General features: G+C 69.5%; 47 protein-coding genes and 1 pseudogene (1 of these 48 only partly in view). 28 read left to right on the forward strand and 20 right to left on the reverse strand.

Going from position 1 to position 57069, the window contains the following annotated elements; all coding sequences use genetic code 11:
* Positions 1-1388, reverse strand: a 1388-nt coding sequence (purB, locus tag HMPREF9058_RS07505; protein WP_009406708.1) for an adenylosuccinate lyase, incomplete at its 3' end; no start/stop codon positions are given.
* A 5-nt stretch (positions 1389-1393) separates the two neighbouring features.
* Complete coding sequence (locus HMPREF9058_RS07510; RefSeq protein WP_009406703.1) at positions 1394-1804, reverse strand: hypothetical protein; 411 nt, start codon at positions 1802-1804, stop codon at positions 1394-1396.
* 247 nt (positions 1805-2051) lie between these two features.
* On the opposite strand from HMPREF9058_RS07510, the gene HMPREF9058_RS07515 reads away from it, so the two are divergent.
* On the forward strand, positions 2052-2492 hold the full coding sequence (locus HMPREF9058_RS07515; RefSeq protein WP_009406666.1) for a GNAT family N-acetyltransferase: 441 nt from the start codon (positions 2052-2054) through the stop codon (positions 2490-2492).
* 173 nt (positions 2493-2665) lie between these two features.
* On the opposite strand, the gene HMPREF9058_RS07520 is transcribed toward HMPREF9058_RS07515, so the two are convergent.
* The 3 genes from HMPREF9058_RS07520 to HMPREF9058_RS07530 form a co-directional block, all read right to left on the reverse strand.
* Complete coding sequence (locus HMPREF9058_RS07520) at positions 2666-3037, reverse strand: hypothetical protein (protein WP_009406697.1); 372 nt, start codon at positions 3035-3037, stop codon at positions 2666-2668.
* Between the two features lie 120 nt (positions 3038-3157).
* Positions 3158-3916 (reverse strand): siderophore-interacting protein, encoded by a 759-nt coding sequence (locus tag HMPREF9058_RS07525; protein WP_043537951.1) that lies wholly within the window; start codon positions 3914-3916, stop codon positions 3158-3160.
* A gap of 224 nt (positions 3917-4140) precedes the next feature.
* Positions 4141-5445 (reverse strand): aminopeptidase C, encoded by a 1305-nt coding sequence (locus HMPREF9058_RS07530; protein ID WP_009406693.1) that lies wholly within the window; start codon positions 5443-5445, stop codon positions 4141-4143.
* Between the two features lie 103 nt (positions 5446-5548).
* Here HMPREF9058_RS07530 and HMPREF9058_RS07535 point away from each other — a divergent pair, with 103 nt between their 5' ends.
* From HMPREF9058_RS07535 to HMPREF9058_RS07545, 3 genes are all read left to right on the forward strand, one after another.
* Positions 5549-6220, forward strand: coding sequence for a bifunctional 2-polyprenyl-6-hydroxyphenol methylase/3-demethylubiquinol 3-O-methyltransferase UbiG (locus HMPREF9058_RS07535; protein WP_009406687.1), 672 nt, complete (start codon positions 5549-5551; stop codon positions 6218-6220).
* Positions 6221-6764: 544 nt separating this feature from the next.
* Positions 6765-6986 carry a hypothetical protein gene (locus HMPREF9058_RS07540; protein ID WP_009406689.1) on the forward strand — a complete coding sequence of 74 codons (222 nt, stop codon included), beginning with the start codon at positions 6765-6767 and terminating at the stop codon, positions 6984-6986.
* 2 nt (positions 6987-6988) lie between these two features.
* A complete protein-coding gene (locus HMPREF9058_RS07545; RefSeq protein WP_254654097.1) occupies positions 6989-8947 on the forward strand; it encodes a hypothetical protein in 1959 nt (652 codons plus the stop codon).
* Positions 8948-9091: 144 nt separating this feature from the next.
* On the opposite strand, the gene HMPREF9058_RS07550 is transcribed toward HMPREF9058_RS07545, so the two are convergent.
* Complete coding sequence (locus HMPREF9058_RS07550; RefSeq protein WP_043537953.1) at positions 9092-9499, reverse strand: phage holin family protein; 408 nt, start codon at positions 9497-9499, stop codon at positions 9092-9094.
* A gap of 46 nt (positions 9500-9545) precedes the next feature.
* Between HMPREF9058_RS07550 and hisC the strand changes: the two genes are divergently transcribed.
* A complete protein-coding gene (gene hisC / locus HMPREF9058_RS07555; RefSeq protein ID WP_009406691.1) occupies positions 9546-10703 on the forward strand; it encodes a histidinol-phosphate transaminase in 1158 nt (385 codons plus the stop codon).
* A gap of 62 nt (positions 10704-10765) precedes the next feature.
* Here the strand turns inward: hisC and HMPREF9058_RS07560 are convergent, their stop codons facing one another.
* The 4 genes from HMPREF9058_RS07560 to HMPREF9058_RS07580 form a co-directional block, all read right to left on the reverse strand.
* Positions 10766-11950 carry a YwiC-like family protein gene (locus HMPREF9058_RS07560; protein ID WP_009406700.1) on the reverse strand — a complete coding sequence of 395 codons (1185 nt, stop codon included), beginning with the start codon at positions 11948-11950 and terminating at the stop codon, positions 10766-10768.
* A gap of 252 nt (positions 11951-12202) precedes the next feature.
* Positions 12203-12733 (reverse strand): N-acetyltransferase, encoded by a 531-nt coding sequence (locus tag HMPREF9058_RS07570; protein WP_232622462.1) that lies wholly within the window; start codon positions 12731-12733, stop codon positions 12203-12205.
* Between the two features lie 250 nt (positions 12734-12983).
* Positions 12984-14666, reverse strand: a complete 1683-nt coding sequence (gene pgm, locus HMPREF9058_RS07575) for a phosphoglucomutase (alpha-D-glucose-1,6-bisphosphate-dependent) (protein ID WP_009406699.1) — start codon at positions 14664-14666, stop codon at positions 12984-12986.
* 299 nt (positions 14667-14965) lie between these two features.
* Positions 14966-15952, reverse strand: a complete 987-nt coding sequence (locus HMPREF9058_RS07580; protein ID WP_009406704.1) for a hypothetical protein — start codon at positions 15950-15952, stop codon at positions 14966-14968.
* Between the two features lie 196 nt (positions 15953-16148).
* Between HMPREF9058_RS07580 and HMPREF9058_RS07585 the strand changes: the two genes are divergently transcribed.
* From HMPREF9058_RS07585 to HMPREF9058_RS07615, 7 genes are all read left to right on the forward strand, one after another.
* Positions 16149-16547 carry a RidA family protein gene (locus HMPREF9058_RS07585; RefSeq protein ID WP_003788269.1) on the forward strand — a complete coding sequence of 133 codons (399 nt, stop codon included), beginning with the start codon at positions 16149-16151 and terminating at the stop codon, positions 16545-16547.
* A gap of 323 nt (positions 16548-16870) precedes the next feature.
* On the forward strand, positions 16871-17902 hold the full coding sequence (locus HMPREF9058_RS07590) for a DUF5129 domain-containing protein (RefSeq protein WP_009406694.1): 1032 nt from the start codon (positions 16871-16873) through the stop codon (positions 17900-17902).
* Positions 17903-17951: 49 nt separating this feature from the next.
* Complete coding sequence (locus HMPREF9058_RS07595) at positions 17952-19595, forward strand: DUF5129 domain-containing protein (RefSeq protein ID WP_009406681.1); 1644 nt, start codon at positions 17952-17954, stop codon at positions 19593-19595.
* A gap of 122 nt (positions 19596-19717) precedes the next feature.
* A complete protein-coding gene (locus HMPREF9058_RS07600) occupies positions 19718-21313 on the forward strand; it encodes a DUF5129 domain-containing protein (protein ID WP_009406696.1) in 1596 nt (531 codons plus the stop codon).
* 129 nt (positions 21314-21442) lie between these two features.
* Positions 21443-22423, forward strand: coding sequence for a DUF5129 domain-containing protein (locus HMPREF9058_RS07605; RefSeq protein WP_009406667.1), 981 nt, complete (start codon positions 21443-21445; stop codon positions 22421-22423).
* Positions 22420-24078, forward strand: coding sequence for a DUF5129 domain-containing protein (locus HMPREF9058_RS07610; protein WP_009406711.1), 1659 nt, complete (start codon positions 22420-22422; stop codon positions 24076-24078). Before HMPREF9058_RS07605 ends, HMPREF9058_RS07610 begins: the two co-directional genes overlap by 4 nt.
* Positions 24057-25355, forward strand: a complete 1299-nt coding sequence (locus HMPREF9058_RS07615; RefSeq protein ID WP_009406692.1) for a DUF5129 domain-containing protein — start codon at positions 24057-24059, stop codon at positions 25353-25355. Before HMPREF9058_RS07610 ends, HMPREF9058_RS07615 begins: the two co-directional genes overlap by 22 nt.
* Positions 25356-25363: 8 nt before the next feature.
* On the opposite strand, the gene HMPREF9058_RS13815 is transcribed toward HMPREF9058_RS07615, so the two are convergent.
* Positions 25364-25966: a hypothetical protein gene (locus tag HMPREF9058_RS13815; RefSeq protein ID WP_254654098.1), complete on the reverse strand. Its 603-nt coding sequence runs from the start codon at positions 25964-25966 to the stop codon at positions 25364-25366.
* A gap of 475 nt (positions 25967-26441) precedes the next feature.
* On the opposite strand from HMPREF9058_RS13815, the gene HMPREF9058_RS13820 reads away from it, so the two are divergent.
* Both HMPREF9058_RS13820 and HMPREF9058_RS07625 read left to right on the forward strand, forming a co-directional pair.
* Positions 26442-26591, forward strand: coding sequence for a hypothetical protein (locus tag HMPREF9058_RS13820; RefSeq protein ID WP_254654099.1), 150 nt, complete (start codon positions 26442-26444; stop codon positions 26589-26591).
* Between the two features lie 323 nt (positions 26592-26914).
* On the forward strand, positions 26915-27805 hold the full coding sequence (locus tag HMPREF9058_RS07625) for a DUF5926 family protein (RefSeq protein WP_009406712.1): 891 nt from the start codon (positions 26915-26917) through the stop codon (positions 27803-27805).
* A gap of 87 nt (positions 27806-27892) precedes the next feature.
* Here the strand turns inward: HMPREF9058_RS07625 and HMPREF9058_RS07630 are convergent, their stop codons facing one another.
* The 3 genes from HMPREF9058_RS07630 to HMPREF9058_RS07640 all read right to left on the reverse strand — a co-directional run bounded on the left by HMPREF9058_RS07630 (position 27893) and on the right by HMPREF9058_RS07640 (position 30374).
* Positions 27893-28750 (reverse strand): DUF817 domain-containing protein, encoded by an 858-nt coding sequence (locus HMPREF9058_RS07630; RefSeq protein WP_009406680.1) that lies wholly within the window; start codon positions 28748-28750, stop codon positions 27893-27895.
* A gap of 262 nt (positions 28751-29012) precedes the next feature.
* Positions 29013-29759 carry a DNA alkylation repair protein gene (locus HMPREF9058_RS07635; RefSeq protein ID WP_009406670.1) on the reverse strand — a complete coding sequence of 249 codons (747 nt, stop codon included), beginning with the start codon at positions 29757-29759 and terminating at the stop codon, positions 29013-29015.
* Between the two features lie 3 nt (positions 29760-29762).
* Positions 29763-30374 carry an NAD(P)H-dependent oxidoreductase gene (locus HMPREF9058_RS07640; RefSeq protein ID WP_009406677.1) on the reverse strand — a complete coding sequence of 204 codons (612 nt, stop codon included), beginning with the start codon at positions 30372-30374 and terminating at the stop codon, positions 29763-29765.
* A gap of 1220 nt (positions 30375-31594) precedes the next feature.
* Between HMPREF9058_RS07640 and HMPREF9058_RS07645 the strand changes: the two genes are divergently transcribed.
* On the forward strand, positions 31595-33619 hold the full coding sequence (locus tag HMPREF9058_RS07645) for a DUF885 domain-containing protein (RefSeq protein ID WP_009406695.1): 2025 nt from the start codon (positions 31595-31597) through the stop codon (positions 33617-33619).
* Between the two features lie 503 nt (positions 33620-34122).
* On the forward strand, positions 34123-35004 hold the full coding sequence (locus tag HMPREF9058_RS07650; protein ID WP_009406672.1) for a glycosyltransferase: 882 nt from the start codon (positions 34123-34125) through the stop codon (positions 35002-35004).
* Here the strand turns inward: HMPREF9058_RS07650 and HMPREF9058_RS07655 are convergent.
* Positions 35001-37490 carry a hypothetical protein gene (locus HMPREF9058_RS07655; RefSeq protein ID WP_254654100.1) on the reverse strand — a complete coding sequence of 830 codons (2490 nt, stop codon included), beginning with the start codon at positions 37488-37490 and terminating at the stop codon, positions 35001-35003. The genes HMPREF9058_RS07650 and HMPREF9058_RS07655 overlap by 4 nt on opposite strands.
* A 187-nt stretch (positions 37491-37677) precedes the next feature.
* Positions 37678-38609: pseudogene (locus HMPREF9058_RS07660) on the reverse strand (fructosamine kinase family protein).
* A 202-nt stretch (positions 38610-38811) separates the two neighbouring features.
* On the opposite strand from HMPREF9058_RS07660, the gene pheA reads away from it, so the two are divergent.
* The gene (pheA, locus tag HMPREF9058_RS07665) at positions 38812-39756 is read left to right on the forward strand and encodes a prephenate dehydratase (protein ID WP_043537962.1); all 945 of its coding nucleotides are present in this window, start codon (positions 38812-38814) and stop codon (positions 39754-39756) included.
* A 316-nt stretch (positions 39757-40072) separates the two neighbouring features.
* Complete coding sequence (locus HMPREF9058_RS07670; RefSeq protein ID WP_043537969.1) at positions 40073-40642, forward strand: low molecular weight protein-tyrosine-phosphatase; 570 nt, start codon at positions 40073-40075, stop codon at positions 40640-40642.
* A gap of 24 nt (positions 40643-40666) precedes the next feature.
* Here HMPREF9058_RS07670 and HMPREF9058_RS07675 read toward each other — a convergent pair whose 3' ends face one another.
* Positions 40667-41662, reverse strand: coding sequence for an alpha/beta hydrolase (locus HMPREF9058_RS07675; protein ID WP_009406662.1), 996 nt, complete (start codon positions 41660-41662; stop codon positions 40667-40669).
* Between the two features lie 351 nt (positions 41663-42013).
* On the opposite strand from HMPREF9058_RS07675, the gene HMPREF9058_RS07680 reads away from it, so the two are divergent.
* The 9 genes from HMPREF9058_RS07680 to HMPREF9058_RS07720 all read left to right on the forward strand — a co-directional run bounded on the left by HMPREF9058_RS07680 (position 42014) and on the right by HMPREF9058_RS07720 (position 51534).
* Positions 42014-43177, forward strand: a complete 1164-nt coding sequence (locus tag HMPREF9058_RS07680; protein WP_009406678.1) for a methionine ABC transporter ATP-binding protein — start codon at positions 42014-42016, stop codon at positions 43175-43177.
* Positions 43174-43890 (forward strand): methionine ABC transporter permease, encoded by a 717-nt coding sequence (locus HMPREF9058_RS07685; protein ID WP_009406710.1) that lies wholly within the window; start codon positions 43174-43176, stop codon positions 43888-43890. Before HMPREF9058_RS07680 ends, HMPREF9058_RS07685 begins: the two co-directional genes overlap by 4 nt.
* A 128-nt stretch (positions 43891-44018) precedes the next feature.
* Positions 44019-44876: a MetQ/NlpA family ABC transporter substrate-binding protein gene (locus tag HMPREF9058_RS07690; protein WP_009406686.1), complete on the forward strand. Its 858-nt coding sequence runs from the start codon at positions 44019-44021 to the stop codon at positions 44874-44876.
* Between the two features lie 434 nt (positions 44877-45310).
* Positions 45311-46174: an ABC transporter ATP-binding protein gene (locus HMPREF9058_RS07695; protein WP_254654101.1), complete on the forward strand. Its 864-nt coding sequence runs from the start codon at positions 45311-45313 to the stop codon at positions 46172-46174.
* Positions 46171-47562, forward strand: coding sequence for an FtsX-like permease family protein (locus tag HMPREF9058_RS07700; protein WP_009406706.1), 1392 nt, complete (start codon positions 46171-46173; stop codon positions 47560-47562). The genes HMPREF9058_RS07695 and HMPREF9058_RS07700 overlap by 4 nt, the downstream gene beginning before the upstream one ends.
* Positions 47563-47730: 168 nt before the next feature.
* Positions 47731-48216 (forward strand): helix-turn-helix domain-containing protein, encoded by a 486-nt coding sequence (locus HMPREF9058_RS07705; protein ID WP_043537965.1) that lies wholly within the window; start codon positions 47731-47733, stop codon positions 48214-48216.
* A gap of 109 nt (positions 48217-48325) precedes the next feature.
* On the forward strand, positions 48326-49618 hold the full coding sequence (locus HMPREF9058_RS07710) for a sensor histidine kinase (protein WP_009406664.1): 1293 nt from the start codon (positions 48326-48328) through the stop codon (positions 49616-49618).
* A 3-nt stretch (positions 49619-49621) separates the two neighbouring features.
* Positions 49622-50314 carry a response regulator transcription factor gene (locus HMPREF9058_RS07715; protein ID WP_009406668.1) on the forward strand — a complete coding sequence of 231 codons (693 nt, stop codon included), beginning with the start codon at positions 49622-49624 and terminating at the stop codon, positions 50312-50314.
* A gap of 386 nt (positions 50315-50700) precedes the next feature.
* The gene (locus HMPREF9058_RS07720; RefSeq protein WP_254654102.1) at positions 50701-51534 is read left to right on the forward strand and encodes an MT-A70 family methyltransferase; all 834 of its coding nucleotides are present in this window, start codon (positions 50701-50703) and stop codon (positions 51532-51534) included.
* 4 nt (positions 51535-51538) lie between these two features.
* On the opposite strand, the gene HMPREF9058_RS07725 is transcribed toward HMPREF9058_RS07720, so the two are convergent.
* Entirely contained in the window at positions 51539-53560 is a 2022-nt protein-coding gene (locus tag HMPREF9058_RS07725) for a hypothetical protein (RefSeq protein WP_009406682.1), read from the reverse strand.
* Between the two features lie 101 nt (positions 53561-53661).
* Complete coding sequence (upp, locus tag HMPREF9058_RS07730; protein WP_003788190.1) at positions 53662-54300, reverse strand: uracil phosphoribosyltransferase; 639 nt, start codon at positions 54298-54300, stop codon at positions 53662-53664.
* A gap of 695 nt (positions 54301-54995) precedes the next feature.
* Here upp and HMPREF9058_RS07735 point away from each other — a divergent pair.
* Complete coding sequence (locus tag HMPREF9058_RS07735) at positions 54996-55859, forward strand: aldo/keto reductase (RefSeq protein WP_009406702.1); 864 nt, start codon at positions 54996-54998, stop codon at positions 55857-55859.
* Positions 55860-56164: 305 nt separating this feature from the next.
* Here the strand turns inward: HMPREF9058_RS07735 and betT are convergent, their stop codons facing one another.
* Positions 56165-57069 carry the final stretch of a choline BCCT transporter BetT gene (betT, locus tag HMPREF9058_RS07740; RefSeq protein ID WP_009406701.1) on the reverse strand. Its footprint extends 1330 nt past the window's final position, so 905 of the gene's 2235 nt are visible here — the last part of the coding sequence; the start codon falls outside the window, past its right edge — the gene reads right to left on this strand; its stop codon occupies positions 56165-56167.

Here is a 57069-nt window from a genome sequence, read left to right on the forward strand (position 1 = left end):
AGGGCGAGCAGGCGCGCCTCGACGTCGTCGGGCATGCCCAGCCCGGAGATGAACTCGCGCATGCCCTCGGGTGTGACCTTCTTGCCGCGAGTGAGCTCCTTGAGGCGCTCGTAGGGGTCGGCCATGCCGGTCGCCCCGGCGACGGCGGCCGCCCGCATCGCCTGCTGGACCGGCTCGCCGAGCACCTCCCAGGTCGCCTCGAGGTCTTCCTCCAGGCGGGCGCGGTCGACGTCGAGCCCGGCCAGGCCCCGGCGGATGTTGTCCACGGCCAGCAGCGAGTGCCCCAGGGCCACGCCCACGTTGCGCTGCGTGGTGGAGTCGGTGAGGTCGCGCTGGAGACGGGAGGTGACGAGCGTGGCGGCCAGCGTGTCCAGCAGCGAGCAGGAGATCTCCAGGTTGGCCTCGCCGTTCTCGAAGCGGATCGGGTTGACCTTGTGCGGCATGGTCGATGAGCCGGTGGAGCCCTGCGCGCTCAGGCGCTGGTGGAAGTAGCCCAGGGAGATGTAGGTCCACACGTCCGTGGCCAGGTTGTGGGCGATCCGGTTGAAGCGGGCGACGTCGGAGTAGAGCTCGGCCTGCCAGTCGTGGGACTCGATCTGCGTGGTCAACGGGTTCCAGGTCAGGCCCAGGTGCTCCACGAAGCCGCGCCCCACGGCCTGCCAGTCGGCGCCGGGCACGGAGACGACGTGCGCGCCGAAGGTGCCGGTGGCACCGTTGATCTTGCCCAGGTACTCGGTGGCCTCGACGCGGCGCACCTGGCGGCGCAGCCGGTGGGCCAGGACCGCCATCTCCTTGCCGAGCGTCGTGGGGGTGGCCGGCTGGCCGTGCGTGCGCGCCAGCATGGCGGCGTCGGCGTGCTCGTGGGCCATGGCGGCCAGGTCCTCGACCAGCCCGCGGGCGGCCGGCAGCCACACCTGTTCGACGGCGCCCCGGATCGTCAGGGCGTAGGAGAGGTTGTTGATGTCCTCGCTGGTGCAGAAGATGTGGACGATCTCGCCGACCGTGGGCAGCACGGTGGGGCCGCCGTCGGCGCCGACGACGCCGGGGGCCTGGGCGGCCGCGACCAGGCGCCGCTTGAGGAGGTACTCGACGGCCTTGACGTCGTGGCGGGTCTCGGCCTCGATGGCGCCGAGCTCGGCGATCTCCTCGGCTCCGAAGTCCTCGACGACGCCGCGCAGGTAGCTCTTCTCCGTCTCGCTCAGGCGGGGCGCTCCGGGCAGGACGCCGCCGTCGGTGAGGTGGATGAGCCACTCGACCTCGACCTGCAGGCGGGCCCGGTTGAGCGCGGCCTCGGAGAGGTGGTTGACCAGCGGGGCGGCGACGGCGCGGTAGCGGCCGTCCAGGGGGCCCAGGGCGATGGCGGGGGAGACTGCGGAGAGATCGACCATGCCGCTCATTGTGGCAGGTTGGCACCGATCTCTGCGAGCGGGGCCTCCTGGGTCGAGACGAGGACGGGCTGGGCCTCGGGGCGGCGTCGGCGGTAGGCGGTCACGACGACGAACAGCAGGATGCCGGCCGACGGCAGGTTGATGGCGGCGGCGGGCTCATGGCTGTAGAGGCCGTGGCCGAGCAGCGCGGCCGCCAGCCCCAGGCCGATGACGGCCAGCGCGAGGATCGAGGGGCCCGGGATCCGCTGGGACGGCTCGGCGCGCTGAACGTGCTGGGCCTGGAAGAGGATGAGACTGACCGTCAGCAGGCTCAGAGGCGTCAGGAGGGAGGTTTCCCAGCCGAACAGGCCGCCGCCGACCGTCAGGGCCAGGACGGTCGTGGCAAGCGTGAAGACGACTGGTGGGAGGAGTCGCATGGTAGATGACCTTCTAGGGCGGACAAGGTGGGGAATGGTATGACCGGGCAAAATCCTGCCGGATCCTTGTGGCATTTTCAACAAGTGGTCCGTCGTCGTTGGCGGGGAGCACTCCCCGGTCGCCACCAGCCTATACGGCGTGCCGACCCCGGACCCGGGAAGTAGGTTCCGACCGGGGAGAATGTGATGCCTCTGTGATGCCTCTGTGATGCCTTGGGTGCTTTGCGGGTCAGTGGATAATGCGGTTATGACGACGGACCGGGTCCAGCACGGAGCGACAGTCAGAGTTCTGGTGGAGCAGGACCTGGCCAGTGAGCAGATGCTGGCTCTTATGCGCGAGGCCGCGGGACTGCCCGACGGCGAGCTGCGCAGGATCATTGCTGAGGAGCTAGTGCTCATGGAGGTCGTGGGTACGGGCCCGCGGGGCGCGCCCACGTCGGTAGCTGCCTACGTGTCTCGACCCGATGGCGTCGTGTTGGAGTACATTGCCGTGGCTCCGGGGCTACGTGGCGACGGAATCGGGCGGGCGCTCGTTGATGCCCTTGCCAGTGTGTCGGGGCAGGTTGTCGCCGAGACCGACGACGACGCCGTCGGCTTCTACCGGGCGCTCGACTTCGATATCGCCCCTGCGCCGTTGGACCCGCGCTGGCCGGGGCGCCGCCGCTACCGATGCGTGCGGCGGTCCTGATTCCGAACGGCGCATGTCGAGGACTGCGTTTCGCGCCGAGGACGTACTTCTCCTCCAAACGACGCGTCTCCGCCCCCAGTCATCTGGGGGACAGCGCAGTCCTCGTCGCGAAAGTACGTTCTCGATCGACGTCGTCGAGAGGCCTGGCGACCGGGGCCCGGGGGTGACGGGGCTTATCGGGGCGAGGTCGTGTGCGTGGTGACCTCGTGGGTCCGCCGGTCCCTCAGGCTGCGCGCCAGGACGTAGCCCAGTAGGCCCAGCGCGGGCAGGATGAGGAGCACGACGACATCGGACCGGTAGAGGCCGCGCGCGAGAACGAGCCCGGAGAGGACGATTCCGATGGTCCCCAGCAGCCGGACTCCCGACGGCGGCAGGTTCCGCTCGCCCGGACCCGAGTTCTGGGCTTGCAGCAGGATGAGGCCGAGCAGGAGCATGCACAGCGATGAGGTGAGGCTGTTGAGCTGCCACCCGAGCAGCAGGCTTCCGATCGAGGTGACCAGGACGGTCAGGGCGAGGACAAGAATGGCGAGTTTGATGAGTCGCATGGCGAGCACCTCGGCGAACGGCTTGCGGTTGCGAACGCTCTCAGTCTAAGCCGGTGCTCTGGCTGGAGGCCGGCCGGTGGTGAGGGTGAGTCGACGTCTGGCGGTGGCCGGTGGCCGGGCTCAGTCCTCGGGGGTGGTGCCCATGGCGCGGCCGAGGGTCCAGTAGCCCTGGTGCTGGATGCTGCGTCGGCTCAGACCGGAGGCGATCAGGTGGCGCCGCACCGCCTTGGTGGCGCTGGTCTCCAAGGCGATGAACACCCAGTCCAGGGCCAGGTCCCCGGTGTCCGCCCACAGGGTGCGGTCGACGGCGGCCAGCAGCTTCTCCTCGGAGATCCCGGGATTGACGCGGATGAGCCGATGGTCGCGCGCGGCCAAGGGCAGGAAGCCGGTCTCGGGCGCCAGCATGACGACGGTGGCCAGGCTGCTCGGCGGGGAGGCGGCGACGGCGTCGGCGAGTGCTGGCGCGGAGGCCTGGTCGCCCACCAGCAGCATCTTGTCGCCGGGGGAGGGCAGGCGGTAGCTGGTGCCGCCCATGACCTGGACGGACACGGTGGCTCCCGGCTTGACCCGCTTCGACCAGCGCGATGCCGGGCCGGCGGGCTCATGGTGCAGGACCAGGATGATGGCGGTGGCCTGCTCGCGGTTGATGCGGGTGATGGTGTAGGCGCGCTGGTGCTGGCGGCCGCCCTGCGGGATCCACATGCGCACCCAGGCGGTGGGCGGCAGCATGGCGGCACCGGTGCCCAGCAGGCTCGGACAGTGAACAGTCAGTTCCGTGTAGGGCGCCAGCTCGCGCACTGCGGTGATCGTGAGCTTGTGCTCAGGCGCCCGCAGCGCCTTGAGCACTGTGCCTTGGAATCCCCTCCCACCACGTGCCATCTGCGTGTCCGCCTCCCGGTCGTCTGATCTCGCGCTCAGGCGAACCATAACCGGAATGGTTGAAGGCTTGCTTAGGACCTGCTGCTGAGAACACAGGAGAAAATGCCGAAAGAATTCCGGCAATGGGCGGGTGCTGGACGGGGTAGTGCTCGGCGGGCCCGGGCGGCCGCGGTGGCCGGGACGGTCGGGAGCGGGCCGTCGTCGAGCTGCCTGCCCCCGCCGCCTCAGGCCATCGGGTCCCAGCTGGGCAGCATGACGGGCTCGGTCTCCAGGGCGGCGCGGACCTCCTCCGGCAGGCGGCTCGCGCGCACGACGACCTCGAAGACGTACTCGTCGAACCAGGAGTCGCTCATCGTGTGGAAGCCCTTGTCCCCGAACTTGTCGCCCCAGGAGTTCTCCACCCGCCAGCGCCGCGGGGCGCCGTCGACCAGATCGACGCCGGTCAGGCACATGGCGTGGGTGAGCGCCGACTCGCGCGCTACCAGCCGCTCGGCCTTCGTCATCGACAGGTCCACCCCGTACAGGCCCTCGTAGTCGTGCAGGGCGGCGTCCCAGATCCCGGCCTTCTTGTCCCGCTGCTTGGCGACGTCGCAGGCGAACCACACCGGCTCGCCGTCCTGGATCGCGGCGATCGCGGCGGCCTTGAGCACCTCGAGCTCGGCGGTGACGTGATCCTGGACCGGTTCGCCCACCATGACGTCGCTGCGGCCCATGCCGTAGTGCGTGTTGACCGCGATCTCGGGGCGCGGGTCGTGGGCCACGACCACGAACTCCTCCACCCCGGTGACGTAGCGCTGCGCGAACTGTCGCGGCGTGAGCGTCCCGACCCGGTGAAATTCCTTGTTCTTATCGCGGTACTGCCACACGAACTCCTCGGGCGGGGTCCCCAGATGGATGCACAGCATCCGGTGAACCTGCTCCAGGGCCGTGAGCCGCAGCGGCTCAGGGTCGACGCCGTCGGCCACCGCGGCCCGCAGCCGCAGGGCCGTGCGCCGCAGCAGCGTGGCCAGGTGCTCGTTCATCGCCTCGGAGTTGCCTGCCGAGACGGTGTCCGGCATGGCGTAGGCCGGGACGATCCCGTACTTGGCCACCAGGCGCGCGAACTCCGGCCACCAGCCGCCGTCGGGAATGGGGGAGTACAGGGAGTCGACGACCTCGCGGTCATCCAGGGGGCGGTCCGCCTCGGCGATGACGCGGGTGAGGAAGGCGTTGGCCTTCTCCAGCTTGTCGTAGAAGAAGGGGAAGGCCTGACTCAGCTCCAGGGAGTCGAGCTCGAGCTCCTTGAGCATGGAGGCGCGCAGCACGTTGAGGCCGGCGAAGGCCCAGCAGCGTCCCGACTGCTTCTGGTCGGTGATCGAGGCGTCCGGGACGAGGTCGGACACGGAGGTGTCGATGGAGGTCACCGTGGTCCGGTCCAGGGAGACCTGCTCCACGTCCGTGGTGGCGACGGCGTTGCCGGCCAGGCGGGCGGCGGGGTCGGCGAGGAAGGCGGCATTGCGCTGGGCGACCCAGGAGGTGTCGATTGTCATGAGGCAGAGGATAGATCGGGCGGAGCGCTCGCGTCCCCGCCGGGCCGCCGGGCGCCGTCACCGAACCGCCTGCCGGGTGACCCGGCGTCGGTAGGATCCAATCATGACGCAGCCCCGCCAGCAGCACTCCGATCCGCAGTCCGACGCCGCTCACTCCGCCTCCCGCTGGGAGGAGCGTTACGCCTCTGTCGAGCAGCTCTGGTCGGGTCGCCCCAACGACTGGCTGCCGGAGCTCGCCACCGACTGGAGCCCCGGGACCGCCCTGGAGATCGGCTGCGGCGAGGGCGCCGACGTCCTGTGGCTGGCCGAGCGCGGCTGGCAGGTGGTCGGGCTGGACCTGTCCGCCACCGCCATCGGGCGTCTGACCGGGCAGGCCGAGCGGCTCGGGGTCGCCTCGCGCGTGACCGGCCGCGTGCACGACGCCGGAGACGGCCTGCCGGCCGGCCCCTTCGACCTGGTGACGAGCTTCTACGTCCACGGCGGGCACGAGCCGGGTTCCCTGGATCTCGTGGCCCTCCTGTCCGACGCCGCTGCCCGCGTCGCCCCCGGCGGGCACCTGCTCACCGCGGTGCACGCCGTCAACCCGCCCTGGCACACCCACCACGCCCGCACCTACACGGCCGCCGAGCTCCTCGAGGGCCTGGCCGAGGCGACAGACGGCTGGGAGGTCGTCGTCGGCGAGGAGCGGGACCGGCAGGCGACGGGGCCCGACGGCCAGGAGGGGCACCGGGCCGACGCCGTCGTGTGCCTGCGCAGGCCGCCGGCCTCGGTTTGATGGACAAGCCGTGGGAAGGGCCCTGAAGAAGTGCCGGAATATTCTGGGTGTTCGCCGGAATGTGGTGCACACTACGTAGAAATGGCGGAATGGCGCCTGTTTCTCAGCGTGTTCATAGGGGAATTCGGGGGGTCCGCTCAGGATCGGTGGGTTACATAGTTACTGCCGCCGGACGGAACCGGTCACGAGGGTTGGGGAGCCCGATGACTGGCAGGTCTCCGAGTCTGGAACGGGTCTTAGGGAGCCCGGACCGGACGTTCTGGTGAAGGAGGTCCTGCCTCCCCGGCCTTATGGGAAGCCGGGTAGCAGGAGGGCCTCGCGAGGCTTGGGCCCGCGGTCCGGGAAACCGGACCGCGGGCCGAGTCCTTTATTGAGCGGGTACGAGGCCGAGGCCCAGCATCCGGTTAATGCGGCGAGCCCCTCTCCGTCTCCCGGCGCGAGGACGTGCGGTTCACCGGGGGCCACAGGTGCCGGAGTGCAGGGCTGATCCACAGGGCTGCAAGCCGGCGCTGCGGTCGCCTCTGGGCCGCCCTACCGTCGAGTCATGTCTTTCTCACTGTCACGTTCCAGGGCGGACTACGACGCCGCTGTCACTCAGTTCCCCACCTCGGTCCCCGCCAGCTGGGTGGGGGCGGACTCCACCGCCTGCCAGACGGCGCTCACGAATGCCTCCGGGCTCCTGACCGCGCTGGCGACGCGCTATGACACGGCCGCCTCCAAGGTCGGTGTCGTCGAGTCACGCAACTCACCGGATGGAACGAGCTGATCATGAGCCCGGTTGCCATGGACGGAGACAGTCCGTACCCCGCCTGGAAGCAGAACCCCCACGCGACGGATCCGCCTTATGCCAACCAGCCGCCCCCGAAAGCCAAGACTCCTCCCGCCTCGACCGCCCCGGAGGATAGCGGCCACGGCTGGATCATATGGAGTGGGGGCCCTGCGGTGGTGGTGTCGGGCGGAACCGTCTCCGTGAACACGAGTGATCTCGACTCCCTGGCCAGCAGCCTCAACTCGGCGGCAGGCTCCCTGGATGACGCGCGAACCCTCATAGCCAATGTGGTCACTGAAGTGAATGAGGCGCCGCCTCCGCCGGTATCTCCACCCAGCATCCCTTACCCGATCCTGGCGGGCCTCGATCTGGAGAAGTCCGTCGCTCTTCAGGCCCTGGATGCGTTGACCACCGGGCAGGGGTCGCTCGAGGCCGTCGCCGGTACGCTGCGCGGCATTGCCTCCGACGTCACCGCCTGCTCCCAGGCCCACACCCTGGCCGACGGGAAGGCCACTCCCGTCAATGGTCTGGTGGGACCCGTGGACGTTCGGGCCTTCGACTCCGGTCTCCTCCAGCTGGCGCTGGGATCCTCCGTCGCCGCTCAGTTCCCCACGATCTCAGCGCTGCTGGCGTCGTCAACGATGGGGGGCTGGGTGCTCTACAAGCTGGTGGAGGACAGCGAGGACGGGCAGGCCGCCGTCGAGGTCCTCCAGCTCCTACTCAGTGACCCGACCACCGAGCAGTGGGTCAAGGAGGACCTCGTCAGGATCGTCCTGCTCACGCGCTGGCTCAAGAACGCCAAGACCGGGCGGGAGGCCGCCACGGTCCAGGCCTACCTTCAGCAGGTCTCCCAGCGCCTCGACCCCTGGGCGAAGCAGCGCCTGCCTGGGCAGGTCGTCGTTGGGACGCAGACCGTCGACACCAAGAGCCTGACGCCCATGCAACGCGTCGCCATGGTCCTGGGCGCGAACGCCGCCGCGATCGGGGCCGGGGTCTACGGCACCCAGAGCGGCGTCACGGTCACCCCCGTCGGCGGCAGCGGATCCACCGTGCTTCCGCCCGCCGCCAAGGACCCCTTCGGGCTCGCCAGCGCCGTGAATCCCGGCATGACCGGCAAGGGCAAGGAGGCCAAGTCTCCGCAGAGCATCTCCGAGACCATCACCCACTGCCAGGAGGTGCAGTCCTCGAAGAACTCCCTGGGGCAGGGCTACGAGGAGGCCGGGGTCATCTCCATCCAGCGGGTCGAGCATGCCGACGGCCGAGTCTCCTGGGTCGTCTATGTCCCTGGCACTACGGACTGGACCTCCGGCGACGGCGAGCCGCAGGACCTGCTCACCAACCTCGAGGCCGTGGGTGGCACGCCCACGGCCATGGAGAGCGGCGTCGTCACCGCCATGCGCCAGGCCGGCATCCAGCCGGGGGAGGAGGTCGCCCTCTACGGCCACTCCCAGGGCGGGATCACGGTCTCCAACATCGCCGCCGACCCCGCGATCCAGGGGCGTTACAACATCACCACGGTCCTCACCGCCGGCTCGCCCACCGCGGGAGCCGACATCCCCGACGACGTCCACGCCCTGCACCTGGAGAACACCGGTGACGCCGTCCCCGGGCTCGACGCCGCCCCCACACCCACCGGCCCCCACCGGCAGGTCGCCATGCTCGACACCCACCAAATGAGCACGAACGGCTACCCGCACGCCTCCTCCGCCTACGCCCAGGCCGCTGAGGGGCTGGAGGACAAGGCACCCGAGCTGGCCGACTGGAACAAGTCCTTCTCGCGGGCCTCGGGCGCCGGCGAGCAGGGGACGACCACCACCGAGTACACCTTCGCGATCCAGCGCAACACCGACCCCAACGGGATCTACAAGGGCGGCGCCACCTACCGGGGCACGGTGCCCTCGGCGCAACCCTCCTACCCCCGCCCCACCCCGAGCCCGCAGTCGACGGGCGAGCACTAGGTGCGTGAGGTCATGACGGTGGTGACGTGTGCTGGGACCCGGTTGCCGGCCTGCTCCGCGAAGCACTGGGAGCCGCCGGGTGACGCTGGGCGACGCCGGCCGGTATCAGCTGAGCCGTCCGGCGCACCTCCGACGTCGTCGACCTCAGTCCTCGCGGCGCACGAGCATCGCGGCGATGATCGAGGAGATCACCGAGATAATGATCGAGCCGGCCACCGCCGAGCTGAAGGAGGCGACCTCCAGCCCCAGCGGCACCGAGCCGCCGGCGCCCAGTGCCGCGATGTGGTCGGTGAACCAGCCCGTCAGCGAGAGCATCGCGCCGTTGACCACCAGGGCGAACAGCCCGAAGGTGATGATGTAGAGCGGAAAGGTCAGGAACTTCGCCACCGGCTTGATGAGCGAGTTCACCAGCGCCAGCACCAGACCCAGGACCAGCAGGTTCAGCCACATCGGGCCGGCCCCGGCCCCCTCGGGCACGCTCAGCCCGGACAGCAGGCGCGTGGCCAGCCACAGGCCGGCCGCGTTTCCGACGGTTCGTGCCACGATCTCCATGGGCCCATTGTGCCCGGGCAACCTGTGCCGGTGCCAAGATGGAGGCATGAATCCTGCAGCGACCCCAGTGCCCGGCGGCCCCAGTCCCGCGTCCCCCGCCGGGGGCTCGGAGAGCGCCCCCTCGACGACGGTGCGCATCCGCCCCGACGTCGCCGCCCTGCCCGCCTACGTGCCTGGGGCCCGCCCCGACGCCGCCACGGCGGCGCAGATCGCCAAGCTCTCCTCCAACGAGCTGCCCTATCCGCCGCAGGACGCGGTCGTCGAGGCCATCACCCGCGCCGCCACCGGGGTCAACCGTTACCCGGAGATGACTGGGGAGAGCCTCACGCAGGCCCTCGCCCGCCGCTGGGGCGTGGAGGCCGAGCAGGTCGTCGTCGGCAACGGCTCGGTCGCCCTCATCCAGCACCTGCTCGACGCCGTCTGCGAGCCCGGCGACGAGGTCGTCATCCCCTGGCGATCCTTCGAGGCCTACCCGATCTGCGTGGCGGTCGCCGGGGCCCGGGCCGTGCGCGTCCCGCTGACCCCCGACGCCCGCCACGACGTGCCCGCCATGCTGGCGGCCATCACCCCCCGCACCCGCGTGGTCATGGCCTGCACCCCCAACAACCCCACCGGGACGATCCTGACCGCCGAGGAGCTGGCCGAGCTCGTGGCCGGGGTGCCGCGCGACGTCGTCGTCCTCATCGACGAGGCCTACCTCGACTTCGTCACCGACCCGCGGGCCGGCGACGCCCTCACCCTCCTGGCCGGGGCCCCCAACCTCGTGGTCTCACGGACCTTCTCCAAGGCCCACGCCCTGGCCGGGATGCGCGTGGGCTACCTCGTGTGCGAGCCGGGCCTGGCCGCCGCCATCCGCTCGGTGACCACACCCTTCGGGGTCAACCTGCCCGCGCAGGCCGCCGCCACCGCGGCCCTGGGCCAGGGCGAACTGGCCCGAACCGCCGAGCGCTCGGCCGCCGTCGCCGCCGAGCGGGACCGGGTCGTGGAGGCCCTACGCACCCAGGGCTGGCAGGTCCCCGAGGCTCAGGGCAACTTCTTCTGGCTCGGCGTGGGCGAGCAGACGACGACGCTGGCCGAGCACTTCCGCGGCGCCGGTATCCTCGTGCGGCCCTTCGCCGGTGAGGGCGTGCGGGTCTCGGTGGGGACGACGTCGGACAACGAGAGGGTCCTGGCCGCCGCGGCCGCCTGGCACGCCGAGCACTGAGCCTCGCCGGAGCGGGTGCCGCCGACAGGGCGGGGCGGGTGACAGCGTCGTCGCAGGCCTGGTCACACTGAGATCGTCACCAGGAAGGCCACGCACATGACGACCTCGACGATGCCCATCGTCCCCGGGCGCAGCGGGCGGTGGCGCGCACGCACCAGCTGCCACTGCCACAGCGGCATGACCAGCGACCGCACCGTCAGCACCACCCACAGGACGGCGTGCCCCCACGGCAGCATCCCCGACGACGCCATCCACCACGTCACCACCGCCACCACCGCGTGCGCCGCCACCGTGCCGGCCAGCAGCGTGTAGTTGAAGCGCTCGCGAATCATCGACTTGATGTAGGGGACCGTCCCGCCGAAGTAGGCGGCCGTCAGCGCCGTGGCCAGCCACATCCAGGACCAGCCCGTCAGGGCGCCGCTGGGGGAGGCCCCCGGCAGGGGGGAACTCGGTGTCCCCAGGCCCAGGAAGCCGCCGTCGCCGCGCACCGCCAGGCTGTAGGTGACGGCCGCCATGAGGGAGGCGGCCGTCGTCGTCGACAGCCCCGAGAGCAGTGAGCGCTCGTGACCGCGCCACACCTGGTGCAACGCGATGGCGAACAGTGGCGCCAGAGGCACCGCCCACTGGATGAGGTAGGGCGCCACCAGCAGAGTGATGAGGGCTAGGGAGGCCGTCCAGCCGGTGTAGACCAGGAGCGGCAGCATGATGAGGGCGCGTTTGCGGGCCGAGCGGGTGCGCAGCCACTGCGACCAGGACCAGTAGGTGAGGTAGCCGCCCCACCAGGCGGGAAGGAACAGGAGGTTCACCCAACTGAAGCCGCCCACGACCCAGCCGACGATCGGCGGCAACACCAGCATCGACCAGGCCCCGTGCTGGTTGGGGACCCAGGCCTTGCGGCCGGGCTGGCGGCGGATCTGCTCCTGGGTAGGGGGCTTGGGGCGCTCGGTCTGCCGGGGCTTGCCGGTGGCCAGCATGATGTCGTCCTGCGGGCCGGGGCGGGACTGCTGAGAGGGGGCTCGGCGCGGCGCCGTGGTGCCGGAGGACGCCGTGGAGGCTCCCGGCGGAGTCAGGGCCTGGTTGGTCGACGCGGCCTCTGGGCTCGTCGGGGAGCCGGCAGGCGCGGAGGATGCGGGAGGCGCGGGGGAGTCCGCCGATCCGGCGGCCGGCGTCGGGCGCGGGGGATCGGTGTGCGCGGAGGGGTGCTCGACGTGGTGCTTGGACGGCCTCGACGGGCGTGACTGGCTCACGCCCTCACCCTAATCGCTTGCCCCCGGTGCTGGCTGGGGACGTTCTCTTCCAGCCGGGGGCGTCTCACGCGTTCGGGGACGCTTTCTTCCGGTCGGGGACGTCCTGCGCGCCCGGGGACACTTTCTTCCGGCCGGGGGCATCCTGCGCGTAGGGGGACGGGATTGCTGTCCCCGACGGCGTCGAATGCCCCCGCCCGGGGCGACACGCACCCGGCCGCGCGGAATGTCCCCGTGGGGGGCGCGTCGGGATGCTCAGGCCAGGGTGAGCCGCATCTGGTGCCAGGGCACGCCGCCGTGGTGGGAGGCGGACAGGCCCTCGTCGACAAAACCCAGGCGCGCGTAGAAGCCTACGAGGTCGTCGAGGCAGGTGAGCACCAGGCCCTGGCGGCCGTGGACGCGCGTTGTCTCGATGACAGTGCGCAGCAGTCGGGTGGCCAGCCCCTGCCCTTGAGCCGCGGGAGCCGTAGCGACGCCGAGGATCATCTGCCAGGCCCCGTCGGGGTCGTGCATCGTGGGCGCCTCGTACATCTCGTCGCTCAGATCGCGCGCGTGGGTGCACGGTCCGTTGACCAGCGTCAGCAGCATGCCGCCCTCGTCCTCGATGAGCCAGAAGTGGTCGGCGTAGGTAGCCATCCGCTCGGCGATCGTTGTCGGGCTGGCAGCCTGCTCGGGTGGGAAGCAGATGGCCTCCAGGGCGGCGGCCATGGCCGCGTCCTGCGCCTGCTCCGCCCGGGCCGTCCGGGCCGTGCGGATGTGGAGGACGGGGGAGTCGGAGGTACCCATGGCCATATTTTCACCAGTCGGTAGACATGCGTCGAGCATTCACCAGTGTCTCCGCGCGTCCCGCCCCCGCGACCGGGGACATCTCGCGCGTGCGGGGACACTTTCTTCCGGCCGGGGGCATCCTGCGCGCCCGGGGACGGGATTGCTGTCCCCGACGGCGCCGAATGGCCCCGCCCGGAACGACACGCACCCGTACGCGCAGGATGTCCCCGTGGGCAGGGTGGCGCGAGACAGGGAGGCGCCTGCGCCGTCAGTCGCCCAGGGCCGCGGCAACCACCTTCTTGGCCTCCTCCTGCACCTGGGCCAGGTGGTCGGCACCCTTGAAGGACTCGGCGTAGATCTTGTAGACGTCCTCCGTGCCCGAGGGGCGCGCGGCGAACCAGGCATCCTCGGTGGTGACCTTGAGCCCGCCGATGGGGGCCCCGTTGCCGGGCGCGTCGACCAGCCGGGCGGTGATCTCCTCGCCGGCCAGCTCGGTGGCGGTCACGTCCTCGGCGGCCAGGGCGGCGAGCTTGGCCTTCTCCTCCTTGGAGGCGGCGGCGTCGATGCGTGCGTAGGCGCTGGCGCCGAAGCGCTCCACCTGCTCCTCGTGCAGCTGGGAGGGGGACTTGCCGGTGACGGCGATGATCTCGCTGGCCAGGAGGGCCAGGATGATGCCGTCCTTGTCCGTGGTCCACACGGTGCCGTCCTTGCGCAGGAAGGACGCCCCCGCGCTCTCCTCGCCGCCGAAGCCGATCGAGCCGTCGAGCAGCCCGGGCACGAAGTGCTTGAAGCCCACCGGCACCTCGATGAGGGTGCGCCCGATCGCGGCCGCCACCCGGTCGATGAGGCTGGAGGAGACCAGGGTCTTGCCGACGGCGGCGTCGGCAGGCCAGCCGGGCCGGTGGGTGAAGAGGTACTCGATGGCCACGGCCAGGAAGTGGTTGGGGTTCATCAGCCCGCCGTCGGGGGTGACGATGCCGTGGCGGTCGGAGTCGGCGTCGTTCCCGGTGGCGACGTCGTAGGGGGTCTTGCCCTCGGCGTCGGGCGTCATCGTCGAGCGCAGCGAGGCCATGGCGTTGGGGGAGGAGCAGTCCATGCGGATCTTGCCGTCCCAGTCCAGGGTCATGAAGTGCCAGGCCGGGTCCACCTCGGGGTTGACCACCGTGAGCTCCAGGCCGTAGCGCTCACCGATCGCGCCCCAGTAGTCCACCGAGGCGCCGCCCAGCGGGTCGGCCCCGATGCGCACGCCGGCCTTGCGGATCGCCTCAAGGTCGATGACGCTCTCCAGGTCGGTGACGTAGGTCTCCAGGTAGTCGTGCTTGATGATGTGGGGGCCGTCGAGGGCCTCAGCGACCGGGACCCGAGGGACGTCCTGCCACCCGGAGGCGAGCAGCTCGTTGGCGCGGTTGGCGATCCACGTCGTGGCCTCTGAGCCGGCCGGGCCGCCGGTGGGCGGGTTGTACTTGAAGCCGCCGTCGCGTGGCGGGTTGTGGGAGGGGGTCACCACGATGCCGTCGGCCAGGCCGGGGCCGCTCGTGCGCACCCCCGCCTCGGTCCCGGCGCCGTTGGCCAGGAGGATGGAGTGTGAGACGGCCGGGGTGGGCGTGTAGGCACCCCGGGCGTCGACGGCGGTGGTCACCCCGGCCCCGGCGAGCACCTCGACGGCGGTGCGCCAGGCGGGCTCGGACAGGGCGTGCGTGTCGCGGCCCAGGTAGAGGGTGCCGTCGGTGCCCTGGGAGCGGCGGTACTCCACGATGGCCGCGGTCGTGGCCACGATGTGGGCCTCGTTGAAGGCGGTGTCCAGAGAGGAGCCGCGGTGCCCGGAGGTACCGAAGACGACCTTTTGGGCCGGGACGGCGGGGTCGGGGACGAGGTCGTAGTAGGCGGAGACGACCTCGTCGACGTCGATGAGGTCTTCGGGCTGTGCTGGCTGTCCTGCGCGTGCGTGCATGGGCACAGTGTGTCACGTGCCACTGGCCGGATCAGCCCGTTTCGCTGTGCGAAACACTGGCTGTTCCGAGGCCGGGACGCGGTGATCGGCGGGGCTCCATGTCCGACGACGACGGCGTTGCGGGAGGGCTCGCCGCGAGGGCCGTCGTGGAAGTGCCGTAGGTCCCGGGCGGTGGGGCGGGCGCGGCCAGTCGGGGCCATGCCGGCTGCCCGTGCCGCCGACCGGCGGGCTGGAGGTCGCGGGTTGGAGGCGGGTGGCCAACGGTGGGCGCGAGGCCCGATGGGCGAGACCCGGTGCCCCTACACCGGCAGCCACTCCAGGATGTCGATGTTCGCGCGATCCGCCAGCCACAGCTCGGCCCGCCTGACCCGGTTGCCCATGATGAGCAGCGAGCCGCGCACCGTGTGCGGCACGTTCCTGAACAACGTGTAGGTGTCTCCGCCGGCGTCGACCCCGATACGGTCCTGGCCCAGCAGGTGCAGGCGCATGACCGGGCGGGTCGGGTCGGCGGTCAGCGCCTGCCACGCCTCAGCCGGTATCCCCTGCGGCAGGAGGCCGGCCATGTCACTGGCGTACTCGGCGGGCTCCTGACCCACCGGAGCGATGACGACGTCGAGGTGATGGTCCCCGGAGAGCACGGGCAGCCGGTCCGTCTGATCGGTGTCCACGCACAGGCGGGTCCACCCCATGGCGCCCCGGGCATGCTCCTGCTCCGAGACGCCGATCCAGTGCAGTGAGCCGGTAGCCGATCCGTGGTCGGTGACGGCACGCACGTCACGCTTGATGACCCGGTAGGAGGCGTTGCGCATGAGATTGGGGAGGCGGCGGCCGTGGACGTGGATGAGCTCGGCGACATCCAGGTCGGGCGCGTCGGTGGCGCCAGTGGTCTCGGCTGCGAATCCGCGGCTCTTGAGCTGCTTGCGCTCGCGGCCTCCCAGTCGAAGGCCGGTGCGCAGGAAATCGGCGCCCATGAGGAGGCTCCTGGCGCTGCGCGTGTGAGGACGGGCGGCGAAGGCGGTGGCGAGGGTCCGGGCGAAGGGGGTGCCCGTGATCTGTGGCCCGGCGTCGACGTCGATCGGGGCTCCGTCATCCTTCGCCGGCCGGGACAGGCCGGGCAGGCCTGGAAGCCGGTCGACGCCGAGGCGCTGGGAGGTCTGGGCGGCCGCGCCGGCCGCGGCCCGGGACACCGTGTCCGCGGCCTTGGCGGCGCCGGAAGCGGCCTGTCCGGCGAGGCCGCGGGCCTGGGCGGCCAGGTCGTCGCGCGAGGGGATGGAGGGCAGCTTCACGGCAGTCCTTCGATAGGAGCGAAGCGGGGTGCGCCGACCCCGATGCGGTTGACCACCCCGAGTCTAGGAAGCGGGCGAAGCGAAAGGCATGGGTAGTCTGGCCCGGGCGTCGGCGCCACTGCGCTGCCACCCGGGCCGCCACTCCGCCCGCCGGGAACGCGGCCGAACCCCAGCGTCCAGCAGGAACGAGGACCCCATGACCGTCAGCCGTATCGCCACGACCAACGCTCCCGCCGCCGTCGGCCCCTACTCCCAGGGCGTCTCCACCGGTCAGGGGGCCGGCTCGCTCGTCTTCGTCTCCGGGCAGGTGCCGCTCGACCCGGCCACCGGCGCGCTCGTCGAGGGAGACATCCAGGCCCAGGCCGAGCAGGTCCTCAAGAACGTGGGCGCCATCCTGGCCGAGGCCGGGCTCGGGTACGACGACGTCGTCAAGACCACGGTCCTGCTCGCCGACATCGCCGACTTCGCCGCCGTCAACGAGGTCTACGCCCGCTACTTCACCGGCGAGACCCTCCCGGCCCGGGCCGCCTTCGGGGTGGCCGCCCTGCCGCTGGGGGCCGGCGTCGAGATCGAGGCCATCGCCGCCCGGTCCTGAGCCGGCCCGATCAAGAGCCGTCACCGAAGCCACGCCGACACTCGCCAGACCGGCGTCGGTCCCACAGGTGTGAGCCGGGGCCGGCTGCATCCGATGGGGCGCCGCCCCCACCAGCACGGGGTGTCTGACCCTGCCGGTGGGGCGACCCGTTCACTAGGCTCTTTCCCGGTTCCACGTCCACGGGGTGTCCTCTCGTCGAGGGCGCCCCGTGTTGCTCTCCCCATGGCAGACGGCGTGACCGCGGGTGAGGATGAGGCACGGCCGGCGGCTGCAGAGTCACCAGCCGGCCAGGACCCACGTCGAGGTTTCATGAGAGGAAGACGATGCCGCCCACGCGCCTTCCTCTCGTCATCCGCCTCGGAGGGATCCGCTCGCTGCTGTCCTTCTGCGCCATCATGACGGCGGGCCTGGCGGCCGCGCTCTCACCGGTGGCCGTCGCGGTGTGGGCGCCCTCGCTCGCCGCCCTCACGCTCCTGCCGGCGCTGCTGGGCGCCGGGGGCGTCGGCTATTACCTGTGGCGCGGTCTGTCCGCACGGCGCATGTTCGAGCAGGCGCTGCGGCACTACGCGCAGGTCACCGACGACTACGAGGTCACCGAGCTCCATGCCCGTCTCATCCCTGAAGGCGAGACCCGCGGCGCCCATGTCCTGGCCCACTACCGCTGGTTCCGCGACGAGTACGAGAGCCTGACCCGCTCCTGGCAGGATCTGGGCAGCCCCCGGGGCGCCCAGTGGTTCGAACCGGGAGTGTTCCAGCGGGTCCGTGAGATCAAGCGACGGTCGGCCGCGCTGGAGTCGACCGACGACATCATCGCCAGCAACGCCGCGTTCCTGAGCCTGTCCTCCAACTGGGAGAGGCTCTGGCGCCAGGAGCAGCAGCCGGTTCTTCATGAGCTCGACCTGCTCCTGAGCCAGTGCCAGTGGATCGACTCCTACGCGTTCACTCCCCGCGGCACGGTGGAGGTGCGCGAGCTGGTGCGGGCCCACCACCAGCGCCTCAGCGAGATGACCGCGGAGCTGTCGGCCGGCTTGCTGCAGCCCTCGGCGGCGCTTGACGAGCTTGCCTGGATGGCGGCCGATGCTCGCCGGGCGGGGCGTGGCCTGTCGCTCCGTGCGGCCGGCGCGGAGCCTGCCCTCAGCAGCTCTCTCGGTTCTCTCGACGTCGAGGCCTCCGCCCGCCCGGGTCCTCACGCCCTGCTGGACGTCGTCGGACCCGGAAGGAACGCCGGCTACTGGAACCCGGTCAGCCCTGGTGCCGAGGGGAGAGCCGTCGTGCCTGTCGGCCACGCCGGCCCGCGACGGCTCCTGAATGCCGGTGCGGGATATCTCGGGGACGGGACCTTCCCGGGATGCTGACGTCGACACACCTCACACGCCACGCTCACGTCAGAGGAAGGAAGTGCTGATGAGGCACATGAAACGGTCTGGCATCGTCGGGCTCGGTGGAATCTGGTCGGTGACGGCCTTCGTCGCCAATGTGGTGGTGAGCCTGGCCCTCATCGCCGTGCTGCCGATCATGGTCATCTGGCCCTTCGGGGAGAGCCATCACCCCAGCGTGGAGGTCCACGACGAGGCCGGGGTGCTCCAGAGCGAGCCACTGGCCAAGGAGATCCAGGCGATGCGCTTCCGTCAGGACGTCCACGTCGCCGTGCTCACAGTCCCGGGCTGGGACGTCGATAACCTCAACGACTCGGTGCTGGAGTACGCCCGCTCGCACCAGGGCGACACCGACGTCCCATGGATCTCGACGTCGAACCCCAACTACTGGAGCGACGGCCTGGTGATCCTGGCGGTCGCCCCGGAGGCGCGCAAGGTCGGCTGCTACTTCGGTGAGGATGTCGCGGTCCCCTTGGAGCAGCAGGCCGCCATCCAGAACGCCGCCAAGGAACAGTACCGCCGGGCCGACTGGTACGGGGGCACCGTCTCCATGGCGGCTAAGACCGCTGACGTCATCGGTCGGCCCGGCGGTGGTGACGTGGGAACGACCTACGTCCTGCCTGGAATCTCGGCACTCGTGGGCCTCATCTGGCTCTGGTGGTACCTGTGGCGCGGTTTCGCGGCGCGACGCCGGGCGCGCGAGGCGCTGCGCCACTACTCGCAGGTCACTCACGACCACGAGACCACCGAGCTCCTGGCCGGCACGATTCCCGAGGATGAGCCGCACGGTGCCCAGGTCATGGCCCGCTACCGGTGGTTCCGTGAGGAGTATGAGAAGGTCACCCGCTCCTGGCAGGACTTCGGCAACCCCTACCGCACCCAGTGGTTCGGCATGTCGGTGCTGAGACGGGCCACCGAGCTGGAAAAGCGTTCCGAGCTCCTGGACTCCCTCGACGACGTCATCGCCAACACCGCCACCTTCCTGAGCCTCTCGCCCGGCTGGGACCGTGTCTGGAGCAACGAGCAGGGGCCGGTCCTGGAGGACCTGCAGTCGCTGCGGAGACTGTGCCACGAGGTCGATAGCGCCGTCGTCGCCGAGAACGGTTCGATCGCTGAGCGCGCCAAGGAGGAGCGGGAATGGGTCCGCTCCCGTAAGCAGCGCTTGGATGACATGACCTCCGATCTGGAGAACGGTTCGCTCCAGCCCTCGGCTGCGCTGGACGAGCTCGACGAGATCGCCAGTGAAACGAAGACGAAGGCCTCCCGGCTCGCCCGCGAGGCCATTGACGCCGACACCTCCAGCTACGCCGACGAGCGCCGTCGTCGCTACGACGACTCGGTCTCGTCCACGGATGCCGCTTACGCCGGCTACTGGTATCTGGGTGGGGGGCACGGCAGCTACAACCCGCACTCGACGATCCGCCTCAACCCCTCGTCCCCGGCCATCTCTGCTATCGGCTCATCCGGCTCGTCCAGCTCGGGCGTCGGCGCCGGCGGGTCCTTCAGTTCCTTCACCCCGGTCTCCGACCTGGTGGTGGGATACAGCTCGGCCTCCTCCTACACGCCGTCGAGCAGCTCCGGCTCCGGGTCCAGCTTCTCGGGAAGCAGTTTCTCCGGCGGCTACAGCGGTGGTGGCGGGTTCTCCGGGTCCGGCTCCTCCTCGAGCTTCTGAGCCGGTGCGGGCGGGCCCGCGTCGGTGCTGTCTCTGCCCGCCTCCGGGGCCGCCCGGCCCCCGCTAGGATCGACACTGAAAACGTCCAGTCAGTAGGGAGCTAGTAGGGAAGTGGGGCTCGGATGGAGCAGCTGGGGCAGAACCCCGCCACACGCTCGGGTGGAGGCCGTTCAGTGGTGGCCTTCATCGCCGTCATGGTCCTGGGTCTGACCCTGGTCCTCTCGCCGCTGATCGTGTGGCTCTGGCCATCGAAGAAGGAGACGGTGCCCACCTATCGGCCCACGGTCGAGGTCCAGGACGAGGCCGGCGTGCTTGACAGCGCAGCGCTGAGCGCCACGCTCAAGAATCTGGAGTTCCGCAAGCAGGTCCACCTGGCCGTCCTGACGGTGCCGGGTGAGGACATCGACAACCTCGACGACGCCGTGCTGGAGTATGCCCGTTCGCATGCGAGCGACACTGATGTCCCGTGGGTCTCGACGTCGAACCCCAAGTACTGGAGTGACGGCCTGGTGATCCTGGCGGTCGCCCCCGACTCGCGCAAGGTGGGCTGCTACTTCGGTGAGGACGTCAAGGTGATGAGCAGCCAGGAGGGCACCATCCAGGACGCCGCTAAGTCCCAGTTCCGGGAGAAGGACTGGGACGGGGGTCTGGTCTCCATGGGGAAGAAGTCCACGAAGTACGTCGGTAAGCCTCGCAGCGACCTGAGAGCCTTCTTCCTGCAGGTGTCCTTCCCGGTCGCCGGGTTCGGTGCCGCCGGTATCGGTGTCTACCTGTGGCGAGGACTCACGGCCCGCCGTCGGGCCGGCGAGGCGCAGCGCCACTACACGCAGGTCGCCCATGACTACCGGGCCACTGAACGGCACGCCCAGCGCATCCCCGCCGAGGAACCCCACGGGGCGCAGGTCATGGCCCGCTACCGCTGGTTCCGAGACGAGTACGAGAACCTGGCCCGGTCCTGGCAGGACTTCGGCAGCCCCCGGGGCACCCAGTGGTTCGGACTCTCCATGCTCCGCAGGGCGACCGACTTGCGACGACGATCGGCTGCGCTGGACACGCTCGACGACATCGTCGCCAACACCGCAACCTTCCTCAACCAGGACCGTGGCTGGGAGCAGGCCTGGTACAACGAGCAGGGCCCGGTCCTGGAGGACCTCCAGGCGCTGCTCACCCTGTGCCAGAAAATCGACTCCTCCGGCAGGCTGCCGGTCAACACGATGGGTACGCGGGAGAAGGTTCGCTGGTTTCATGAGCGCCTCTACCGCATGACGATGGACCTCTCGGCGGGCAGGCTCCAGCCGTCTCAGGCCCTCGACGAGCTCGACCGGATCGCCGACGCCACCCACGGGGAGGCCGACGGCCTGGCCCGCTACGCCATCGACGTCGATACCTCGCGGTACGCCGACGAGCGCCGTCGCCGTTTCAACAGCTACCGCGGCTCCGGTCGGTACGCCGCCTACAGCGGCGCCTGGTCCCTGGGCGGCGGCTACGGCAGGTACGACCCCCATGCCACGATCCGCGTCAACTCGGCGTCGCCGGCGATCGCCGGCCTCACTGGCTTCGACAACGCGGCCTTCCGTTCCTTTGTCCCGGTCTCGTCCCTGGTGATGGGCTACAGCGCGGCGTCAACCTTCACCCCGGGCGGCGGATCCTCGGGAGGGGGTGGCTTCTCCGGGGGTGGCGGCGGATTCTCCGGGGCGGGCTCCTCCTCCAGCTTCTGAGCCGGGCCGTGCTCGTTCGCCGGCTCTCGACGAGGAACTACATGCATGTGGATGAGATAACCTCAACCCGCTAAGAGCGGAGACGGGACAGCCTTCGAGGTTGGCTCGGTTATTAACAAGGAATGTCACATGAAGCAATCTGCGATCATCCGCCTTGGAGGTCTTCGAGCGATCGCAATGTTCGTGATGAATATTGCCGGGGCGTTGATCGCGATCCTGCTTCTGCCGGCGGTGCTCCTCTACCCCTCCGCATCTGGGCATCGCCCCGATGTGGTCGTCCGCGATAAGGCCGGTATCTATCACGAGCAGACTCTTCGCCGCGGCCTGGAAGAGCAGCGCTACGATCGCGAGCTTCGTATCGTGGTGCTCTCGGTCCCCGGAGCCGGTATCGGCAACATTGATGAGGCGACTGTCAAGTACGCAGCCGACGGCGCACAAGGTTCGTCGTGGTTCAAGGGCTCCGACGTCGGTAGTCCGGTGAATGGAACGATTCTCTTCGTGGTGGCGCCCGAGTCTCATTGGGTGCGTTGCTACGCGGCGAAGGACTTGCGGCTGTCTGCCGACAAGCGGGAGGCGATCGAGAACGCCGCGGGAAGCCACTACGCCCAGGACGATTGGGATGGCGGAGCCGTGGCGATGGGGCGACAGCTGGCGACATACATCGGTTCAGGCAGTGGGAACAGCACGACGTTGTGGGTTGCCGGTGCGGTCCTCGCCTTCATAGCGGGAAGTGGATGGCTCGCCTTCTATATATGGCGGGGCGTCACCGCCCGACGCCTTGGCAGGGCTGCTCACAAGAAGATGATGCAGGTCGTCTACGACTATGATCTCACCGAGCTCAAGGCGGAAACTCTTCCGGCGCAGTCCTCTCAGAGTCGTGACGTCGGTTCGGACTACAGGAGATTCCTCGCGGAGTATGACGTCGTCAGTAGAGCGTGGAAGGACTTCGGGGAGCCGCGCGGTGCTCAATGGTTCGGTCGCGGTGTTCGTGCTCAGGCCGCTCGTCTCGCCGAGAGGACAGCCAGTTTGGTCGAGCTCGACGCCGCTGTGAACGCCGGCGCCGCGACTCGGGCGGACACGATCCAGAATCCTGGGGGTACTGCTCTGTGAAGAAGCCGCCAACAGTCTCTGAGCTCGGTGGGTTACGAGCGATCCTCGGGTATCTAGGCAATCTCCTCATTGGTGTAGCACTTGTGGTCGCGCCATTCATCATCAACGGCGGACAATCGCCCTTCTATCCCGCGAAGCAGTTTCATCCGACTGTGGAGATCCATGACGAGGCTGGAATTCTTCAGCGGGACTACGTCAAGTCGGAGCTTGAGAAGCTCACCTTCCGGCAGTCGACCCATGTGGTGGTCGTGAACCTCCCAAATTCTAAAGTTGAAAGCCTCCAAGACGAGGTGCGGAACTATGCTCGCACTCATCCCACGGATGTCCCATGGATCTCGTGGGAGGACTCGGGGCGCTGGGCCGATAACGTGATGATCGTCGCCCAAGCGCCACATACCGACTATGATGATGTGCTGGCAGGGCAGGGGATGAAATTCTTTTACGGGCCGAAGCTTGATATTGACTCGAACGGCCAAAGTGAGGTGTGGTACTCGATTCAAAAGTATCTGACCCAGAGTGACCGTGACGAGGATGCGCTCGTGGTCACTGCCGTGAGAACTGCCTCCTCCTATATCGGCTGGCACCTGGGTTTTACCAGGATGTTCAGGGTCGCCGCACTGTTCTTGATCTTCATGGCTGCTGCCAACCTCTGGTTTCGATACTATCTGACGAGAGGAAGAATGGCGCGCTCGGGCATTGAGGAGGCTCGGCAGGCCTACGAGCGGGTAGTTGGCCGGCGTGCCGATATGAGTGCGTTCATGTCGCTCATTCCTGTTGACGAGCCGTACGGGGTTCAGGTTCTTGCCAGGTATATGGTGCTTCAGAAGCACTATCGTCGACTTGAGCGATCATGGAGTGCGTTGGGGACTCCTGTAGGACTTCAGTGGTACGGACGGAGAGTGGGGAATAAAGCAGCCTATGTCAAAGCCTACTCAATGCAATTGGATGCTGTTCAGCAGGCGGTCATCAACTGTGCCCGACTGTTGTCTCTGACCGAGTTCTGGCGGGACGCGTGGCAGAACGAGTGCGATGCGGTGTTCGCAGATATGCAGGCAGTCAAGCGGTTCGGCGCATCAGGCGGGCGCGCGTATGACTCGAAGCTCACGAGTGCGATGCAGCAGGTGGCCTCCCTGCGTTCGTTGGTCGACGGCCTTGAAGGCAGGCTGTCTCAAGGTCAGATAAGGTCTGCGGAGGGGCTCGATGTTCTGGGTCGCGTCGTGTCGGAACTGAGGCGGGTCGCGGAACGCTTTGTCGATGGGGTGTTTGCCGGAATGTCGAGGGGTGAGAGGAGGAGGTGTCGTCGCCGGTACAAGAAGTACATGAATTCGTGGAGCAGCAGCCCGCGCTCGAAGATCTCCATGATGCTGGGTGGTGCTCAAATCGGGCGTGACGGGCAAGAGGCTCCTCACGCCGAGGGGCTGAAGTCCGCTGATCGGTGGGGAGAAGTGCCGCGAATGTCAAGCACCGTGCGCATGCTCACGAGGTCACCCGCGATTGGTGAGGTCGCGGTAACGAGTGAGGGGGTGGGCGCACTATCCGTCAGTGCACCAGTGATGGATGTGTATAACGCCTACCGGTACGCTTTGTTGTACAGGGATCCCTGGTGGAAACGTGAACCCAGTAAGAAGCGGAAGTGGGTAATACGATGGTCTTAGGGAGAGCTGTTCCGGAGCGTCAGCGGCGCAACACCTCCGATGTCATCAAGTTCTTTGCGAATATCGCAGTATGTGCGCTGATGATCTCTGCGCTTCCACTCGCGATTCTCGGTCCGTTCCGGCAAGGACATGCCCCCACCGTCAATGTTCGCGACGAAGCCGGCATCTTCGATTCCCAGGCTCTTCAGCGTGATCTGCAGAGTCTGAGATTCCGGCAAGACATTCGTTTCGAGGTCGTGTCGCTGACGGGTTGGGGTATCAACAACCTGGATGCGGCTACCGCGAACTACGCCGAGAACATCTTCGACTACCGGCAGGACTTCCGATCCTCGGGCGGAGGTCGCTGGAAAGAAGGAGTGGTTGTCATCGCGGTGGCCCCTCATGCGCACCAGATGGCCTTCTACCCCGGCGCAGACGTGTCACTGGAGCGATCCGAGCAGGTCGCCATTCAGGACGCGGCGGCGTCACGTTTTGCCGCTCAGGACTGGAACGGCGGTGTCGTGGCGATGGGACGTCAAGCCGAGACCTACCTGGGTCCCTACGGCATGACGGTCTCGGGTATCGGCGTTGTCGGTGCAGGGCTGCTGTGCGTGGCAGGCGTGGTCAGACTCGTCATCTACTGTCGGCGAGGGCTCAGTGCCCGTCGTCGAGCAAGAGCAGCCGCCCGTTCCTACGCACAGGTGACCTACGACTACGACTCAACCGCCCTGCGAGTGGGAACGCTGGAGCCCGGTTCACCGGAGTCACGTCAGCTCACACAGCGCTACCAGCGCTTCGAGGCCGAGTATGACGACGTCGTACGCGCCTGGAACAGATTCGGTGAACCTCGAGGTATCGACTGGTTCAGCAAGAGCGTTCAACATGAGGCCCTGGAGCTCGAGCGGCGCTCCGCAGCCCTTGATGACGGCGACGACGTCATCGTGGACACCGTGTCCATGCTGACGATGTCCCCGACCTGGGAGCAGGTCTGGGGCAAGTTGCAGGAACCGGTTCTTGAGCGCCTGATATCAGTCACCCGGATGGTGCGATCCGCAAGCCGCCGTCGGTCAGGGCTTCATACCGAAGCTGTCCAGAACTGGGTCGGCCACCAGAATCGGAGGCTGGGAGAGTTGACCAACGGCCTGGATCAGGGCGAGATTTCTCCGGCTGCCGCGCTGGCTGAGCTGGATCGGATCTCTCGCCTCGTCTCCACTGTGGAAACGGCGGTGGCACGACGTCGTGATGCGGTCGCCAATGCTGCTGCCGCGATGCCGACGGCAACCGCGGCGCGGGTGTAGACGGACCGTCACGCGGTGGGCATGTAGCCGACGATCTCGGTCCCGTGGATGCCGATCATCAGGTGTGAGTCAGTGAGATTGGCCTGAATATGCGCCGACGTTCCCGGCGGGGCGATGACCTGCGACGTGCGGGTGTCGATGACGAGGGACGTTTCATCGTTTGTCGATTGGCTCCACTGGCGGCCGAATGCGAACGGGGCCGCCAGGATGTACCGGTCTTCGGTGAGATGCCAGCCGAGCTGCAGCGTGCCTCGTCCCGGAGTCTGGTCGAGGGCCTTCTCGAGGGGCAGCGTCACGGGGGTGCCATTGAAGGTGCAGGCGCTGGCGGACGTGCACTCGACGGTGTACGCGGCCCAGGAGAGGTCGCCCGACTCGTAGGCTCGCTGGAACTGCTCCACGGTGGGGGTTCCCGACTCCGACAGGAGCAGCGCCGCATTGCTCCCGGAGAGGGGGAATGTCCCCCTCGGCTCTCCTTGAAGGGAGTAGGCCTCAGCGGTCTCGGAGTCCCGCGGGATGTGGATCCACCCGTCCTGCGCGGGGATGTACGTCGATTCCCTCCCCAGCTCCTCGCCCGCCCAGTCGTTGCGGACGCTCCCGTCAGCAAGGTTCATGAGACCAGTCCTTGCTGGCTGGTTGTTGTCAACCGAGGCAGTCGACACCAGGATGCTTCCAGTGGCGTCATCTCCAGCGATTCCTGACGGCTGAGGGTTGGTTTGGGTATCGTACCTGCGCTCCCAGCGCCGAGTGGGGCGCCCGCCGCTCCAGTCCCAGGCACTGCACCGGTTGGTATTCCAGTAGGAATCGCAGGTGATGATGAGATGAGGGGAGATGATGTACGGCCAATTGTCTGAGGACCACGGGGCTGTTTCCGTGCGCCCGGTGGCCGGATCGAGAATCTCGTGGTTCAGAACCAAGTGTCCGCCCCACCAAGGGGATCCCCATAGGTTGATACTCTTGTTCGTCAGCTCCCACAGTTTCTTTGGGCCTGCCTTGTCAAGGAGGTAACCGCGCAGGGTGTCCTTCTCTTCGCGGGACTCCACGACGAGGTAGCTCCCGCATCGGTGGATCACGGGGGAGCTCAGAGTCATGGATGGATCGGTTCCGCTGTCGAAGCGCCAGGCCTCACCCCACTGGGTCCCTGGTGCGGGGCTCGTGCTAGTGGAGGTGTCGCATGATGTCGTCTCATTCGCCCCGGCCGAGGCCTGCCAGGTCGAGTACGCCGGCGCCTCCGGTTGAGTGAGTGAGGACGCCATGACCGGCCGCTGCTGAGCCCACGCCTGTGCGAGCGTGAGGAACACAGTGATGACGACGAACACCAGCGCAGTCTTGAACAGGCGGCTGCTCCAGGCCGTTCGAGCAACACGGATCCCCAGGTTCCGAAGGCCCACCGCACTGAATCGCATGGGACTAGCATTCCTCACTCCCTGCGGCGGCGGGACTGTTCTCCCTGTGACGTCGGGGGAAACCGGTGGGGAGAACTGCCGTGAGGCGCGTCATGGGGCGGCGACGGGCCGTCGTCGACCCCGGTGGGGCGCCACGTGGCCGGTAGGCTGACGGGCATGTCGAAGAAGAAGCGCCACGGGCGCCGTCCGGCCGCCGCATCGGCCAAGCCCCGCAAGCAGAGCATCGAGTTCGTCGCCCGTCCCTTCGCCGGTCTGCCGGCCGAGGAGGACCTCGTGGCGATGGCTCAGATCATCCCGGCCGCCACGGCCACCGTGCGCCTGACCAAGGAGTACGGGGGCAAGCAGATCCAGCTCGTCACGCTCCTTCCCGAGTTCGTCCAGGGGCTCAAGCGCTCCGACGGCGAGGTTCTCGTGGCCATGCAGACCTCCATGCACTCCGGGGACGCCTCCCGCGACGTCGCCGCCGCCGTCCTGGCCACCCTCGAGCTGCCCGAGGGTCAGGCCCTGCGCACCGACGGCCTGCCCGAGCCCGGCCCGCGCCTCCAGGACATTCTTGACACCAGTGAGCCGCCGGTGATCTCCGTGCGTGAGACCTTCGACTTCTGGATCGACCCGCAGGCCGGGGCCGGTGACGAGCAGACCCGCCAGGTCATTGAGGAGGCCATCGAGCGCGCCAAGGAGGAGATCGGCCCGACCCGGCCCGTTCCCGGCGTCGAGCACGCCTACTGGTGCCGACTGGGCGCCAAGGAGTTCGTGCGCTGGGCGCGCGGGGAGGACGAGGACGAGTTCTTCAACGCCTTCGCCCGCATCTACGCCGCACGAGAGTCCGACCTGGAGGAGGGGGCGCGCTTCGTCGGCGCCTTCCGGGCCAACGGCCTGGCCATCCCGGTGTGGGAGCTCGTCCCCGGCACGGAGGCCGAGGAGCTCACCAAGCCGCTGCAGGCCATGGGCAAGCGCCTGGAGGCCGCACTGGCCGACACCAGCCCCCTGAGCCCCGAGGTCCGCCGCGCCAAGGCCGGCATCATCTCCCGCCAGGTCAACCTCTGACTCTTTCTCCCGTCGAGCCGGTCATTCGTCGCGTCGCCCTCCGGAATTTCTGCCGGGTACCGCGAAGAATGCCCGGCTCGGCGTTGCTCAGGTCTCGGCGATGCGCAGGCGCCGGCGCGTCACGCGCGGCAGGCCGCGTCCGTAGAGGGTGCCCTCCTTGGCTTTGATGGCGGCCACGAGTACGAAGCTCAGTGAGATGAGCAGCGCCCAGCTGCCGAACTTGCCGGCGTGCACCAGGTGCCAGCCGTCGGCCTGGTTGGGGTAGCGCCAGGCGCTCAGCGCCGTGGCCAGGTTCTCCGCCAGCCAGAGGAAGCCCCCGATGAGGATGAAGGCCACCGTCGTCGGCATCCAGTAGCGGTCACCGCCGACAGTGAAGTGGACGGCGCTTCCCCACAGGGCGATGAGGAAGCCGGCCGCGATCACCCAGCGCAGGTCGACGATGACGTGATGGGTGAAGAAGTTGAGGTAGGCGGCCACGGCTAACAGACTCACCGGCCACCACCGAAAACCGCCTACGTGTAGGTCGAGGCGCCGGAAGGCCTGACAGATGTAGGAGCCGACGGAGGCGTACATGAATCCGGAGAAGACCGGCACCCCGCCGACGCGTACCACTCCCGCGTCCGGATAGGCCCAGGAACCGGTGTGGACCTTGAACACCTCCAGCGCCAGCCCGATGAGGTGGAAGGCGCAGATGACGCCGAGCTCGCGCCAGGTCTCCTGCTTGAGGGCCACGAAGGCGATCTGAACGACGACGACGTAGATCAGCAGGGCGTCGTAGCGGGCGATCGGCGGATTCGTGTACTTCCAGATCAGGGCACTGGCCGCGAGTCCGACGAAGATGGCGATGGCGAAGGCGCAGCAGGCCAGCTCCAGGAGGGCGAACTGGACCAGGCGGCGGGGGAGCAGGCGCCACCGACTCAGGGGGAGGCGAGCGGTATCGGGCACGACCGAAGTATGCCAGCGCCGTGGCGTTGCCCCGCTGATGGGGACATTCCCTCACGGCCGGGGACATCCTGCGCATGCGGGGACTTTTTCTTCCGGTCGGGGGCGTCTCGCGCGTTCGGGGACGGGTTTGCTGTCCCCGACGGCGTCGAATGCCCCCGTCCGGAAGGACACGCACCCGGCCGCGTGGAATGTCCCCGTCGAGGGGCGTGTGACTACTGAGAGGACAGCCCGTCCGGGTTCGGCCACCAGCTGGCCGACACCATCACCGGATCGAGCGCAGCGCTCGCTTGACGATCCGTTCAGTGGTCGGGGTGGGCGACTCCTCCTGCCAGCGCTCGCAGAGTTCCCTGGCCCAGGCGGGCTGGGTCTTGGCGGCGTCGTTGATCCAGTTCGCCACGGAGTCCTGCACATAGCGGGAGGAGTCGGCACGCAGCGGCTCGAGCAGCGGAAGGCCCCGCTCGGGCTCCTTCTTGAGCGCGGGAATGTGTCGCGCCCACACGCCGCGCGGACGCAGCGACTCGCTGGCGAAGCGCCGGATGCGCTCCGAGGGTTCCGAGGTCCATGGCCGCAGCGCGCGGATCGCCTCGTCGAGCTGGGACACCAGGTGCGGTCGCACCGCCATCCATGCCCACTCGCGCACTCCGAAGTGCGGGTCGTCCGCGGCCGGTCGCACCAGGGCCAACAGCGTGTCGACGTCGGTGTCCTTCTCCTGGGAGATCAGGGCGAAGACCGCCCAGCCCCGGACGGTGTCGGCCGGGTGGTCAGCGAGATCCAGGCAGGCGGAGTGGCCCAGGTGCGTGTACAGCGCTTCGCCCATGGTCTGCATGCGGGCCAGGATGCCGAGCGAGTCGGCGCGCTTGGCCGCCTCCACCAGCCCCTCGGGCGCCTCCGGTACTACCTGCGTCAGAAGTGCGGAATGGGTGATGGCCAGGATCTCCGCCAGTGTTCGGGACTCGTCTCGTCCCGAGTTCAGCTCGGCTTGGCGCGCCGCGGTTATACCGGGGCTCATGCGTCACTTCACCACGAGCCGGGCCACGCGCTTGAGGTGCTTCTTGTGCTGGCGTCGGCCGGTCTTGCCGACCTTGCCGAAGTTGACCCAGCTTCGCCCGCCCATGCCCAGCTGCTTGAGGACGGCTCCCAGGAACACCGAGCCGACGTAGTTGCCGCAGAACCGGCGCAGGAACCAGGTCGGGGCGGTTGAGGTGGTGAGCACCAGCACCTGCTGGATGTGGGTGAGGTGCCCCTTCACCCCGGAGGCCGTCGGGTGGTAGGCCCAGTTCTGTTTCATGACCTTGTCGACGAAGCCTTTGACGATGGAGGGCACCTCGCTCCACCAGATCGGGCAGATGACAATGATGCGCGAGGCCCCCTCGATGAGCTTCTGGTAGTGGCTCACCAGCGGGTCCAGCGTGCCGCCCTCCGTGAACAGGGCCAGCTCCTCAGCGGGCATGCGCGGGTCGAAGCCGTCGGCGTAGAGGTCGACGACGTCGTAGGGCCGGCCCGCCTTGTCCAGGGCGGAGGTGGCGGCCTCGAGCACGGCGTGGTTGAAGGAGCCGTCGTAGGGGTGGGCGTAGATGATGAGAGTGCGGTCGCCCGTCTTCTTGAGGGTCTTCTTAGCGGTCATCAGCTGTCTCCAATCGTGACGATGGTGCGCAAGGCTGCGCGGACGAAGGTGGTGTCGGCGGTGGTGGTGCTGTCGGTCGCCATCCGCGGGCGCCGGTGCCACCGACTCAGCGGAAGGCGCGCGGCATTGGGTACGACCAACGTACGCCGTGTCTCCGAGAGCTCGCTGGCATGTGGGGACATCCTGCGCGTGCGGGGACTTTTTCTTCCGGCCGGGGACGTCTCGCGCGTTGGGGGCGGGATTGCTGTCCCCGACGGCGTCGAATGCCCCCGGCCGCAGCGGCACGCACCCGGCCGCGCGGAATGTACCCCTCAGCATTGGCGGCAGGCCTGAAAGCGCTGGGGGATGACGAGGGCTCGACGTGAAGATGTGGCCGACCGGGGTGTGGCAGCGGCCTTGGAGTCGGTGGTCAGGCGCGGCCGGTTGGGGTGTGGCGGCGGTCCAGGAGGCGGTGGGGTGGATAGGGAGGAGCCGTGTTGCGCACACCTGGCACGTGCTGTCAATGACGAGTGACCACCATGCGGTCGGTCCGGGTCCGGTGGATGCGACTCGACGGCGGTGAACGCCCTCCCGTGAGCGCTCCCATCGGCGGCAGCCCAGCGATGCATGACGATCATCAAGATGCCTGTGACCTGCGCGAATATCGGTATGGGTGAACCGCGGCCGCAGATCCTTGACACCGCCGCCGCAGCGTCCTTGAATCGTGTCACAACCATCACAGCACAACAACGGCACGACGAGCGCCCCGCGCCGGGGCGTCCCGGCCCGTCCAGGATGAGAGGAGCACTGATGACCGGTACTGTTTGCGGCTCCGCGCCGCGGTCGACGGCTATGCGTGTCAGCCTGCTGCGCTCCTGCTCATCGGCCGGCCGCCATCGATGCCCCTCGACCGCTATCCGGTAGCCACCCGCTTATCGCCGCCCCACACCCTCGGGCGTCCGTACCTGCAGGAGGGGGCCGACTCCCCTCATCCGCTACCGAGGTCCCGGCCCGGACTCGTCGTTGAGTCACGCGCCCCGGGGCTGGACCAGCACCAGTTCCAGCCCGCGCCCGCCGCAATCGAACAGAGCGGGGCGTCCACCAATTCATCAAATCCTCTTTGCCGTCAGATCTGCGATGCCTATGGACCTTTGTTCCGCTTCCTGGCACCCTGATGAGACGGCAATGTCGCCGCCGGGCCCGCCCGCCATGCGGCGAGTGAAGCGAAAGGCCTGCTTGTTATGACCGATCACTCCTCGAAGCACTCTCCAACCGGACCCGCTGCCTCTGCGGCCGGCTCCCACCCGCAGGACGCCCCCGCCGACACGGCGGACGTCGCACCCGCTCCCGCCACCAGCCCGGTGAGCACCGGGCCGCCCGAGCGGCCGCCGGTTCATCCGCAGCACCCGAGCTCAGGAACCTGGCGGGCCGTCCGCACGGCCGGCGCCCCCTTGAGCGTGCGAGAGGTCGAGGCAGCCGCCTCCGCGGCGCCCGCCGCCCACACCTCCGCCCAGTCCGCCACCCGCTCCTCGGTCCATTCGCCTTCCGAGACCGCGGCGGCCGGCGTCGTCCTGCGCGACCTTGCCGACGAGTACGCCTTGCTTCTGTGCGCACACGACCCCGAGGCGGCCGCCCGCACCGGTCTGCCCGGCGGGGCCATCCTGCCCGACTACTCGCCCGCGGGGCTGGTCGAGCGTCTCAGTGCCGAGCGCTCCCTGCGCCATCGCGTGGCCGCCGTCGACCGCTCGACCGGCTCCGACGAGCTCCTGCGCCGCCACCTCCTGGAGCGTCTGGAGACCTCCATCCAGTTCATCTCCGCCGGGGAGGAGGGCGGAAACCTCGGTTTCCTCTCCTCTCCGTTCCAGCAGATCGCCCGCCAGCTGCACCGACCCCCCGAGGCCCCCGACCGCGCCGGCTCCGAGGAGGCGGATCTCGCTGAGGCCGAGGCCAAGTGGGAGGACGCCTGGAACCTGCACCGCACCCGACTGGAGGCGCTGCCCACCGCACTGGAGGGGCTGGCCGCCTCCCTGTCCGCCTCCGCCGAGGCCGGTGCGATCGCCCCGCTCAGTCAGGTCGACGTCGTCGCCGGGCAGGCGCGCGACCTCGCCCGACGCCGGACCCTGGGACTGCCCGAGGACCTGCCGGCCACCCTGCACGTCCAGCTCCAGGAGGCGGACATCGTCGCCCGCCGCGCCGCGCTGGACTTCGCCTCCCACCTGCGTACGACGCTCTCGCCGCGGGCGCCACAGGCCGAGGGGGTCGGCCCGCAACGCCACGCCCTGTGGATGCGCCGCGTCCTGGGCACCCGGGTGGACCCCGAGGAGACCTACGCCTGGGCCACCGAGGAGCTGGGGAGGGTCATCGCCGAGCAGGACGCCATCGCCGTCGACGTCCTGGGCCCCGGCGCCGATGCCGGCAGCCTCAACCGGCACCTGCGCGCCGACCCGACCCGCGCCCTGCGCGCGCAGGACTACACGACCTGGGCGCAGGAGGTGGCCGACGAGGCCTGGGACGCCGTCGTCGGCCGGATCCTCGACCCGCCCGACGGCCTGGGCCGCCCCCGAGTGCGCCTCGGGGAACCCGGCGACGGCGCCGTCCAGTACGAGGAGCCGCGCGGTACCGGCGGGGAGCGTCGGCCCGGCGTCGTCATGCGCTCCCTGGCCGACGGCGAGCAGCTGGTGTGGCCGTGGATGGAGCGCACCACGGTCCTGCACGAGTCGGTTCCGGGCCACCACGTCCACGTCGGCGCGCACGCCACCAGTACGCGCCTGACCGCCTGGCAGCGCTACTTAGGCTCCGTGCCCGGCTGCGATGAGGGCTGGGGCCTGTATGCCGAGTCCCTCGCCGACGAGCTCGGGCTCATGCCTACGCCCGAGGACCGTTTCGGCCGCCTGGCGGCACGCCGCTGGCGTCTGGCCCGGGTCCTCGTGGACCTGGGCGTCCACTCCCGGCTCCCCGTGCCCGACGACGTCGCCGCCCTCCCGGGGGCCTGCCGCGAGTGGAACCGGGCGACCGTCACCGCCGTGCTGCGCCACCACACCGTGATCTCCGAGGGGCGCCTGCGCTTCGAGGTCTCCCGGCACCTGGGGTGGCCGGCCCAGCCGCTGGCCTATGCGGTGGGGGAGCGGGTCTGGCAGGCCGGTCGGCGCAGTGCCCAGGCGCAGGCCCGCACCGAGGGCGGTGAGCTGGATCTGCGCGCCTTCCATAACCGGGGCATCGACCTGGGCAGCGTGGGGCTCGATCTGCTCGCAAGCGCCTTGCACTAACCTGCACAAAGGGTGTGTGGGCGGTGCGGGCCAAGGCGTGCCGGGGCGGCAGGGGAGTCGCCCCGGCACACGGAAGGACGCGAAATGCGCCGGCGGAACCCGGCTCCGTTGACGGGCTCCTTGTCTCCACTGTGCCACGAAAACCGGGTGTGACATGCCGAAACACGTGACTCCCGCTCCCGAACGAGGGAACCTGATTCATTGCTGCAAGATTTCTCAGTTTCTCCGGGGACCGTGGTCCCATGCTGAAGGTTTGACACAAGATCACCCAGGAAAGTCTGAAAGTGGCGAGGGGTGCCCTCCTCGTGGTGCATCGGCGTGTCGCAGCGGCCGACGCGACGTGTGCGGGGGTCGGCGGGCGTGCCTGCGCTGCGCGCCGATCCCGAGGATTCCGCGCCGCATGGCATGAGATCGCAGAACTTGACGGGCCTCACAAGAAAGGCGTGCGATAACGAGGCGCTCAGGTATCGGCCGGAGGCCGGGAGTCTGGATACCCTGGGGGAGTGAGTTCCACCAAGCGGCCCGACCAGCGCGTTGCCGTGGTCATCCCTGCCAAGGATGAGGCTGAGCGCATCGCCACCACTGTCCGGGCATGCCGCTCCATCCCGCGAGTGGACCTCGTCATCGTCGTCGACGACGGCTCGACCGACGGAACCCAGGACCACGCCCGCGCCGCCGGCGCCGTGACCGTCCGCCACTCCGTCTCACGCGGGAAGGCCTCCGCCATGGAGACCGGGGCCTCCGTCGTCGCTATGCGCGACTACTCCGACGGTCCCGCCCGGCTGCTGCTGTTCATCGATGCCGACCTGGGGGACTCGGCCGCCTCCTGCGCCGAGCTGGTGCCTCCGGTCGTCGACGGCGTGGCCGACATGTCCATCGCGGTTCCCCCCAAGCAGTCCGGGGCCGGCGGCCGCGGCCGGGTGGTACGTGCCGCCAGGCGGGCCATCTCGCTGTCCACCGGGTGGCTGCCCGTGGCGCCGCTGTCCGGTCAGCGATGTCTGAGCCGCGAGGCCTATGAGAAGGCGGTGCCTCTGGCCGACGGCTGGGGGGTGGAGGTCGGCCTGACCATCGACGTCCTCGTGGCCGGGCTCGCCGTCATCGAGGTCCCCTGCGACATCACCCACCGCGTCACCGGTAACGACCGGGCCGGCACGATGCACCGCGCCTCCCAGTACAAGGACGTCCTGCGGGCCGTGACCCGGCGCAAGCTGCGCCGCCACCGCGTGCCGCGCGCCTCCTTCGAGAGGGCGGCCGCCGAGCAGGACCACTTCTTCGCCTACCGCGCCGTGCCGCAGCCGCCCAAGGCCGACGACGGCGTCGAGGTCGCGGAGAAGCCGCACCACGATGAGGACCCGCAGGCCGCCTCGGAGACGGCCGAGAGCTAGCGCGCCGACTCACTGCCGGCCAGCGTCAGCGCCAGCAGGGCGGGAGCCGCGGCCGCCAGGATGAAGCCGGCCATCGTGACGCCGGAGTCGTTGACCAGGACGGCCACGAGCGTCAGCACCCCCAAGGACTTCAGCGCCGTCGTCACCCATCGCCCGGAGGGGGACATTCCACGCGTTGGGGGACCGGAATCCTGTCCCCCAACGCGCGGAATGTCCCCGGGGGCGTTGGGGGCGAGCCAGGCGTAGGGGCTCTTGCCGGAGCGCCAGGCCCGCACCTGCCGGCGCCCCCACCACAGGGCCGCGGCCACGAGGGCCACGACGCAGGCCAGGGCTGCCGCCATGACCGGCTTCGTGACGAAGGGGCCGACCAGCGCGTAGGCCTTGCGCCCCAGCACGCCGGTGGCCGAGCCGTCGGCCACCTGACGGGCGAAGCGCCCCAGGTGCGTGGGCCCACCGGGCCGGAGGAGGTCGACGACGGCGAAGCCGCCCACCACCAGGACCGTTGCGGCCCCGATGGCCAGCCAGCGCCGCCAGCTCAGGTGCAGACCCGCCAGGCCCGCTCCGAGGAAGGCCAGCGTCGGCACCAGCGTCAGGGCACCACCCACGTCCGCGCCCAGCTGCGGGGCCCCATCGACGAGCAGCGCCGCCCCGCCCAGCAGGGCTGTCACCAGCAGCGCCATGCGCCGCCCGCCGCCCAGCGCCACCCAGGCACTGGCGATGACGACGAGCGCGCCGGCCACCAGTGCGAAAGCCGTATTGGACACCCCGTAGAAACGGCCCGCCACCACAGCGTTCATGCCCAGCGGGTTGTTGAAGGCCAGGGGTGCGCCCGCGGCGGCGTCGACCAGCCAGGCCAGCGGGACCGCCGCCGCCACCAGCAGCGCCGTCAGGCTCGTCCTGTTGCGGGGTGGAGACAACGATGTGGAGGGGGTGGGGACGCCGGCTTCGTCCGGTGGCGGATCGGCCGCGGCCTCCCCCCGGGCGGAGGAGGCGCCAGCGGAACCGGCCGGCTCAGCGGCGGCTGCGGCACCGACCGCTGAGGGCGACGGACTCGGTGAGGCGGCGGAGCGGGGCCGCTTGCGCCGTCGTACTAGCGCCACGATCCCGGCGGCCAGTCCCACGATCCCGGCCGCGACCAGCGCGGCCGCGACCACGGCGACGAGTGAGGCCCACCCCGAGGGGGAGCCGGCCCGGGCCCCCACGCGCCACCACGGGGCGGCATTGACCAGCAGCAAGGCCGTCGGCAGGCCGCTGAGGTAGACGGCCACCCACGTGACCCGGCGGCGGAGAGCCTCGCGCCGGCTCGCCTTCGGGGCGCGCAGCGCGACGGCCGCCCAGACCAGGAGCGCCACGGCCAGGCCCATGAGCAGGGCGCCGGCCCGCATGACCGTGGCCTGAGAGGCACGGGCGTGCAGGGCGTCGTCGGCGAGCCGCGAGATGCGGGCGTCCCCAGCGGCGGCGCCGGCTGCTGCCACGCCCGTGCGGCCGGTCTTAGGCAACGTGAGCGCATGGCCGTCGAAGGCCGGGTCGCGGCGGCCGGCCAGGGCGGAGACGAGAGTCGGGGTGAGGTCAGTCAGCTGGACCAGGCCCGCCTGGTGCGTGGAGTCGCCGACGACAAGACCCTCGGAGGTGCCGAGCGCGCTCCTCGTGCCCGCGGGCAGGACCGCCATCTGGAGGCCGGGGGCCTCGTCGTCGGCCAGAGAGGCAACGATGATGCGGATGCCGGGGCGCGACTGCTCCTGGACCGTGCGCAGGGCCTCGTCGAGGGCGGCGATCCGCTCGGCGTCGGTGGAGGCGGCGCTCGCGGTGTCGACGATGGTGAGGTCCGCGTCGGCGGCCAGGGCATCGGCCACCGACGGCGCCACAGGGGCGGGCCTGGTCGCTGAGCCCCCCGGTGCCCCCGTGGCCAGCTGCGTACCCGGGCCGACGGCCTGGATCGAGACGCCCTGCCCGAGCGCCCCGACCAGGGGGGTGCTGCGGGGGATCGCGGTGGTGGGGCCGGCGCAGGAAGCGGCCGCCTCGACGGCGCTCGCGCGCTTTCCCCGGCCCAGGGTGAGCCAGGCATCGGCCGGGCAGGTGCGGTCCGCCGGAGTGCGCACGGACAGGTTCATCGGCTCGCCCCGCCGGGCGAAGGCCAGCAGGCGGTCGGCCGCCGAGCCGACGCCGGAAGAGCCGGAGCTCTCACCGGCGCCTTCGCGGGAGGCCTGTTCTTGCAGGTCCGCCCAGGTGAGATTGTTCGTCGCCAGGACGACCACCGGCGCCGGCCGCGAAGACGAGCGCGAAGACGAGGCGGCATCGGAGGCCGGCGCCGACGCCGCCTGGGAGGCCGCCTGGGACGCCGGCGCTGTCTCGGATTCCGGCGCCGTCGGGGCCGCGGTGGCGAGGGCCGGCCCGACCACCGCCAGGATCATGCCGATGACCACCAGCAGCACGAGGACGTACACGACCCCGCGCACCAGGCGCTGTTGACGTCGTCGAGGTCTCACCCGACCAGCCTACGGGCCCTGGCAGCCCGAAAAGTGTCCAGATGGGACGACTTTGACGTCGTCTCTGCTGGTCGGCGCGCAAGTAAATTGCTTTGACCAGCACAAACGCGGACGGCTCTTCTTCTAGCCGGTTTCAAAGTCGTCCCAGGCGGACAAAATGGGTGCGACATGCCTGGCCGGCATCGGCTCACAGGTACTGGCGGGCCACGGCGACCGCCTCCCCGCCATAACCCCCGCCGAAGAGGAAGGCGTGAATCATGAGGATGTGCCAGGAGTGCAGGCCCACCCGCTCGCGCCAGCCCTCCGCCAGCGGCGAGACCTCGTGGTAGGCCGCGTAGATGCGATCCAGGTAGCGCTGTCCGAACACGCCCAGGGCCGCCAGGTCGGTCTCGGCGTGCGCGCCCTGCGCCATCGGGTCGATGAGCACGCCGACCACCGTCGGCCCGCCGGCCGCTTTGCCGGCCGTGCCACCGTGGGGAGCCTCCTCGGGGTTGGGCTCCTGCGGCCCGAGCCCGGCCCGCGGCGGCGCCCACTGGGCGGCCTCATCGGCCGGGGTCCACAGGACATTGCCGCACCACAGATCCCCGTGCGTGCGGGCCACCGCGACCCGCGCGCCGCGCTCGCGGGCGCCGCCGCGCACGAGGGCCGGCTGGTCGGTGTCGAAGTCGCCGTCGCGCAGACGCTCGCACAGCCGTTCGACGACTCCGGCCCCGGCGGCGCTGATCGAGCCGTTGTCCCGACTGGGCTGCAGGTAGGGCAGGATCCGGTCCTCGGCGTAGAACTCGCCCCAGCGGCGCGGCTCGCCCTCCTCGACGGCGTGCGGCCGCAGCCGGATGTCCGAGCGGCCCATCTGCGCCCGACCGTCCCACCCGGGAGGCGCCGCCCCGAAGGCCGGGGCGCCCGCCGCGTGAGTGACGGCCAGTGCCCGACCGAAGGCCTCGCCCCGGCCGGCGTCACGCTGGTCGTCGTCAGGCGCGGCTCCTCCAGCCAGCCCGGGCCGCTGGTCACCGGCACCACGTGCGCCCCGCCGTCGGCCATCGCCTCGGCGAGCCAGGTCAGCCCCTGCGCCTCCAGGGCGGTGGAGACCGGACCGTCGTCGTGCTTGCGGAAGACACTCATGGCTCCAGCCTGCCAGGCCCGGCGGCGTCACGGGAGGGTGTCAGGAGACGGCATCCCGGTGGGGGAGTCCGGCTCTGGCCGGACCTGGGCTGTTCCCTCCTGACCAGGCCAAGCGGCGGGACCGGCCCCGCCGGTGAGGGCCCCGCGTTCCACGGAGCAAGCCGCCACCGGCCCGACCGCCCGGACTGGCTACCCTGTGCCCATGACTGCTCCCGCTCCGCTCTGGTCCTTCCTCGGGCCGGCCGGCACCTTCACCGAGATGGCGCTGCGCCAGGTCGCCCCCGTCGACGTCGAGCTCGACCCCTGCCCGGACGTGCCCACCGCCCTGGACCACCTGCGCGAGCGCACGGTGGAGGCCGCCGTCGTGCCCATTGAGAACTCCGTCGAGGGCGGGGTCAATGCCACGCTGGACAACCTCGTGGCCTCCACACCCCTGGTCATCGCCGCCGAGATGGCCGTGCCGATCACCTTCGTCCTGGCGGGCCGCCCCGGTACCCGCCTGGGGGACGTGCGCGCCATCTCCACCCACCCGCACGCCTGGGCCCAGTGCCGCGGCTGGGTCCACCAGAACCTCCCCGAGGCCGTGTACGTCGCCGGGACCTCCACCTCGGCGCCCGCCCGCGCGCTGGCCACCACCGAGGGGGACACCGGCTTCCAGGCCGTCCTGTGCAACCCGCTGGCCGCCAAGCAGTACGGGTTGGAGGTCATCGCCGGGGGCGTGGCGGACAACCCCGATGCCGTCACCCGCTTCGTCAAGGTGACCCGGCCCGGCCGCGTGGGCGAGCCCACCGGCGCCGACAAGACCACCCTCCTCGTCCACCTCCCGCACGACCGCTCTGGCGCCCTGCTGGACATGCTCGAGCAGTTCAGTGCCCGCGGCGTCAACCTCTCGCGCATCGAGTCCCGGCCCGTGGGCGACTCCCTGGGGCGCTACCGCTTCTCCATCGACGTTGAGGGGCACGTGCGCGAGGAGCGGGTCCAGGCCGCCCTCATCGGGCTGCACCGCACCTGCCCGGTGGTGCGGTTCCTGGGCTCCTACCCGCGGCTGGACGCCCGCCCGACGGCGGTCCTGGCCGGCACCAGCGACAAGGACTTCGTTGTGGCCCGCTCCTGGGTCGCCGACGTCCTCGACGGCCGCGCGCTGTAGTCGGGGCTCGCGCAGCCGCCCGGCCGAGCAGCCCGCCTGTACAACACCGGCACGCAGGCCTCGCTGTCGCGGTCGAGCCTTAGGTCGCGCTGTCGAGGGGTGAGGGCACGACTGCGCGACCTACCCTACGACCGCGCGGATGCTTCAGCTCAGTTGACCTCAGTGGACAGCCGACCTCGGCGTGCGCAAGGCTCGGGACGTGAGCTCCTCCGACGCCAGCACCGAGACGACCGCCGCTGCCTCCTCCTCTTCCGCCTCCTCCACTGCGTCCGCCGTGCTGCCCGGCCGTCGCGGCGCCGGCCCCTATCGGGTCGTCATGGTGTGCACCGGCAACATCTGCCGCTCCGCCATGGCCGAGGTCGTCCTGCGCGACCGCCTCGCCGCCGCCGGCATCCCCGACTCCGGGCCGGGCGGCGTGACCGTCACCTCCGCCGGCGTCTCCGACGAGGAACGTGGCAACCCCATCGACTCCCGGGCCCGCCGCGTCCTGACTGAGGCCGGCTACGGCGTCGGCGCCGACGCCGTCTCGCGCGCCACGGCCAGCGCCATCGCCTCCCACACCGCCCACCGCGTCACTGACGCCGAGATCACCGAGGCCGACCTCCTGCTGGCCATGACCGACTCCCACTGGAACGTCCTGCAGCGCCGCGCCGCGGGTCTGGGGGCCGAGCCCGACCGCATCCGCATGTACCGCGAGCTCGACCCGGCCTCCGCCCCGCAGGCCGAGGCGGTTACCGCGGGCGGGTCCTCCCGCAGCGTCCTCAACGTGCCCGACCCCTGGTACGGCACCATGGCCGACTTCCTCGACACCCTCGAGGTCGTCGAACGGGTCAGCGACGAGTTCGCTGAGCAGCTCACCGAAGACCTTGCCGCGCGCCGCGACTGAGGCTCAGCGACTCAGCGCAGGCGCTCAGTGCAGGCGGTTGTCCAGCCAGCGCATGACGGCCTGAAGGTACTCGGCGCGCGCCAGCGGCCCGGACAGGGCCAGGTCGTGGACGCCCTCGGGGATCTGGCGGACGGTCACGTCGTCGCCCAGGTACTGGGAGCGGTCGATGATCTGCTCCACGTCGAGGACGACGTCGGAGCGCTGCGCCTCCTCCAGGCTCGCCTTGACGCCGCCACTGGCCGTTGAGCAGCACACGAGGATCGGCACCCGGATCCCCAGCCCGTGGTGGACCTCGCGCTGCAGACGCCGGATCCCCGCCAGGAACCCGGCCCGCACCGGGAAGGACGGCGCCGGCTTGAGCGCCAGGTCCCAGTCCCACTCGCCGCGCCAGCGCCGGTGCAGGGCCGCCACGTAGTTGTCCTCATCGCCGCTGCCCGGCTCACCGATGACGCGCTCGGGGTCCCGCCGCGAGAGGAGGTCCACGAAGGCCGAGCCGTAGGAGCGCACCAGTGCCGACCCGCGCAGGTCCAGCCACGGGGAGTTGAGGACGAGCGCGTCCACGGTCCCGGGGTGGTCGGCCGCCCAGATGACCGCCTGCAGCCCGCCGGTCGAGTGCCCGTTGAGGACGACGACGTCGTGCCCGTGCTCGGAGCGGATGATGCGCAGGGCCTCGGCGATCTCCTCGTCATGGACGCGCAGGTCGCGCACGTCGTGCGGGGAGGGGTGCCCGACACCGGCCCGCCCGCAGGCCCGCAGGTCCAGCGCGTAGAACTCGAAGCCGGCGTCGAGGTAGGCCTGGGCCAGGTGGGTCTGGAAGAAGTAGTCGCTGCGGCCGTGCAGGTAGAGGACCGCGCGCGAGTGCCGGGGACGGCTGGCCCGGCCGGCCGCCTCACGCTGGAAGACGAGCACGGCGTGGTCGGCGCCGGGCGCCTTCGTGGGTGACTCGGTCACCGGGATACGGCGGGCCACCCACGGCTCTCCCAGGATGTCGGGGGCGGTCGGCTCTGCGGTCGCACTCATGAACAGATCCAAACACGTTGCCCTGTGCGGCGCGAGTAGCGGCGCCGACACGTGACCTGGGAATAGCCAGGATGTTGCGGGAGCGCCGGTGGCGGGCGGACTGAGGTCCGGGCTGAGCGGTGGGTGACGACCGGGTGGGGCGCACGTGCGGAGCGAAGGCCGGCCGGCCAGTGGGGCCCGAACGGCCCGGGCTGAAAGCGGGCTGGCCAGCGGGCCCGTGCAACCCGGGTCGGACCGCTCGCCCCGCCCGGCCCGTCTCGTACTTCGGGAACGCCGTCGATGTGGGCGTGACCTCGGTCCCTTGAAGGTGGCCTCGCTTGCGTCGCCAAGGCGGCGCTGCGTAAGTTACTGGTGGCCATCCAGAGCAACCGAGAGACCTGGCTCGACGACATTGCAGCAACCCCCTTCATGGTGCGGGTGCTTCCGCCAGGAACGATGGAGGAATACGTGACAACCAGTGAACAGTCGACCGCCGAGTCCGGCCGGTCCGAAGACGGTGACGTGCCCGGCTCTCCAAGCAAGCCCATGATCTCCCTGCGCGACGTCCACAAGGTCTACCGCCTGCGCAGCGGCAAGGAGGTGCGGGCCCTGGACGGGCTCAGTCTCGACGTCGCCGCCGGCTCCATCCACGGCATCGTCGGTACCTCCGGGGCCGGCAAGTCCACGCTCGTGCGCTGCCTGACCTCCCTGGAGCGCCCCACCAGCGGCCACGTGAGCGTCGCCGGGCAGGACATGACCGCCCTGTCGCCCAGCCAGCTGCGCGAGGCCCGACGCCGCATCGGCATGGTCTTCCAGCACGCCAACCTCCTGGACCAGCGCACCACGGCGCAGAACATCGCCTACCCGCTGGCGCTCGCGGGTGTCCCCGGCGGGAGGCGCCACCCGGTCGTCAAGCGCATGCTCGACCTCGTGGGCCTGGCCGACCGCGGCGGCTCCTACCCCTCCCAGCTCTCCGGCGGCCAGAAGCAGCGCGTCGGCATCGCCCGGGCGCTGGCCGACGACCCGGCCGTCCTCCTGTGTGACGAGCCCACCTCCGCCCTGGACCCGGAGACCACCCGCTCCATCCTCGACCTCATCAAGAACGTCCGCGACACCCTGGGCCTGACCGTCATCATCATCACCCACGAGATGAGCGTGGTCCGCCAGGTCTGCGACTCCGTCAGCCTGCTCGAGGCCGGGCGGATCGTGGAGAGCGGCCGCCTGGAGGACATCGTGCTCGACGTCGACTCCCGGCTCTCGCGCGAGATCGTGCCCTTCCCGAAGGTGCCCGAGGCCGCCGTCGCCAACGGCGAGAGCGTCATCGATGTCTCCATCACCGCCCACCCGGGCCAGCCGGCCGCCGTCGCCCTCATGTCCATGGTGGCCGAGCTCGGTGGGGACATCGCCGCCGGCGTCTTCGAGACGATCGGGCAGGCCCAGATCGGGCGCCTGGCCGTCACCGTCCCCGCGTCCGACACCGAACAGGCCGTGAGCACCCTGCGCAAGGCCGGTATTGCTGCGGAGGTCCGCTCATGAACTCGATCCTCCTTCCGCTGAGCCAGGCCGCCGCCGTGCCGAGCAGCCGCACCTGGTTCGACAACCCGGCCATCCAGAACAAGCTCGGCTACGCCCTCGTTGAGACCCTGGCGATGACCTTCGTCTCCGGGGCCATCACAGTCATCCTCGGGCTTCTGCTGGGGCTGGCCCTGGTCTCCACCGGCAAGCGGGGCCAGTTCCGCAACCCGACCCTGTACTGGGTGCTTTCCCAGATCGTCAACATCGGGCGCTCCATGCCCTTCATCATCCTCATGGTGGCGCTCATCCCGCTTACCCGGTTGCTCGTGGGCACCTCCCTGGGGTGGCAGGCGGCCTGCGTGCCGCTGACCATCGGCGCGATCCCCTTCTACGCGCGCCTGGTGGAGACGGCCATCAACGACGTCGACCGCGGCAAGGTCGAGGCCGCCCTCATGATGGGTGCCTCCGGACAGCAGATCACCTGGGGGGTCCTCGTGCGTGAGGCCCTGCCGATCCTCATCCAGTCGGCCACCGTCACCATCATCACCCTCCTGGGCTACTCCGCCATGGCCGGCGCCGTGGGCGGCGGCGGCGTGGGCGACCTCGCCATCCAGTACGGCTACCAGCGCAACCAGGTGGACGTCATGGTCATCACCGTGGTCGTCATCGTCGGCATTGTCGGCATCATCCAGCTGGTCGGCGACATGCTCAGCCGGCTGGTGAACCACCGCTGAGGCGATCACCAGCCGGGTAGGCGCGCAGCTGCCCAGAACCGGGCAGCCGCGCCGTCGGCCCCAGCACTGTTCAAGACTTTCCTCTCTCCCGTCACTGGGGGCCGCCCGGCCCCGCGAAAGGAACCACCATGTCCTCCTCTATCTCCCGGCGCACCGTCATCGCCGGTGGCCTGGCCACCGCCGCCACCCTCACCCTGGCCGCCTGCTCCAAGTCCGGTAAGGGCGAGGTCAAGGGCATCAAGGTCGACGGCGACACCGCCACGATCACCATCGGTGCCACCCCCAAGCCCCACGTCGAGATCCTCAAGTGGGTCCAGGACAACCTCACCAAGGGCTCCGGCATCAAGCTGGACATCAAGGAGATCAACGACTACCAGACGCCCAACTCCTCACTGGAGGACGGCTCGCTGGCCGCCAACTTCTACCAGACCCCCAACTTCCTGGCTCAGCAGAACAAGGAGAAGGGCTACGACTTCGTCTCCATCGCCGACGTCCACATCGAGCCCATGGGTATCTACACCTCCAAGGGCTACAAGGACGTCAAGGACATCAAGGAGGGCGGCACGATCGTCCTCAACAACGACCCGGCAAACACGGCGCGTGGGCTCAAGCTCCTGGCCCAGGCCGGGCTCATCGAGCTGGACAAGTCCGCCGAGCTGCCCAGCGACACCGACGTGACCTCCAACCCCAAGAAGCTGAAGTTCACCACGGTCGACGGCGCCCAGGTCTACAAGTCGATGCCGGACGCCGAGGCCGCGGTCATCAACGGCAACTACGCCATCGACGCCGGGCTGAACCCCAAGAAGGACGCGCTCGTCCTGGAGAAGGGCGGCAAGGACTCTGAGTACCCCAACCAGCTCGTCGTGCGCAAGGACGACAAGGACAACGAGCACCTCAAGAAGCTCGCCAAGCTCCTCAACGACGACAAGCTGCGTGACTACATCAGCAAGACCTGGCCCGACGGGGCGGTCGTCGCGGCGTTCTGACGTCGTCAGGCTGCGGCTGAGGGCAGGTTGAGGCCCGTGCGCGGGGCCGGTTGTGGTTGGTCGAAGGGCCGGCCGCGACCGGCCCCTCGTGTTGGTGCGGGTGGGGTGGGGCGCACGGGGTGTGGGCGGATGTGCGGCTCGGGCGGGGACATCCTGCGCGTCCGGGGACATGTCGTCGCGGGCGGGGACCTTCGACGCCGTCGGGGACGGGAATCCTGTCCCCGAACGCGCGGACTGTCCCCGGCTGGAGCGCACCGCACCCGGCCGCGCGGAATGTCCCCAACCGCGCTGCCCGTGGGGTCGGTTGTCATCATCTGTGGACAGTTCGCGGTCTGTGGGCCCGGGAGCCGAGGCGGTCGCCTAGGTTGATCCGCGGGCGTCCGACGGCGTCCAGCGATTCCGGCGGATTCACAGGGGAGAGGACGGCGCGCGCCATGGCAGCTCGACGTGAACGGACGCAGTGGGACCGGTCGGCTCAACCACTGCGGGGACGCACACCCGGGGGCCTTGGGGGCCCGGGCGGCGCGGCTGGGGAGGGAGACGTCGTCGGCGTCGGGGGAGAAGGTGGCCCGGCCGCTGTGGAGGCGCGCGACCTGCGCAAGTCCTTCCCGACCCCCGGCGGGGAACCGATCGAGATCCTGCACGGCATCTCCTGCGCCATGATGCCTGGGCGGATGACGGCGCTGGTCGGCCCCAGCGGCTCGGGCAAGTCGACGGCGCTGCTGTGCCTGGCCGGGCTGGAGCCGGCGACGTCGGGGCGCGTCTCGCTCATGGGGCGCGACCTCGGCGGGCTCCCGGCGGCGCGGGTGGCCGAGCTCTACCGCGACCGGGTGGGCTTCGTCTTTCAGGCCTACAACCTCGTGCCCTACCTGACGGTGCGGGAGAACATCACGATCTCCGACACCCTGGCCGGCCGGCGCCCCGACTCGGCGCGGGTGCGGGAGGTCCTGGCCGGGCTGGGACTGGAGTCGCGCGCTGACGCGGTCGCGACCACGCTCTCGGGCGGTGAGCAGCAGCGCGTCGCCCTAGGGCGGGTCCTCTACCGCCGTCCACCGGTCGTCTTCGCCGACGAGCCCACCGGGGCCCTGGACACCCACTCGGCCGCCTTCGTGCTCGCCGAGCTGCGACGCCTGGCCGACGACGGGGCCGCCGTTATCCTCGTGACGCACGACCTGGGGGCCGCTGCCCTGGCGGAGACCGTGCTCATCATGCGCGATGGCCGTATCGTCGACCGCCGCCGCGGTGCCACTCCCGACGAGCTGCTGGCCGCCGTCAATCAGACGGGAGATGCGGCATGACCCGCTACACGCTGCGCGCCCTGGCTACACAGTGGCGGGCCTGGTCGGGGACGGTGGCGGTGCTGGCCCTCGCCGCCGGGCTCATCAATGTCTGCCTGGTGCACCGCATGACCGTCACCCGGCCCGACGTCGTCGCCGCGGCGCGGGCGGCGGGCGTGGACCCGGCCGAGCTCACGGTTCCGGGCGTCTCGGTCGCCTTCTACACGGCGATGGTGACGGTTCCGGTGGTGGCCGTCGTCGGGCAGTCCTGCGTGCAGGCACTGCGCACGAGCTGGGCCCTGTGGCGGCTGGCCGGCGCCCTGCCTCGCCAGGTGCTCGCCGCCGTCCTCGCCACCGTGGCGGTGCTGGGACTGGTGGCCTGTGTGCCCGGGATCCTGCTGGGGCAGGTGGCGGCCCAGCCCTTCGCCTCGGTGCTCACCCGCCTGGCAGCCGCGCGCATGGGGCGCATCGAGGTCGCCCAGACCCCGACGACGCTCCTGCTCACCGTGGTGGTCGTGGTCGCCGTCGCGGTCCTGGGGGCCGTGGGCCCGGCGCGCGCCGCGGTGAGGACGCCCGCCGTGGAGGCGGTTCGCGATGCGGCCCCGAGTGGGCGACGGCGCATGGGTGTGGGGCGACGGATCCTGGCCGGACTCTGGGCGCTCGCATGCGCGGGGCAGCTGCTCCTCGCTTTTCTGGCTCCGCCGGGAAGGAAGATCGACGGATGGCCGACCGGTGGGGGCCAGGCGATCCTGGCATCGCTCCTGCTCGCGGTCCTCGTGGTGCTGCTGGCGCCCGCGCTCATCCCGCGGCTGCTGCGGCTGTGGTCGGCGCCGCTGGCGCGGCTGGGTGGACCGTGGCTCATCGCGCGGCGTTCGGCGCTGTGGCGCAGCGAGTCGTCGGCGAGTGCCATCGGCCTGCTGGCCCTGGCGATCTCCTTCACCGCGGCACTCACGACCAGTCTCGCCACGGGGCAGGCGGTGGTGGAGGCGGCGCGCCTGAACGTGGCGATCAACCAGGTGGACTCGCTGGTGCTGGCGACGATCCTCGGGGCCGTGGCGCTGCTGGGGGCCGTGGCCGTCGTCGGCATGTCCTCCCGGTCCCGGCAGCGTGAGCTCGCGGTGCTGCGCTGCGCCGGGAGCACGGTGCGCGGCGTGTGCCGGCAGGTGGTCGTCGAGGCGGGCCTGTACGTGGGGACGGCCCTGCTGATCTCGCTCGTGCCGCTGGTGGTGACCACGGCCGGCGAGTCCCTTTTCTACGTCAGGGCGGGGATGCCGCTGGTAGTGCGCCCCGGCGTCGGGCCAGTGCTGCTGGTGGCCCTCCTGTCCTTGCTGGCCCTGGTCGCGGTGCTACTCGCTCCGATCCGGGGCGCCACCCGGACCCCGATCGGCACCGTCCTGGCGGCCGAGTGAGACGGGCTGGAGTAGGTCGAGCAGAGGCCGCTGGTTGCCTGGGGCTCGAGGAGACTGGCAGAAGTGATAGCGCCCCGCCTTGTGTCAACGCCCACCAAGCCCTACATTCAAATCGCTCAAAACGATCAATTCGAACAAGACGAGCGAGCAGTAGCGTGGGAGTGTGACATGACGATAACGACTGAGAGCAAGACCTACCTGCCTGAGGAGGAGGTTGCTGGACGGTTTGCTGAGCTTGTGACGGCGCTTGAGGCGTCCTCCGGTGCGGCGCTGACCATCAATGGTGAGACGATTGACCTCCCACCCGCCGTGGCTGAAGCCCTTCTTCAGGTCGTGGATGCGATGCGTCGAGGTCTGGCTGTCACGGTGGCGCCGCAGGACCAGCGTCTGACGACCCAGGAGGCGGCTGACATGTTGGGCATCTCGCGGCCGACGCTGGTCAGGATGTTGGAGGCCGGCGAGATCCCGTTCGAGAAGGTCAGACGGCATCGTCGCTTGTTCCTCACTGACGTGCTGGAGTTCCGTGAGCGTCAGCGTCGGGCAGCGAATGAGGCCCTGTCGGACATGGTGGCCGACGCTCAGGCGATGGGCGCCTACGATGACGACCCTGCCGAGCTGCGCCAAGTCCTCAAGGACCTCCGCTCCCAGGGCTGACCGATGGCGTTCTCCCCTTGCCGCAACCGCGCTTGGCGGCCCGCTGGCTGCGGTCGGGGCTCAGATCTAGCGGCGTAGGGTACGGACGCAACGGGGAGGAGGGGCGCTGGTGTTCGGTGCAGAGCGTAGTTCGTCGTTGGCCATGAGGATGCGGATCGACTGGCGGACGCTGGGGGAGTGGGTGCGCCAGCCGGCGCCCGCGCAGGCCGGCCCCGGCATCCTGTCCACGCTGCTCCTCATCCTGTGCGCCACCTACCAGGGCGGCATGATCGGCAGCGCGGTGCTGACGGGCCGCGTCGGCGACGGCGGCCTGGTTGCAGGGATCGCCCCAACCAGAATCGGCTTCGCGATTCTCGTTCTGGCGGCCATGGGGTCCACGGCACTCCTCACTGCGAGACACAGGTACCCGCTGGCGGTCTTTCTGGCCGAGTGTGCCGTGTACGTGGTGGCCTCGGCACTGGGGCTCAACAATTTCTTTCTCTTCCCGGTGCTGGTGGCGCTGGGGAGCGCGGTGATTCGGCTCCCGCTGTGTCAGCACCTCGCGGTGATCGGCGCGGCCTGCCTCATGGCGACGGCCAGCGCGGTCCTGGTGGCCCCGCCCGGGGTCCTGATGGAGGAGTGGCTCAGCCAGGTGGTCGCCGTCCTGCTGACGGTCATCGCGGCAATGATGGCGCGCAGCGTCGCGAACTGGCGAGCGGCGCAAGCCGGGGCCAAAGCCGAGCGGGAGCGCTTCCGGGCGCTTCGGGCCGAGCGCGACCGCGCGGTGAACCGGGCCGGTATCGCCGCCGAGCTGCACGACTCCGTGGGGCACGGCTTGACCACGATCATCGCCCTGTCCGAGGGGCTGGCCGGTGGCGCCGACCCGGAGATCGATGAGGCGCTCGGCGGCATCAACGAGGTGGCCCGGGAGTGCCTGGAGCAGACGCGCCGGGCGGTGAGGGCCCTGGCCGACGGCGGGGACTCACCGAACCGGGATGGTGCCGGGCACCGGTCTTGGGATGAGATCAGGAGGGTCGTCGGCCGGGTGAGGTCGATGGGTGTCACGGTCGTCTTCACTGAGACCGGGCAGCGGGCCGACGACGCCGGGCAGGCCGAGCTGTGCTTCGCGCTCACCCGGGAGGCGCTCACCAACGCAGTGCGGCACGCGCCCGCGCTGTCGCAGGTGCAGGTGTCCTGGGACCACGGCGAGTCGGCAGTCACGGTGACGGTTCGCAACGACGGCGCCTCGGGTAGCAGAGGCGGGAAGGACGACGGCTGCCGTGGTGGCCTCGCGGAAGGGACCGGCCTGCTGCGGCTGCGGGCCCGGGTCGAGGCGGCGGGAGGCTCGCTGGACTGGGGGCCCGAGTCCGACGGCGGCTGGCTGGTGACGGCGATAGTGCCGAGAACTCGCGGTGAGGGCTGAGGCGTGGGCGCGGAATCGGAGGGGCTGAGGCCGACGTCGGTCATGATCGTGGATGACCAGCGCTACGCGCGCCTGGGGCTGGCGCTCATGATCCGCAAGGCGCCGGACCTGCACGTGGTGGCGGAGGCCGGTGACGGGCAGGAGGCGCTAGAAGTCCTGGAGCGGCTGAACCGGTCAACGGGGCTGCCCGACGTCGTCCTCATGGATGTGCGCATGCCGGGAATGGATGGGATCAGCGCGACCCGTGCGATGGCGCGACGGTTCCCAACGGTGAAGGTCCTGGTGCTGACCACCTACGACGAGGACGACTACGCCTTCGGGGCGCTGGAGGTGGGGGCATCGGGGTTCCTGCTCAAGGACGTGCGTGCGGCGCAGCTGGCTCAGGCGGTGCGGGCGGTGGCACAGGGCGATGCGGTGCTCACGCCGCGCGTCACCAAGGAGCTCATCGCGCGTGGGGTTCCGCGGGTGCTGCCCGGGGCGCAGCGTGAGGGGCTGCGGGAGAGGTTCGGGGTGCTCACGCCCAGGGAGCTCGACGTGGCCCGGCTCATTGCGGAGGGCATGTCGAACGAGGAGATCGCCGAGCGGCTCGTGCTGCAGCCCGCCTCCGTGCGCCGCAACGTCAGCCGCATCCTGGCCAAGCTCCACTTGCGTGACCGCGTCCAAATCGCCGTCGCCTGGTACAAGAGCGGCGGTTGAGATGTGTTGTGTCCTCGCGGGCGGGTGCACTCCGCGCGTCCGGGGACAATCTTGTGCGTCCGGGGACCTTCGACGCCGTCGGGGACGGGAATCCGGTCCCCGAACGCGTGGGCTGTCCCCGGCTGGAGTGCACGGCGCCCGGCCGCGCGGAATGTCCCCGCCGGTGTCGGAGACACGGTCGTCTGCGGCCGCAGGCAGGTGCGATCCGCGCCAGTCCCGCCGGCCCCCAGCGTGGAACTGCCAGCAGTCCGGCTTGATGACATGGGACGCGAGCGGTCCCCATCCACGTAAAATCCTCACGAGTGACAAACCAGATCTATTTCTGGTACATCTAAGGAGTGTCCAAGGCTCTGGGATCCTCCGCGGAAATCGCTCCACTTCCTACTGTGGAAGGAGGATTTCAGACCGTTCTGGCCGACCCTCCGTGGCGGTTCACCAATCGAACCGGCAAGGTCGCTCCCGAGCACCGTCGTCTGGGCAGGTACGGGACGATGTCCCTCGAGGAGATCAAGGAGCTCCCGGTCGGTGACGTGACCGCGGCGAATGCCCACCTGTACCTGTGGGTTCCCAACGCCTTGCTTCCGGAGGGTCTGGAGGTGATGCAGGCGTGGGGATTCCGCTACGTCTCGAACATCATCTGGGCCAAGCGACGCAAAGACGGTGGGCCGGACGGCCGCGGCGTCGGCTTCTACTTCCGCAATGTCACCGAGCCGATCCTGTTCGGGGTCAAAGGATCCTTGAGAACGTTGGCGCCGGGGCGCTCAACGGTCAATATGATCGAGACGCGCAAGCGTGAGCACAGTCGCAAGCCCGACGAGCAGTACGACCTCATTGAGTCATGCTCGCCGGGGCCATACCTGGAGATGTTCGCCCGCTACGCGCAACCCGGCTGGTCCGTGTGGGGCAATGAGTCGGATGAAGAGATCACGCCGCAGGGGAAGGCTCAGCGGGGATACGCCGGCGGCGACATCGACCCCCTGCCCGACCTGGAATCCAATGAGCAGATGAGCGACTGGCTCTCGGATCGCGTCGCCCGGATCATGGCCGATGAGTACGTGAAGGGGGCGTCAGTTCAACAGATTTCGACACAGTCGGGATACTCCATCACGCGGGTACGGAGCCTCTTGGTCAAGGGTGGCGTGGAACTGCGAGGGCGAGGGCGCCCCAAGAAAGCGGCCCAGGACGTCCCCGAGAGCTCCGTGTCAGAGCTGCTGCCGTAGCAGTTCAGGAGGCCGGTTTGAAACCGATGACCTTGCCGTCGTACTTGTTGTAGCCGATGACGAGGTCGGGCTTGGCCATGATGAGCGTATCCTCATTCTCCAAGTCAATTCCGCTGAACTTAATCTCCTTCCCGGTCTTAACGTTCATGAGCGCACTTATCCGGTTGACGTCCCCTTTGCCCAGTATCATCAGCTTGACGATGCTGCCATCTTGAGAACTCTTCGCCACAGACGGGCACCCGGAGGATATGGTGTTTGTGTCCGCCTCCGGAACACTGAAGGAACTGCCTTGCTTGGGCTTGATCCGGGTGACGCAGCCGTCGCTGTTTGATCTTGCAGTCAGGCTGGCGTCACTGAAGTCCTGGTCCTTGAAGTAGGTGCGATGCTCCTCGGCTGTGAGGAGCTTTTTATCTTCCTCGACAACAGTCTCCTTTGAAGGTAGGGTCTGTCGATAGCTGCCCTGTTTCTTCCCCTTGAAATCATAAACTGTCACTTTGTACTCCTGGTCGGCTGACGAACTCGAATCGGAATCAGATTTGTCCTCTGCCTCCAGAGTTCCCCAACCGTCCTGGAAGTACCAGGTTATGAAGTCTGAGTCGGCCTTCGAGCCTCCGCCGAGGAACCGGGTCTCTCCACTATCGATGTCGATGATGGCGTTCAACAGTGCCAGATAACGCTGATTGTCTCTGACTAGAAAGGTCGTACTGTATGTGGTCAGTGAGTCAAAGGGTCTTCCCGCCCCGGCGATCGTGCGCGACCACTTCTGTTTCTTGTCCGCACCCCAGGCGGTACACTTGTCGCTCTCCTTGCAGAAAATGGCGGTATCGCCGACGATTAATGCGGAGTTGCTGCTACCCCAGGGTGCCTTTGAGGTCTTTCCGGTTTTCAGGTCAATGAGGGTGGACTTGTAGACCAGTGTGTCGCTGCCCCATTGCATGAGAGCGAGTGAGTCATCATATGATGACGTGAAGTCCTCGTCGTCAATGGTGGTCTTCCATGCTTCCTTGATGTTATCGCCCAGCGGGCCGTAAGCGGTGATCTCTCCAGTGTTCTTGTCGACTGTCAGGAGATGATCCCCGAAAACAAAAGGATCCTCAAAGGATGCGACGTCGATGCTCCAGGCCTTGTCCGCACCTTTGGTCCAGGCATTCGACGGAGTCACGTACGTTGAACCCAAGTAGACCTCACTGCGGCCCAGGAAGTACCAGGCGGCCGCACCTCCAGCGCCCAGAACGAGAATGATCGGCAGAACGACAGCGACCACCTTGAGCAGACGGCGCTTCTTCGGGGCCTGCGCCGGCGGCGCATACATTGGTGTCTCATAGGCCGGTGCGACCGGCTGCCCCGGACCGGATGCCTGCCCTGAGTCATAAGCCTGGCCGCGGCCCAGTACGTATTCCGACGGCACCCGGCTCGGCACCCCGGGCGGCATCGCGGTCTGCTGGTCCAGGGGCTGAGCCCCTGCTTGCATCGAGGGCGCCGAATACCCCTGGCCGGCTGGCGGCGGCGCGACGGGCTGCGCCGCCTGAGCGACCTGCGGGGGCGGGCCCTGCGGGCTCTGAGGCTCCACGGCCCCATACCCCTGAGGGGAGGGCCCCTGAAGCGAACCTGCCTGCGGTGCCGCTCCGGATGCCCCTAGCTGGTGACCGCCATACTCCTGAGGAACCTGCGCGTACCCAGAGCTGGTGGACGCCGCCTGCTGGGCTGGCGCCCATGCCGCTCCAGCTGTCCCCACCGCCATCGTCGGAGCCATCGGGCCGATCTCGCCCGGGACAGGAGACTGTGCTGGCCGCGCCGGCTGAGCACCACGACCGGCCTGGCGCGCCAGCACCTCCCGTACGACGGCGTCGTCGGACCGCTCCAGTATCTTGCGCACCCGAGGCGGGATCGACGGGTTGGTCGCCAGGATCGAGTGCAGGTCGGGACGGGTCTCGGCGATCCGCTCGAGGTCCTGCGGCGAGGCGAACCTGCTGAGGGCCGTTGTCGCGTCGTAGTCGCCGGAAGAAGGTGAGTGCCCCATCGTCATGTCTCCCGAGCCTAACGAAATCTATGGCTCGAGGTCACAGAATGAGCACATCAGCCTCCCGCCCGCGTCGTTGAAATGACGCGGGCGGGAGGAGCGGTGAGTCAGTCGACGATGCCGTAGAGGCGGTCCCCGGCGTCGCCCAGACCGGGCACGATGTAGGCGTGCTCGTTGAGGCGCTCGTCAACCCCGGCGGTCACCACCGTGACGTTCGCGCGCTCGCCGACCGCATCCTCCAGCGTCTTGACCCCCTCGGGCGCGGCGATGAGGCACAGCGCGGTGACGTCGCGCGCCCCGCGCTCCAGCAGGTAGTCGATGGCGGCCACGAGGGTGTGACCGGTGGCGAGCATGGGGTCGACGACGAAGCACTGGCGGCCCGAGAGGTCATCGGGCAGGCGGTTGGCGTAGGTCTCCACCTCCAGGGTGTCCTCGTCGCGCTTCATCCCCAGGAAGCCGACCTCCGCCGTGGGCAGCAGGCGGGTCATGCCCTCCAGCATCCCCAGGCCCGCGCGCAGGATCGGCACCACGATCGGCCGCGGGTCGGCCAGGCGGCGGCACTGGGCGAGTGCCACGGGGGTGCGGATCTCGACCTCCTCGGTGCGCACCTCGCGGGTGGCCTCGTAGGCGAGCAGGGTGACGAGCTCGTCCACCAGCTGGCGGAAGACCGCCGACGGTGTCCTCTCGTCGCGCAGGACGGAGAGCTTGTGGTCGATGAGGGGGTGGTCGGCAACGTGGAGGCGCATGGGGACAGCCTAATGCCGCAGCCGGGTTCGCACCGTCGCAACGCGTGCGGGCCTCGTGCGCGCCCACGGTGGGGTCACGTCGCACCGGTGGACTGGATGCGTCGCTGGCGTCGGAGTTGCCGCCGGTGTCCCCGCTGAGATCTTGCGACGCTGACCGTGTTGTGTCCAAATCGGATACAAAGGTCGCTTCGCGTTCTTCAGGGCTGCATGAGAACCGCGGAATCATGCGGTTTCGTTTCGCCCGTTTCACTCCGGCAGAGCCCTTTGTATCCGATTTGGACATCGGGCCCGCCGTAGGGGCCGTTTCGGCCACCGCGCGCCACCGCTTCCCGATGCACAACCCCGCCCCAACCGCTCCCAGACACCCAACGTCTCTCTCACGGGTGGCGGGTCCGCCCGCAGGCCCCATCCCGTGCTGTGCGGCCGGGGACATTCTGTGCGGCCGGGTGCAGTCTGCACCGGGCGGGGGCATTCGACGCCGTTGGGGACAGGATTCCGGTCCCCGCACGCGTGAGATGCCCCTGGCCGTAAGGAAAAGTCCCCGGCCGCGCAGGATGTCCCCGTCGGTGGCTGGGCATGGGCGCCACGCGCACGCCGGGCAGCCCGCACGCCAGTTGGGCCCGGCGCGAAAGGGACGACATCCCGCCCGCCTGCGGGGCTAGGTTGCTGACACCGACCGCATCGAAGGAGAATTCATGGCCAACGGCTCCGCCCCCACCATCACTCTTAACAATGGCGTCGATATCCCGCAGATCGGCTACGGCGTCTTCCTGACTCCGCCGGAGGAGACCGAGCGGGCCGTGCTCGAGGCCTTCGAGGTCGGCTACCGCCACGTCGACACCGCCCAGGCCTACCGCAACGAGGAGGGCGTGGGCGCGGCCGTCGCCGCCAGTGGACTGCCCCGCGAGGACATTTTCCTGACCACCAAGGTGTGGATCTCCAACGCCGGGGAGGAGCGCGCCGCGCGCTCCATCGACGGCTCCCTGCGCCGCCTGGGCACCGACTACATCGACCTGCTGCTCGTCCACCAGCCCTTCGGCGACTACTACGGCACCTACCGCGCCATGGAGAAGGCCCTGGCCGCCGGCAAGGTCCGCGCCATCGGCGTCTCCAACTTCTTCCCCGACCGGTTCGTGGACCTGGCGCAGCACGTCGAGGTGCCGCCGGCCGTCAACCAGATGGAGACCCACGTCTTCAACCAGCAGGCCGACAATCGCGCCTGGTACACCAAGTACGGCACCGCCCTGGAGTCCTGGGGGCCGCTCGCCCAGGGCCGCAACAACATCTTCACCCACCCGGTGCTCAACGCCGTCGGCGAGAAGCACGGCAAGACCGCCGCCCAGGTGGCCCTGCGCTATCTCATCCAGCTCGACATCATCGTTATCCCCAAGACGGTCCACCGCGAGCGCATGGTCACCAACCTCGACGTCACCGACTTCCAGCTCGACGACGCCGACATGCGGGCCATCGCCGCGCTCGACGAGGGACAGGGCGTCGTCAACCACTACGACCCCGCCTTCCAGGAGCGCCTCGCCTCCTACACGGTCGAGGCGGACTGACCTCGGGCCGCCGGTGGCCGCATCCGGCTACCGGCGGCCATGTCTGGCGGGGACATTCGACGCGGCCAGGTGTGGTCTACTCCGGCCGGGGACCTTCGACGCCTTCGGGGACAGGAATCCCGTCCCCGCACGCGCAGGATGCCCCCGCCCGGAAGAAAGAGTCCCCGGCTGCGCGCAATGTCCCCGTCAGTGTTGGGGGTGCACTGAGAGACGGCGGTGAGGAGACGGTGGGCCGGGGTAGACCGGTCGATGGCGGGGAGGAATCGAGCCCGGGGCAGGCCCGACAGCGGGCGCGGGAGTACGCCTCAGAGCCGGCGGGAGAACCGGGACTCGCTCTTCTCGGAGGTGCCCACGTACTCCAGCCAGCGCTCGTAGTGGTCGAGGACGTCGTGGGCCACCTGGTCGGAGTTCCAGTCGACGACGTCGTAGCCCTGGCCGCCGCTGTGCGGGCGCACCTCGAGGCGCACCGTGAGGTCGTCGGCCTCGTGGACCGCGAAACCGTAGGCGGGCACCGGCGTGACCACCATGCGCACCACGTAGCGGAAGGAGTCGATGGAGCTGGACTGCTCCTCGCCGCTGTCGGTGGCCGGGTGGGAGGAGACCACCAGGCTGGCGCGCCCCAGGAAGGTGCGCTCGTCGTCGGGGTCCTGGGCCTCGGGGCCCTCGACGAAGACCTCGGCGGAGACGTTCTCCTTGCGCAGCTCGGTGGCCACCGCCTCCAGAGCCGGCACGATGCGCCGCTCCATGGCGTTGCCGGCCTCGTCGGGGGACACCGAGTTGAGGGTGTGCGTCAGGCGCTCGCGCCAGGGCGTCTGCTCCAGCCCCGCGGCCGAGCCGTTGAAGCCCAGGGCCCGGTTGCTGTTGGCCTGACTCAGGGCCTGGTTGTAGGTGTCCTCGGTGCTCAGGGAGCGCCACAGGGTGTACATGATGAGGATGAGGACCCCGGAGAAGGGCAGCGCCATGACGATCGTGGCCTGCTGCAGGATGGGGATGCCGCCGGCCACGAGCATCGCGATGGTGAGAATCCCGGTCAGGGCGGCCCAGAAGATCCGCAGCCAGGCGGCGGCGTCCTGACGCGCCGAGCGGATACGGCTGGAGAGGTTGGCCATCACCAGGGCGCCGGAGTCGGCGCTGGTGACGTAGAAGAGGATCCCCACGAACAGCGCCAGGGCGATGAGGATCTTCTGGCCCGGCAGGTGCTCCAGGATCC

The sequence above is a fragment of the Actinomyces sp. oral taxon 175 str. F0384 genome (assembly GCF_000223355.1).
Lineage (GTDB): Bacteria > Actinomycetota > Actinomycetes > Actinomycetales > Actinomycetaceae > Actinomyces > Actinomyces oris.

What these genes read in the sequence shown, in the direction of transcription:
- HMPREF9058_RS07510 (WP_009406703.1), bottom strand. Translation starts at nt 1,804, where the DNA reads ATGCGACTCCTCCCACCAGTCGTCTTCACGCTTGCCACGACCGTCCTG.
- HMPREF9058_RS07515 (WP_009406666.1), top strand. Translation starts at nt 2,052, where the DNA reads ATGACGACGGACCGGGTCCAGCACGGAGCGACAGTCAGAGTTCTGGTG.
- HMPREF9058_RS07520 (WP_009406697.1), bottom strand. Translation starts at nt 3,037, where the DNA reads ATGCGACTCATCAAACTCGCCATTCTTGTCCTCGCCCTGACCGTCCTG.
- HMPREF9058_RS07525 (WP_043537951.1), bottom strand. Translation starts at nt 3,916, where the DNA reads ATGGCACGTGGTGGGAGGGGATTCCAAGGCACAGTGCTCAAGGCGCTG.
- HMPREF9058_RS07530 (WP_009406693.1), bottom strand. Translation starts at nt 5,445, where the DNA reads ATGACAATCGACACCTCCTGGGTCGCCCAGCGCAATGCCGCCTTCCTC.
- HMPREF9058_RS07535 (WP_009406687.1), top strand. Translation starts at nt 5,549, where the DNA reads ATGACGCAGCCCCGCCAGCAGCACTCCGATCCGCAGTCCGACGCCGCT.
- HMPREF9058_RS07540 (WP_009406689.1), top strand. Translation starts at nt 6,765, where the DNA reads ATGTCTTTCTCACTGTCACGTTCCAGGGCGGACTACGACGCCGCTGTC.
- HMPREF9058_RS07545 (WP_254654097.1), top strand. Translation starts at nt 6,989, where the DNA reads ATGAGCCCGGTTGCCATGGACGGAGACAGTCCGTACCCCGCCTGGAAG.
- HMPREF9058_RS07550 (WP_043537953.1), bottom strand. Translation starts at nt 9,499, where the DNA reads ATGGAGATCGTGGCACGAACCGTCGGAAACGCGGCCGGCCTGTGGCTG.
- hisC (WP_009406691.1), top strand. Translation starts at nt 9,546, where the DNA reads ATGAATCCTGCAGCGACCCCAGTGCCCGGCGGCCCCAGTCCCGCGTCC.
- HMPREF9058_RS07570 (WP_232622462.1), bottom strand. Translation starts at nt 12,733, where the DNA reads ATGGGTACCTCCGACTCCCCCGTCCTCCACATCCGCACGGCCCGGACG.
- pgm (WP_009406699.1), bottom strand. Translation starts at nt 14,666, where the DNA reads ATGCACGCACGCGCAGGACAGCCAGCACAGCCCGAAGACCTCATCGAC.
- HMPREF9058_RS07585 (WP_003788269.1), top strand. Translation starts at nt 16,149, where the DNA reads ATGACCGTCAGCCGTATCGCCACGACCAACGCTCCCGCCGCCGTCGGC.
- HMPREF9058_RS07590 (WP_009406694.1), top strand. Translation starts at nt 16,871, where the DNA reads ATGCCGCCCACGCGCCTTCCTCTCGTCATCCGCCTCGGAGGGATCCGC.
- HMPREF9058_RS07595 (WP_009406681.1), top strand. Translation starts at nt 17,952, where the DNA reads ATGAGGCACATGAAACGGTCTGGCATCGTCGGGCTCGGTGGAATCTGG.
- HMPREF9058_RS07600 (WP_009406696.1), top strand. Translation starts at nt 19,718, where the DNA reads ATGGAGCAGCTGGGGCAGAACCCCGCCACACGCTCGGGTGGAGGCCGT.
- HMPREF9058_RS07605 (WP_009406667.1), top strand. Translation starts at nt 21,443, where the DNA reads ATGAAGCAATCTGCGATCATCCGCCTTGGAGGTCTTCGAGCGATCGCA.
- HMPREF9058_RS13815 (WP_254654098.1), bottom strand. Translation starts at nt 25,966, where the DNA reads ATGAACCTTGCTGACGGGAGCGTCCGCAACGACTGGGCGGGCGAGGAG.
- HMPREF9058_RS13820 (WP_254654099.1), top strand. Translation starts at nt 26,442, where the DNA reads ATGGATGGATCGGTTCCGCTGTCGAAGCGCCAGGCCTCACCCCACTGG.
- HMPREF9058_RS07625 (WP_009406712.1), top strand. Translation starts at nt 26,915, where the DNA reads ATGTCGAAGAAGAAGCGCCACGGGCGCCGTCCGGCCGCCGCATCGGCC.
- HMPREF9058_RS07635 (WP_009406670.1), bottom strand. Translation starts at nt 29,759, where the DNA reads ATGAGCCCCGGTATAACCGCGGCGCGCCAAGCCGAGCTGAACTCGGGA.
- HMPREF9058_RS07640 (WP_009406677.1), bottom strand. Translation starts at nt 30,374, where the DNA reads ATGACCGCTAAGAAGACCCTCAAGAAGACGGGCGACCGCACTCTCATC.
- HMPREF9058_RS07645 (WP_009406695.1), top strand. Translation starts at nt 31,595, where the DNA reads ATGACCGATCACTCCTCGAAGCACTCTCCAACCGGACCCGCTGCCTCT.
- pheA (WP_043537962.1), top strand. Translation starts at nt 38,812, where the DNA reads ATGACTGCTCCCGCTCCGCTCTGGTCCTTCCTCGGGCCGGCCGGCACC.
- HMPREF9058_RS07670 (WP_043537969.1), top strand. Translation starts at nt 40,073, where the DNA reads ATGGTGTGCACCGGCAACATCTGCCGCTCCGCCATGGCCGAGGTCGTC.
- HMPREF9058_RS07675 (WP_009406662.1), bottom strand. Translation starts at nt 41,662, where the DNA reads ATGAGTGCGACCGCAGAGCCGACCGCCCCCGACATCCTGGGAGAGCCG.
- HMPREF9058_RS07685 (WP_009406710.1), top strand. Translation starts at nt 43,174, where the DNA reads ATGAACTCGATCCTCCTTCCGCTGAGCCAGGCCGCCGCCGTGCCGAGC.
- HMPREF9058_RS07690 (WP_009406686.1), top strand. Translation starts at nt 44,019, where the DNA reads ATGTCCTCCTCTATCTCCCGGCGCACCGTCATCGCCGGTGGCCTGGCC.
- HMPREF9058_RS07695 (WP_254654101.1), top strand. Translation starts at nt 45,311, where the DNA reads ATGGCAGCTCGACGTGAACGGACGCAGTGGGACCGGTCGGCTCAACCA.
- HMPREF9058_RS07700 (WP_009406706.1), top strand. Translation starts at nt 46,171, where the DNA reads ATGACCCGCTACACGCTGCGCGCCCTGGCTACACAGTGGCGGGCCTGG.
- HMPREF9058_RS07705 (WP_043537965.1), top strand. Translation starts at nt 47,731, where the DNA reads ATGACGATAACGACTGAGAGCAAGACCTACCTGCCTGAGGAGGAGGTT.
- HMPREF9058_RS07725 (WP_009406682.1), bottom strand. Translation starts at nt 53,560, where the DNA reads ATGACGATGGGGCACTCACCTTCTTCCGGCGACTACGACGCGACAACG.
- upp (WP_003788190.1), bottom strand. Translation starts at nt 54,300, where the DNA reads ATGCGCCTCCACGTTGCCGACCACCCCCTCATCGACCACAAGCTCTCC.
- HMPREF9058_RS07735 (WP_009406702.1), top strand. Translation starts at nt 54,996, where the DNA reads ATGGCCAACGGCTCCGCCCCCACCATCACTCTTAACAATGGCGTCGAT.